This window comes from Polaromonas aquatica, assembly GCF_042659145.1.
Lineage (GTDB): Bacteria > Pseudomonadota > Gammaproteobacteria > Burkholderiales > Burkholderiaceae_C > Polaromonas > Polaromonas aquatica.
Genome location: NZ_JBHSRS010000075.1, coordinates 1 through 44988 on the forward strand (window position 1 = coordinate 1; position 44988 = coordinate 44988).

At 56.5% G+C, this 44988-nt stretch carries 36 protein-coding genes and 2 pseudogenes; 19 read left to right on the top strand and 19 right to left on the bottom strand.

Translation table 11 applies throughout. The annotated features are described in order from the left end of the window. Positions 1-200: 200 nt before the first annotated feature. The 9 genes and pseudogenes from ACFQND_RS13770 to ACFQND_RS13810 all read left to right on the top strand — a co-directional run bounded on the left by ACFQND_RS13770 (position 201) and on the right by ACFQND_RS13810 (position 14022). The gene (locus ACFQND_RS13770) at positions 201-2126 is read left to right on the top strand and encodes an FTR1 family protein (protein WP_371436127.1); all 1926 of its coding nucleotides are present in this window, start codon (positions 201-203) and stop codon (positions 2124-2126) included. 516 nt (positions 2127-2642) lie between these two features. Then, on the top strand, positions 2643-3929 hold the full coding sequence (locus ACFQND_RS13775; RefSeq protein ID WP_371436126.1) for a TolC family protein: 1287 nt from the start codon (positions 2643-2645) through the stop codon (positions 3927-3929). A 10-nt stretch (positions 3930-3939) separates the two neighbouring features. After that, a complete protein-coding gene (locus ACFQND_RS13780) occupies positions 3940-5124 on the top strand; it encodes an efflux RND transporter periplasmic adaptor subunit (protein WP_371436125.1) in 1185 nt (394 codons plus the stop codon). A gap of 17 nt (positions 5125-5141) precedes the next feature. Further along, positions 5142-8264, top strand: a complete 3123-nt coding sequence (locus ACFQND_RS13785) for an efflux RND transporter permease subunit (protein ID WP_371436124.1) — start codon at positions 5142-5144, stop codon at positions 8262-8264. After that, positions 8261-8596: a P-II family nitrogen regulator gene (locus tag ACFQND_RS13790; RefSeq protein WP_371436123.1), complete on the top strand. Its 336-nt coding sequence runs from the start codon at positions 8261-8263 to the stop codon at positions 8594-8596. The genes ACFQND_RS13785 and ACFQND_RS13790 overlap by 4 nt, the downstream gene beginning before the upstream one ends. A 20-nt stretch (positions 8597-8616) precedes the next feature. Next, a pseudogene (locus tag ACFQND_RS13795) lies at positions 8617-9087 on the top strand (MgtC/SapB family protein). A 59-nt stretch (positions 9088-9146) separates the two neighbouring features. Continuing rightward, complete coding sequence (locus ACFQND_RS13800) at positions 9147-9428, top strand: double zinc ribbon domain-containing protein (RefSeq protein WP_377413907.1); 282 nt, start codon at positions 9147-9149, stop codon at positions 9426-9428. 354 nt (positions 9429-9782) lie between these two features. Beyond that, the gene (locus ACFQND_RS13805; protein ID WP_371436121.1) at positions 9783-12491 is read left to right on the top strand and encodes a heavy metal translocating P-type ATPase; all 2709 of its coding nucleotides are present in this window, start codon (positions 9783-9785) and stop codon (positions 12489-12491) included. A 244-nt stretch (positions 12492-12735) separates the two neighbouring features. Further along, on the top strand, positions 12736-14022 hold the full coding sequence (locus ACFQND_RS13810; RefSeq protein ID WP_371436120.1) for a sodium:proton exchanger: 1287 nt from the start codon (positions 12736-12738) through the stop codon (positions 14020-14022). Between the two features lie 387 nt (positions 14023-14409). Here ACFQND_RS13810 and ACFQND_RS13815 read toward each other — a convergent pair whose 3' ends face one another. From ACFQND_RS13815 to ACFQND_RS13855, 9 genes are all read right to left on the bottom strand, one after another. Further along, positions 14410-15111, bottom strand: a complete 702-nt coding sequence (locus ACFQND_RS13815) for a copper resistance protein B (RefSeq protein WP_377413890.1) — start codon at positions 15109-15111, stop codon at positions 14410-14412. 11 nt (positions 15112-15122) lie between these two features. Next, complete coding sequence (locus ACFQND_RS13820; protein WP_377413893.1) at positions 15123-17027, bottom strand: copper resistance system multicopper oxidase; 1905 nt, start codon at positions 17025-17027, stop codon at positions 15123-15125. A 78-nt stretch (positions 17028-17105) separates the two neighbouring features. Further along, entirely contained in the window at positions 17106-17387 is a 282-nt protein-coding gene (locus tag ACFQND_RS13825) for a copper-binding protein (protein ID WP_377413909.1), read from the bottom strand. A 233-nt stretch (positions 17388-17620) separates the two neighbouring features. After that, positions 17621-18160, bottom strand: coding sequence for a cupredoxin domain-containing protein (locus ACFQND_RS13830; RefSeq protein ID WP_377413896.1), 540 nt, complete (start codon positions 18158-18160; stop codon positions 17621-17623). A gap of 314 nt (positions 18161-18474) precedes the next feature. Then, a complete protein-coding gene (locus tag ACFQND_RS13835) occupies positions 18475-18786 on the bottom strand; it encodes a DUF4148 domain-containing protein (RefSeq protein WP_371438965.1) in 312 nt (103 codons plus the stop codon). A 133-nt stretch (positions 18787-18919) separates the two neighbouring features. Continuing rightward, the gene (locus ACFQND_RS13840; protein ID WP_371438966.1) at positions 18920-19135 is read right to left on the bottom strand and encodes a hypothetical protein; all 216 of its coding nucleotides are present in this window, start codon (positions 19133-19135) and stop codon (positions 18920-18922) included. Further along, positions 19122-22292, bottom strand: coding sequence for an efflux RND transporter permease subunit (locus tag ACFQND_RS13845; protein WP_371438967.1), 3171 nt, complete (start codon positions 22290-22292; stop codon positions 19122-19124). The genes ACFQND_RS13840 and ACFQND_RS13845 overlap by 14 nt, the downstream gene beginning before the upstream one ends. Further along, positions 22289-23923 (bottom strand): efflux RND transporter periplasmic adaptor subunit, encoded by a 1635-nt coding sequence (locus ACFQND_RS13850; RefSeq protein WP_371438968.1) that lies wholly within the window; start codon positions 23921-23923, stop codon positions 22289-22291. The genes ACFQND_RS13845 and ACFQND_RS13850 overlap by 4 nt, the downstream gene beginning before the upstream one ends. Then, positions 23920-25206: a TolC family protein gene (locus ACFQND_RS13855; RefSeq protein ID WP_371438969.1), complete on the bottom strand. Its 1287-nt coding sequence runs from the start codon at positions 25204-25206 to the stop codon at positions 23920-23922. Before ACFQND_RS13855 ends, ACFQND_RS13850 begins: the two co-directional genes overlap by 4 nt. A gap of 644 nt (positions 25207-25850) precedes the next feature. Between ACFQND_RS13855 and ACFQND_RS13860 the strand changes: the two genes are divergently transcribed. The 8 genes from ACFQND_RS13860 (at position 25851) to ACFQND_RS13895 (ending at position 33719) form a co-directional block, all read left to right on the top strand. Beyond that, positions 25851-26264 carry a hypothetical protein gene (locus ACFQND_RS13860; protein WP_371438970.1) on the top strand — a complete coding sequence of 138 codons (414 nt, stop codon included), beginning with the start codon at positions 25851-25853 and terminating at the stop codon, positions 26262-26264. Positions 26265-26383: 119 nt separating this feature from the next. After that, on the top strand, positions 26384-26704 hold the full coding sequence (locus ACFQND_RS13865; protein WP_371438971.1) for a hypothetical protein: 321 nt from the start codon (positions 26384-26386) through the stop codon (positions 26702-26704). After that, complete coding sequence (locus ACFQND_RS13870; RefSeq protein ID WP_371438972.1) at positions 26701-28128, top strand: TolC family protein; 1428 nt, start codon at positions 26701-26703, stop codon at positions 28126-28128. The genes ACFQND_RS13865 and ACFQND_RS13870 overlap by 4 nt, the downstream gene beginning before the upstream one ends. A 31-nt stretch (positions 28129-28159) precedes the next feature. After that, positions 28160-29593: a multicopper oxidase family protein gene (locus ACFQND_RS13875; RefSeq protein WP_371438973.1), complete on the top strand. Its 1434-nt coding sequence runs from the start codon at positions 28160-28162 to the stop codon at positions 29591-29593. 32 nt (positions 29594-29625) lie between these two features. Continuing rightward, on the top strand, positions 29626-30138 hold the full coding sequence (locus tag ACFQND_RS13880; protein ID WP_371438974.1) for a cupredoxin domain-containing protein: 513 nt from the start codon (positions 29626-29628) through the stop codon (positions 30136-30138). Next, positions 30119-30607 (top strand): DUF411 domain-containing protein, encoded by a 489-nt coding sequence (locus tag ACFQND_RS13885; RefSeq protein ID WP_371438975.1) that lies wholly within the window; start codon positions 30119-30121, stop codon positions 30605-30607. The genes ACFQND_RS13880 and ACFQND_RS13885 overlap by 20 nt, the downstream gene beginning before the upstream one ends. A 42-nt stretch (positions 30608-30649) precedes the next feature. After that, a complete protein-coding gene (locus ACFQND_RS13890) occupies positions 30650-31003 on the top strand; it encodes a copper-binding protein (protein ID WP_371438976.1) in 354 nt (117 codons plus the stop codon). 328 nt (positions 31004-31331) lie between these two features. Then, the gene (locus ACFQND_RS13895) at positions 31332-33719 is read left to right on the top strand and encodes a heavy metal translocating P-type ATPase (RefSeq protein WP_371438977.1); all 2388 of its coding nucleotides are present in this window, start codon (positions 31332-31334) and stop codon (positions 33717-33719) included. A 9-nt stretch (positions 33720-33728) separates the two neighbouring features. Here ACFQND_RS13895 and ACFQND_RS13900 read toward each other — a convergent pair whose 3' ends face one another. After that, positions 33729-34076 (bottom strand): copper-binding protein, encoded by a 348-nt coding sequence (locus ACFQND_RS13900; protein ID WP_371438978.1) that lies wholly within the window; start codon positions 34074-34076, stop codon positions 33729-33731. Positions 34077-34184: 108 nt separating this feature from the next. Next, positions 34185-34511, bottom strand: a complete 327-nt coding sequence (locus ACFQND_RS13905) for a DUF4148 domain-containing protein (RefSeq protein ID WP_371438979.1) — start codon at positions 34509-34511, stop codon at positions 34185-34187. 155 nt (positions 34512-34666) lie between these two features. Here ACFQND_RS13905 and ACFQND_RS13910 point away from each other — a divergent pair, with 155 nt between their 5' ends. Both ACFQND_RS13910 and ACFQND_RS13915 read left to right on the top strand, forming a co-directional pair. Further along, on the top strand, positions 34667-35347 hold the full coding sequence (locus tag ACFQND_RS13910) for a heavy metal response regulator transcription factor (RefSeq protein ID WP_371438980.1): 681 nt from the start codon (positions 34667-34669) through the stop codon (positions 35345-35347). Then, positions 35344-36777 (top strand): heavy metal sensor histidine kinase, encoded by a 1434-nt coding sequence (locus tag ACFQND_RS13915; protein ID WP_371438981.1) that lies wholly within the window; start codon positions 35344-35346, stop codon positions 36775-36777. The genes ACFQND_RS13910 and ACFQND_RS13915 overlap by 4 nt, the downstream gene beginning before the upstream one ends. A gap of 106 nt (positions 36778-36883) precedes the next feature. Here the strand turns inward: ACFQND_RS13915 and ACFQND_RS13920 are convergent, their stop codons facing one another. The 8 genes and pseudogenes from ACFQND_RS13920 to ACFQND_RS13955 form a co-directional block, all read right to left on the bottom strand. After that, positions 36884-37825, bottom strand: coding sequence for an NAD(P)/FAD-dependent oxidoreductase (locus ACFQND_RS13920; RefSeq protein ID WP_371438982.1), 942 nt, complete (start codon positions 37823-37825; stop codon positions 36884-36886). Between the two features lie 67 nt (positions 37826-37892). Next, positions 37893-38162 carry a hypothetical protein gene (locus ACFQND_RS13925; protein WP_371438983.1) on the bottom strand — a complete coding sequence of 90 codons (270 nt, stop codon included), beginning with the start codon at positions 38160-38162 and terminating at the stop codon, positions 37893-37895. A 241-nt stretch (positions 38163-38403) separates the two neighbouring features. Further along, positions 38404-38730 (bottom strand): annotated as a pseudogene (gene merD, locus ACFQND_RS13930) (mercuric resistance transcriptional repressor MerD); the annotation flags it as partial. 306 nt (positions 38731-39036) lie between these two features. Next, complete coding sequence (locus tag ACFQND_RS13935) at positions 39037-40137, bottom strand: copper resistance protein B (RefSeq protein WP_371438984.1); 1101 nt, start codon at positions 40135-40137, stop codon at positions 39037-39039. Continuing rightward, the gene (locus ACFQND_RS13940) at positions 40134-41927 is read right to left on the bottom strand and encodes a copper resistance system multicopper oxidase (protein WP_371438985.1); all 1794 of its coding nucleotides are present in this window, start codon (positions 41925-41927) and stop codon (positions 40134-40136) included. Before ACFQND_RS13940 ends, ACFQND_RS13935 begins: the two co-directional genes overlap by 4 nt. Before the next feature lie 45 nt (positions 41928-41972). Next, positions 41973-42302, bottom strand: coding sequence for a four-helix bundle copper-binding protein (locus ACFQND_RS13945; RefSeq protein ID WP_371438988.1), 330 nt, complete (start codon positions 42300-42302; stop codon positions 41973-41975). A 308-nt stretch (positions 42303-42610) separates the two neighbouring features. Further along, on the bottom strand, positions 42611-43063 hold the full coding sequence (locus ACFQND_RS13950; RefSeq protein WP_371438986.1) for a DUF305 domain-containing protein: 453 nt from the start codon (positions 43061-43063) through the stop codon (positions 42611-42613). 247 nt (positions 43064-43310) lie between these two features. Continuing rightward, a complete protein-coding gene (locus ACFQND_RS13955; RefSeq protein WP_371438987.1) occupies positions 43311-44573 on the bottom strand; it encodes a type II restriction endonuclease in 1263 nt (420 codons plus the stop codon). Positions 44574-44988: the final 415 nt, after the last annotated feature.

Below are 44988 nucleotides of genomic sequence, written 5' to 3' on the forward strand. Positions count from 1 at the left end.
TCTTGACCTTCTGAGCCCGCTGGCATTCGAGCAGCTTCGTACTGGAAGCTGAAATGTGTCTACGAAAACGGGTCAAGTCCAAAGCGATCCGCAGTTTCCTGCTTGAATACGCACTTTGCGTAAGTCTTGCATACGCACAGCCATAAGAAATCTAAACTACAATCATTCTCATTTGTGATGATTTATCTCACCGCTTTCCTATGAAAAAGCTTTACTTTTTCTTCACGTTGTTGCTCAGCGCGGTGCTCCTGCCCCAAGCGCATGCCGACGAGCTTGCTACCCAGAAACAAGCCAAGCAGATCTGGCAATTGCTTGATTACGTATCGGTTGACTATGGGAAAGCTGTGAAGGATGGCCAAACGGTCAGCCAGAACGAATACAAGGAAATGCAAGAGTTCGCGCAGAGTGCCGAACTGCAATTGGCTGAGCTGCCGGACAACGCAGGGAAATCTGATTTGTTAAGGAAGGCAGCTATCCTGCGAAACAACATTGCCGCAAAAGCAAGTGCTTCTACCGTCAGTGATATGGCTCATGGCCTGGCGTCGAGCTTACTGGTGCTGTATCCGGTGCCCATGTCTCCCGCCAGGCTGCCTGATCTCCAACAAGGCATGCGCCTTTATCAGAGTCAATGCGCCGCTTGCCATGGAATAACCGGGCATGCTGATGGTCCCCTTGCCTCCAAGCTGAGCCCGCCGCCCATCGCCTTGGGAGATCATGAGCGTGCGCGTGAACGCAGTGTTTTCGCGTTGCAGCAAATAATTACGCAAGGGGTCAAGGGCACTTCCATGCGGAGCTTCTCCGAGCTGACAGATGATGAACGATGGAACATCGCCTTTTTTGCCTCTACGCTTTCTTACACTGACAGTGATCGCCAAACCGGTGCAAGGCTATGGTCTTCACGTTCTGATCTACGCGTGGCCATACCTGGACTTTCAAAGCTGAGCGAGGTTTCCGAGTCAGCATTGGGGAAGGTCGTCAATCCGGAGAACGCCAAGCCAATACTGGCCTATCTGCGGAGCACGCCCGAGGCGCTCAATGCGCAAAGCGCGGAGAGTCTGATCATCGCAAAAGATAAATTGAGGGCCAGCCTATCCGCCCTCGATGGAGGCGATGCGCCAACAGCGTCCAAATTGGCTTTGTCTGCCTACCTCGATGGTTTCGAACCAGTTGAGCCTGCATTGGCTGCTAAAAATCGCCCTTTGTTTGAAGACATCGAAAAAAATATGGGCGCTTTTCGAAACGCCATCACAGCGGGACAGAAGGAAGAAGCGCGTGCGATTGAGAAAAAACTGCAGGGCTTACTGACGGAGGGGCAATCGGCACTCGGAGCGTCCAACGATCCCTTGTCAACCTATCTTGGCGCCTTGACTATTTTGTTGCGCGAAGGGCTGGAAGCACTGTTGGTGGTTGTGGCGATATTGGCTTTTTTGAAAAAGGCCGAACGCTCAGACGTGCTTCCGTATGTGCATGCCGGTTGGGTCACTGCCTTGGTAGCCGGCGGACTGACTTGGGGCGTAGCCACTTATTTGGTCGAATTAAGCGGGGCCAGCCGGGAGATGACCGAAGGTTTTTCTGCCATTTTTGCCTCGCTTGTTTTGTTGGCCGTGGGCGTCTGGATGCATCAGAAGAGCATGGCGGGACGTTGGCAGGCCTACGTCAAACAGAAGCTGTCGTCGGCTTTGAACAGGAAGTCGGCCATGATGCTCTTCCTGCTGTCTTTTATAACGGTCTATCGCGAGGTTTTCGAAACTGTCCTGTTCTATGCCGCACTCTGGACCCAGGACAATGGCATATATCTCCTTGCAGGCCTGGGATCTGGCATCGTGATACTGGCTGGTGTCGCGTGGCTATTGCTGCGTTCATCCGCAAGGCTGCCTATCAGCCAGTTCTTTTTGTACAGTTCGGCGCTGGTCGGCATTCTCGCTATCGTGCTGATGGGCAAAGGCATCGCTGCACTACAAAAAGTTGGGTTGCTGGAAAACACACCCATGTTGATTCCGCGCGTAGATGCTTTAGGCGTATATCCCTCGTTCCAAACCATTGGAGCCCAAGTTCTGGTAATCTTGATAATTGTAGCGAGCCTCGTCTACAACCGTATGAGCCAGCGAAAGGCCGCCCGGCAATGATCAGACTCTTGAATAGCATAGAGCTTGTTGGCGTTACTCTGAAGGCTACGGGCCGCTGATACACTTGCCACTGTGCGCCGATACCTCCTCATCTTTTTCATAGTGTTTCTGCCTTTCCAGTTTGCCTGGGGAGCGGCAGCGGGCTATTGCGCCCATGAAAAAAGCGACACGGTCAGCCACTTTGGGCATCACGCGCATGTGCACAAAGCGTCTGGCGCAGGCACTGATTCTGCGGTTTCTTTTGCGGGCGGTTGCGATCCGGACTGTGGGTATTGCCACAGCGGGTGCGCGCAGCCACCCCCAACCATCGCGGGAAATCTGCCCGCTGCTAATCCATCGATTTACGTCCCGCCTGAGACCATTCCGACTCGTTTCAGGGCTCCGAATTTAATCGAACGACCTAATTGGAGCCTCGCCGTCTAATCCGGCGAGAAGTCTTCCCATCTTTTAGCTACCCTTCGGTAGCGAGCCTCCCGCCGGATTCTCCCCCTTGGTTTTTGCAACTAGGAGAATTCGATGCGACCGAAAACGCTGGCGCTTGCCGGCACACTGTTTCTATTAGCGGCACCTGTCTTTGCACAGGTAACCCCTACCGTAACGGCAACTACGCCGCAGCTTGATCCGCTGACACTTCAGGAAGCTTTGCTGCGGGCTGCCCAAGCTAATCCTGCCTTGCGTGCCAAACAGGCGGAACTCGCTGCAGCCGAGGGTTTCAATACCGACGCAAGATCAGTTCTGTTTAACAACCCGCAGCTTGCTGTAGACAAGACGCGACGGCTTGTGCCCCAAGCGGGGTTAAGTCCTGAACGTCGCAATGAATGGACTGGGGGTGTCTCCCAAACTTTTGAAACAGGTGGTCAGGGAGGGTTCAGGCGAGAGACGGCTTCGTCTGCCCTGGAGGCGTTGCGCTACGAGATTGACGATGCGCAGCGGCGAATTCGAAGTGAAGTATCCACGCGCTTTTACAGGGTGCTGGCATTTCAGCAACGTGTTGAGTTGGAGAGCCAAGCGCTCAAATTATTCGACGATGCTGCTGCAGCCGTACAAAAGCGACGAGTGGCGGGTGAGGATACCAAGCTTGATGCCAATGTCGCGCTGGTGGAGGCCGAGCGCGCTCGGAACCAACTCGCGCTGGCACGGGAACAACTTAACGAAGAGCGTAACGATTTGGCGGCACGGCTGCAGTTCGTGGGACCGGAGCTACCAATGGCCCAGGGCGAACTCACACCAGCGCCTATTGGGTTTACTTTGAACGATCTTCTCGCCAGTCTCGAATCGCAGCCGCGTCTCCTGGCATTTTCAGCCCGTGAAAAAAGCGCAAACGCCCGATACCGACTGGAGCGCGCCAGCGTCAGTCCAGACGTGACGGTGGGACTGAATGTGGGCCGTGAAGGTCCAGGCGGTGCACGCGAAAGACTCACCACTATTTCCATCTCTGTCCCATTGCCGATTTTTAAGCGCAATGCGACTGGCATTGGTCAAGCGTCCACCGCTGCCACCCAGGCGCAAATTGACAGGGAGGCCGCACAGCGCGACACCAGAGCCAATGTCCTGTCGCTTTGGACAAGGCTGACAAGCCAGGAGCAGCGCTTGCGTCGGCTCCAGGACGTCGTTTTGCCAGCGCTGACCGACAACCTGAGCCTTTCGGTCAAATCCCGCCAGGCGGGGCAAATCGGTTTGCTTGAACTGATCGTCGTCAATCGTCAGGCACTCGATGCCCGTCGCGACTTGATCGAGGCACTTACCGAATACCACAGTACCCGCGCGGCGCTTGAGCTCGAAGCGGGTTGGCCCAAAGAATGAGAGAGTCATCATGAACAATACAGAATTCAAATTTTTCGCTTCACGCCGTGTCGCCGGTATTTCATCCGTTCTGGCTGTATTGCTGTTGCTGGGGGGGTGTGGAGAAAAGTCTGCAAAGAGTGCGGAACCAGCCAAGCAGGAGGGCAAGGCAGAATCCAAAGAAGAAAAAGGCCTGAAACTAACGCAAGAAGAACAAGAACGGGCCGGCATCAAGCTCGAAGAAGTTAGCTCACGCACGTTTGAAGACTCAGTAAGCGTGACAGCGACCATCCGCCCCAATCAAGACCGAATTGCCAAGATTTCACCCCGGGTCGAGGGTCGGATCGTGGGCGTGTCAGCCAATCTCGGGGATACGGTTCGCGCAGGACAAGCCCTGGCTGTGATGGATAGCCTTGCAATTGGCGAAGCGCAATCGACTTTGCTACGTGCGCAGTCTTCCGAGCGTGTTGCACAGGCCGACTTCAAGCGCGCCGAGTCACTGAGCGCGGAGGAAATCATTCCGCAGAAGGAGTTGCTCAGAGCGCGTGGTGAACTGGAACGGGCCAGTGCGGAATCGAGGGCGGCGCGTGACCGCTTGCGCCTGCTTGGAGGATCTGCCAGTGCCAGCGGACAGGCACAGTCGACGTTTGCTTTGACGGCACCGTTTGCCGGAACGGTCATCCAGAAAAAGGCCACGATCGGTGAACTTGGCTCTCCTTCAGACGCCATTTTTACAATCGCAGATCTATCCAAGGTCTGGATTGAGGCAAATCTCACCGATCAGCTGGTCTCAAAAGTGAGGACAGGTGCGGCTGCAATCGTGACGGTCGGAGCCTATCCTGGCGAGCGCTTTAACGGCCGGGTTTCGTACATCGCAAACGTGCTGGACAAGGACAGCCGCACCATCGCGGCCCGCATCGAAGTGCCTAACAAGGACGGTCGGCTCAAACCTGAAATGTTTGCCAGTGCCAGCATTGCAACCGGCGGGCAAGTAGAAGCCATCTCGGTGCCGGATACCGCAATCGTTTTGCTCCAGGGTCAACCGACTGTTTTCGTGAATGAGCAGGGTGGTTTTGAGTCTCGTGCCGTGGAAACGGGGGAGAAACTTGCTGGACGCACCGTGATCACATCTGGCCTTAAAGCGAAAGAACAGGTCGTGGCCTCGGGTGCCTATGCGCTCAAAGCCCGGCTGTTGAAATCGCAAATCGGCGGCTAAGGCGAGGAACCAACATCATGCTCAATGCCATTGTTGATGCTTCGCTGCGTTACAAAGTTCTGGTTCTCGTCGCTTTTGCCGTCATTGTCGGCCTTGGCGTTCAAGCCTTTCGTACTGTGCCGGTCGATGCCTTTCCAGACGTCACACCCATTCAGGTCAACGTGTACACAGAGTCGCCTGGTCTGGCCGCCGAAGATGTCGAAAGGCTGCTGACCACGCCTATTGAGGGGGCCATGGCGGGATTGCCTGGCGTCGAAGAGGTTCGTTCGATTTCGTTGTTCGGGCTGTCCTACGTTGGTGTCTACTTTAAGGACAACGTTGACATTTACTTTGCACGCCGACTCGTGGGTGAGAAGTTGCAGGAAGCCAAAGGTCGCCTGCCGCAAGGCTATGGAGAGCCCGTGCTGGGGCCCAACAGCTCAGGTTTGGGGCAAGTGTTCTGGTACACCATTGAATCGGCCGATAAAAAGCTGAGCCTCATGGATTTGCGCACGTTGCACGACTGGACGGTTCGCTTGATCATGCGTACTGCGCCCGGTGTGGACGACGTCATTTCCTTTGGTGGAGAGCAGAAACAATTTCAGGTGCAGATCGACCCGAACAAGTTGATCAAGTATGGGTTGACCTTCAAGCAGGTCATGGAACGACTTGCTGCCAACAATAAGCAGGTAGGCGGGCAATCCATCAATCTGGGTGCTGAACAATATTTGGTTAGAGGGCTGGGCCTCGTGACAGGGTCTGCCGACATCGCCAGCATCGTGGTAGCTGAGCGAAACGGGGCACCTATTTTTGTTCGTGATGTTGCCGAGGTCAAGGAAGCCGCCACGCCGCGTTTCGGTGCCGTCACCCGTGACGGAAAGGAGGCCGTACTCGGCATTGCCTTGTCGCGAGTCAATGAAAACGCAAAGAGTGTCGTAGATGCAGTGAAGGCCAAGATGGCCCTGGCGCAGGCGGCGTTGCCAAAAGGTGTGTCGCTGGTCCCCGTCTACGACCGTACCGATCTTGTCGAAAAAGCATTGAAGACGGCTGAAAGCTCCTTGGTGGAGGGCGCAATCTTGGTCGCCATTATTTTGTTTTTGTTTCTGGGAGATTTTCGTTCCGCCATCGTTGTCATTGTGACCTTGCCGATGGCGATGTTGATTGCGTTCATCCTCATGCAGCAGTTTGGGGTAACGGCCAATCTGATGTCACTGGCCGGCTTGGCGATTGGCACGGGGATGATGGTGGACGGCGCCATCGTGATGGTCGAAAACGCATTCCGGCTTTTGGCTCATGCCAAGGAGTCTGGCAAGCCCATCAAAAAGACGCATCTGATTTTGGAAGCTGCGCGTGAGGTGATGAACCCCATCGCGTTCGCCATCCTGATCATCATTGTCGTCTTCATGCCGCTGTTTTCCTTAACCGGCCTGGAAGGAAAGCTTTTCAAGCCGATGGCCTTCACGATCACCTTTGCCATGGCCGGCTCCCTGTTGCTGTCGATGACGCTGGTACCTGTCCTTGCGGCATTGATACTGAAACCTAAAGAAGAGAAAGACACGTTTGTCGTGCGCTGGGCCAAGAAGTCTTACCTGCCGCTGCTCGACTGGGCGCTTGAACGAAAGAAGCTCGTCATCTCTGTTGCAATTGCACTGCTTGTGGCGTCTCTGGCACTGTTCCCGTTTTTGGGCAAGGAATTCATGCCACAGTTGCAGGAGGGAACCATTCTTTTGCGGGTGACTGGCATTCCATCGGCTTCACTCGATGAATCTATTCGAGTTTCTAATGTCATTAGCGCTGAGTTGAAGAAGCAATTTCCGCAAGTCGATTCGGTGCTGTCAACGATTGGGCGCGCGGAGGGCGGCGAGACCACCGACGTTAACTCCATGGAGGTGCTGGTAGCAACAAAAATTCAGTCCGAATGGCCTGAAAAAATCTCGTACCCGGCGCTTGCACACGAGATGCAGGAGGCTCTGGAAAAAGTCATTCCTACTGCTGTTATCGCAGCGACACAGCCCATCCAGTCGCGTGTTGAAGAATTGATATCCGGTGTGAGGGCCACTCTCGCTCTGAAGCTTTACGGCCCCGACCTTGCAACGCTGGATCGGCTTACGGCCCAGTTGCAAGGGGTGCTGGGCGGAGTGTCCGGAGTGGCAGATTTGTCAGCCGAGGCCAACAAGGGCAAGCCTCAGTTGGTCATCAAAGTCAATCGCGAAGCTGCCGCCCGTTATGGCATCAATGCTGATGAAATTCTGGAGGTCGTCAAAGCAGGCATCGGGGGAGAAGCGGTTTCCACGCTGATTGATGGAACCAAACGGTTTGATATTGCTGTTCGGCTTGCTGACGGTTTCCGCGCCGACCCGGCATCGATTGCAGCCATTCCTATCCGCACCACAGGGGGCGCGCTGGTTCCGTTCTCTCAGGTCGCGTCTATCGAACTGGATGAAGGCTATTCCTTCGTACGCAGGGAGTCTTTGCAGCGCTATTCCGTCCTGCAAATGGATGTGAAAGGGCGGGATGTAGACAGCTTTGTCAAAGAGGCTGATGCCAAGATAGCGCAACAGGTCAAGCTGCCAGCAGGATACTACTTTCAGTGGGGTGGCGCTTTTGAAAACCAGCAGCGGGCGATGGCTCGCCTGGCAGTGATCGTTCCCTTGACCATCGGTCTGATCTTCATGTTGCTGTACACCGCATTTAATTCGGTAAGACATGCAACGCTCATCATTGCGAACGTTCCGTTTGCCATCATTGGGGGGATAGTGGGACTGTTTATCACCGGTCAATATCTCTCTGTTCCCTCGGCTATTGGCTTCATCGCTGTCTTTGGGGTGGCCATGCTCAATGGCATTGTGATGGTGACATTCCTGAATGATCAGCGTGGGCAAGGTCTGTCTATCAGGGATGCCGTGCGCCGAGGCGCAGAACTGCGCTTAAGGCCCGTCTTGATGACCGCTTCCGTCGCCATTTTGGGTCTCGTCCCAATGCTTCTGTCGACAGGCGTTGGCGCAGAAACTCAGCGGCCCCTTGCAACCGTAGTGGTAGGCGGTCTCTTTACTTCAACGGCATTGACTTTGCTGTTGCTACCACTTTTTTACGAGTGGGCCGAATTGCGCGCTGAAAGTCGCAGCCAAAAACAATCCACCAATGAGGAAGCCACATCATGAAAGAAATCAAGGCATACATACACCGCAATCGTGTAGCCGAGGTCATCAGCGCACTCAAAAGTTCTGTTGCGTGGACGACCATTGGAGACGACGAACATAATTTGACAGCTTATATGGTCAAGGGTTCGCTGGTTCCGATAGACGAGGGCGAGCGGCGTTTCTCTGTCGAGCTTGGAGATGAAGTCATCAATGAATACAAGCTTGAGCTTCATTGTTCCGAAGACCACGTTGATGAATTGGTGAAGATCATCGTTGCTTCAGCTCGCACAGGGCGCGCAAATTCTGGTTGGGTGTACGTCATGGACGTGGTATCGGCAATTCCCGTTGTCTAACTCAATGGGCTACGACTCAAATGGACGTTGCTAATGAGCTTTTGTATGCCTTCCGGGTCTTTCTGGCAGCCGTGCTCGGAGGAATCATCGGCTGGGAGCGTGAGCGAAGTGATAGTGATGCCGGCATAAGGACCTACATGGCGACCTCGATGGGGGCATGTGCCTTCAGCCTCATATCGACCCATGGCGGAGGCGATCCAACCCGCATGGCGGCACAGGTTGTCTCTGGCATCGGGTTTATCGGTGCTGGAGTGATTTTTAAAGGATAAACAGGAATTTCCGGGCTCACTACGGCAGCAACGTTGTGGGCGACAGCAGCGGTTGGCATGGCAAGCGCATTCGGTATGTATGTATTAGCGGTTTTGTGTTCCTGCCTTTTGCTTGCCACGCTCTTGCTGCAGCACTTGCCAGGCTGGAAGCAATTTACAGGAAAGAGTGCGGCGCGCGAAAGTGGTGGGCAAGCTATTCCCAGCGACCGCGACAAATTTTGAAGATCCATTTTTACTTTTAGGAGAATCGCATGAGCTTTTTTGACAAGTTGCTTTCAAATATGGGTGGGGGTCACCATGGAGGGAACCGCGGGGGTCACGGGGGCGGCGGGCATGGAAACCGGGATGACGGATATCGCTATCCACCGCCACCGCCCGTGCCGGTGCCGCCGTCTGGAGGTGGAGGCGTCGCATGTCCATCATGTTCAGGACTCAACGTGCCTGGAGCGCGGTTTTGTAGCCAATGTGGCAAGTCAATGCTGCCAGGAAGCTGTACGGCGTGTCAGGCAAGCATTGTCGCTGGCGCCAAGTTCTGTCCCAACTGCGGAAAGCCGCAGGCGTAGCTCGCCGTTACGGGAGTTTTGTTGCCGATCCTACTTATAAGGACTCAGATATGAGCGAGTTTGCAGGATCGATGTCTACCCCTTGGCCACTAATTTCATCACCAGGGAAATCGTCAAGATCAATGACAAGCACAGCGAGGCGACGCTGCGTCAGGGGCCGCACCTATCCGCAAGAACGACAATCTTTCACTACGTTTTCGCCAGGGTGATTTTCGGGCCGAGGCAGCCGACAAGGCTCTGTTCCGGCCGAATCGCTGCGATTGACGAAAATCCTGCTGCCGTATTGAGCGTGCCCGGGCCGATCCGGGCGCGCTACCATCAAGCCCAACATTCGAAAAATGGAGTGAACCGAACATGAGCGAGTCTGTAAAACTTCGTCTGGATCTCCCGCTGGTGCTGCCAGATGTCGCTGATGCAAATGACAGCTGCGTCACCCGACTGCTCGATACGCTGTCGGGCCGCCCCGGGCTTATCGAGGCGCATGTTGCGGGACGCGAGAGCGGCTCGCCCCAGCTATGCATCCATTACGACCCCGCGACTCTTTCACTGACGCGGGTGCGAGAGTTGGCGAACTCCGTGGGTGCCGAGATCACTTCCCGATTTGCCCACTTGGTGCTGCGCACCGGTGCCCCCCTGCATGCACGGGGCGCGCGCGGGGCCGCCGACAGCCTGCGCGGCATCCCGGGCGTCGTGGAAGCCGAGGTCGGTGTTTCGGGTGCGGTGCGCATCGAATATGACCGGTCGGTCCTGTCGGAGGACGTTTTGCTGGCACGCGCTGCAGCGTTCGGTGTCCGCGGTTTGGCATCAGCCCGAGTTGCGGCAGCAGCACCGGCCTTCAAAGAGCCTGGAACACACGTTGATCCCGCGCAACCTGTTTCCGTAGTCAGCGGCCATGCTGGTGGTGACCGCGGACATGACCATGCGGGTAAGGGGAAAGATCACCATAACGATCACAACCGCGATGCCAATCCTGTCCAGGCCGAACAAGTCAGGCTGGATACCGCCAACCGCGATCATGCGGGTCACGATCACGCCGAGGGCAAGGGTGACCATGCCGGCCACGACCACAGCCACGGCGGCCCTTTGGGCGAAAAGTCTGAGCTGATCTTCGCGGTGCTGGCCGGCATGCTGCTGCTGGCCGGCTGGCTGATCGAGCGCGCCGGCGCGGGCCCCGGTTGGCTGCCCACCGCATGCTACGTCGCAGCCTATTTATTTGGCGGCTTCTTCACCGTCAAAGAGGCGTTTGAGAACCTGCGTGCTCGCCGCTTCGAGATCGACACTTTGATGCTGGTGGCAGCGATCGGTGCCGCCGCGCTCGGCAAATGGGCCGAGGGCGCGTTGCTGCTCTTTTTGTTCAGCCTCGGCCATTCGCTGGAACACTACGCCATGGGCCGGGCCCGCCGAGCGATCGAGGCCCTGGCTAAACTGGCGCCGGAAACGGCAACGGTGCGGCGGGAAGATCGCACCGAGGAGGTGGCGGTCGGCACGCTCCAGGTGGGCGATGTCGTCGTGGTTCGTCCGAACGAACGATTGCCCGCTGACGGCGTAGTGGTGGTCGGCACCTCCAGCGTCAACCAGGCGCCGGTCACCGGCGAGAGCGTGCCAGTCGACAAGCGTCCGGCCGATGATCCGAAGGCAGCTTTGGCTGCGTTCGAGCGGGTGGGGCCCGAGAATCGTGTTTTCGCGGGGACGATCAACGGTTCCGGCGTCATCGAGGTCATGGTCGCGCGCCGGTCCGAACAGTCGACCATGGCGCGCGTGGTGAAAATGGTGACTGAGGCGGAGGCGCAGCGCTCACCCACGCAGCAGTTCACAGAGCGCTTTGAACGTATCTTCGTCCCCGTCATTCTTGCTTTGGTGGTGGTACTTTTATTTGCCTGGGTGGTGATTGACGAGCCCTTTGCGGTCAGTTTCTACCGCGCGATGGCGGTGCTGGTGGCAGCGAGCCCGTGCGCGCTTGCGATTTCAGTACCAAGCGCCGTGCTGAGCGGAGTGGCACGGGCTGGACGCGGTGGCGTTCTCGTGAAGGGCGGGGGTCCACTGGAGAACCTCGGAACCCTAACTTCCATCGCATTCGACAAGACCGGCACCCTTACCGAGGGCAAGCCCAAGCTGACCGATGCGGTGGCCGCAGAGGGAGCGAGCGAGGATGAACTGCTTTCGGTCGCGTTGGTGGTTGAGGAGCACAGCGACCACCCCCTGGCCTCGGCGATCGTCACGGGCGCACGCGAACGGTTGGCTGACCGCGTCAAGCCGCTGACGGCCACAGACCTCAAAAGCATCACGGGCCGCGGTGTTCAGGCGCAGGTTGAGGGAGAGCTCGTGCACATCGGCAAGCCCGTGCTGTTCTCCGAACTGGCAGATTCTGCATTACCGGCGGCCATTGAGCAGGAAAACGCGAAACTGGTCGCCGCAGGTCGAACCACCATGGTCGTGCGTAAGGGAGCACGCTTCCTCGGCGTCCTAGGCGTCATGGACACCCCGCGGCCCGTTGCGGCGCAGGTTATGGCCGAGTTGCGTGCCCTTGGGATCGAGCGGCTGATCATGATCTCGGGCGATAACCAGGCGGTGGCCGACGCGGTCGCCAAAAGTGTCGGGCTGACCGAGGCCAAGGGTGACCTGATGCCGGAGCAGAAGGTCGAAGCGATCAAGGAGCTGCGCAAGGCGCACGGCAAGGTCGCCATGGTGGGCGATGGTGTCAACGATGCGCCGGCCATGGCCAATGCTACCGTCGGTATCGCAATGGGCGCAGCCGGCTCTGATGTGGCGCTGGAGACGGCGGACGTGGCCCTGATGGCCGACGATTTGGCACAACTCCCGTTCGCGGTCGGTCTCTCGCGCAGCACCAGCCGTATCATCAAGCAGAACCTGTGGGTGAGCCTGGGAGTGGTGGCAGTGCTTATTCCCGCGACGATTTTCGGGCTGAATATCGGCACTGCGGTGTTGTTCCATGAGGGCTCGACCATCCTCGTCGTCGTGAACGCGCTGCGTCTGCTGGCTTACAAAGTCGATGGCAAAGCCAGCGATGATGTCGACCTTAAAGCACCGGCTACTGCCGCCTGAGGCGGACCCCGTTCGAGTTCAGCACGGTGCCATCGGCGGGTCGGACGAGGCCCTGCTTGAGTTTCTTGGATTTGCTGCTCAGCATCGCCGCTGTAATAAATTGGACCGGCCCCGTATCCTTCAAGAGATGCGCCGCGCCCACGGCTCCAACAGCTCAAGGCATTGCCCTGCGAATGGGCGCCCCGTAGGTCACGCTAACGTAGAAATGTCCTATGTGTTTACCTCAGCCAAATAGGAGTCATGAATGAAGCGTTTTTTGGTGCTTTTGGCTATTGCGATAGCCGCCATCGTGCCCGCAGCCGTTTTCCGGTTAGGCGGCTGGCGACCCAATCCGGTGCTCGACATGGCGATCTTCGGCATCGCCGTTTTGGCAGCAGGCTTCATGCTTTCTTGGGGCGCCGAAGCGGCGGAAAAGCGCATCTCACAGGGACTGATTCTGGCTGGCGTGGCGCTCGTGACGGTGCTGCCGGAATACGCCGTAGACATGTATTACGCCTACCAAGCAGGGAAATCTCCAGATTCGAACTATGTGCATTACGCCGCGGCCAACATGACCGGCGCCAACCGCTTGTTGGTCGGTCTCGCGTGGCCGCTGATGGCCATCCTCCACTGGTGGCGGACCCGCCAGCGCAGCATCGCGCTGGCCACCGTCAACATGGTCGAGATCGGCTTCCTGCTGCTGGCCAGCCTGTATGCGTTCGTGATCGTCCTGAAGAACCGGATCGACCTTTACGACACCGCTATCTTGATCGCAATGTTTGGTGCGTACCTCTGGCAGGCCGGGCGCATGCCAAAGGTCGAGTCTGGTCTCGAGGCCGATGATGAACCCGGACCGGCGGCGGCGCTCGCTACCCTCTCACCGGCCCGCCAATGGGCCTGGATGGGCGGATTGGCGGGTGTCGCTGCGGCCGTCATTCTGGCTTCGGCTGAACCTTTCGCGGAATCCATAGTGGCGTCTGGACGCGTGTTGGGTATCGACGAGTTCCTGCTCATCCAGTGGCTGGCACCCTTCGCCAGTGAAGCGCCGGCAGTGGTGATCGCCGTGCTGTTTGTCCTGTCCGGCCGCGCCGAAGGTGGCTTGACCACAATGATCAGCGACAAGATCAACCAGTGGACCCTGCTGGTGGGAATGCTGCCGCTGGCCATGAGCGTAGGTGCCGGCAGCTTGACATTGCTGCCACTCGACGCGCGCCAGCACGAGGAGTTCTTCCTTACTGCCGCTCAGTCGCTGTTTGGCGTGTCCTTATTGCTCCGGCTGCGCTTCAGCTTGCTGTCTGCGGTCGTGCTGTCGGCACTCTTCTTGGTGCAATTGGTGATCGCTTTCGTCTTTCGCAACGAAGTAGCCCGCGCGATCGAGTCGCTGACTATGCTCGGCTGGCTGTATCTGGCCTTGGCCGCAATCATCTTCGCGTTTGGTGCACCCAGTGCATGGCGCGCGGCTTTTCAGCTGCAAGCTGCGATTGACAAGCAAAAACTGCCTGCGGCGGCGACGGCAGGCTCAGGTCCGGGTGATGCCGCACCCAAAGCATGAAATGCGATGGCGAGACGAAATCTCGCATGCCACCTTGCTTCGGAACCCTTGAGAAGCTAGTCGCTCCTCACGGCAGCCCCGCATTCGGCTGCGGGCTGGAATCTTAGATTTTCAAGCTTTAACAATTCCCTACATCAACCTGAATCGCCCCGGGTTTGAACTGACCCCCAGAAGTTGGACAACTTTCAAGGGGCTCCATGCAGAAGTATCAAACAGGTAGTTGCGGTTACACGCTTCATCGAGAGTGTTTCCAAGAATCCGACTCAGCACCTCGGCCACAATTAGAGCCAGCACAACACCCCAGTGGTACGCAACAGCTGGACAAGCGTAACACGCAAGCTCATACCCAGCGCTGTCAGATGTGGAACTCCTTAGCGAAACTCGCTGCTAAAAAATCATACGCAGACCGGCACGAACCGTGGTGGCGGTACGCTGGCCACCGGATTGCGCGCGCGGGTAGAAGGTTCGTGAAACATCGACATAGGGTGCGACCCGGCGGTTGAATTCATACCGTGCCTGAAGGCCGGTGTCGGCCTGGTAGGGCCCCCGGCGCACGGTGGGGTTGAGGTTGGAGGCCGACCACTCGACGTTGATGTAGGGACGCGCGATGAATCGGTTGGTGAGCAGGAAGTCGTATTCAAAGCGGGTGCGGGCAGACACCTTGCCATCGTTACGGACAAAAAGCTTCAGGTCGACGTCAAAGGCGTAGGGCGCAAGGCCGCGCACGCCCACGGCGAGGTAGTCGCGCTGCCCGGGTCGCTCGTCATGACGCAGGCCCACCTGCGCGTCCCAAAACGGGGCGATGTAGCGGCCATAGAGCAGTTGCAGTTCCGAAGCTTCGGTTCGTCCACCTGTGCGTTCTCCGTCGAACTGGTACCACAGGCGATTGAAGTCGCCGCCGACCCAGCCATCGACAGCTAGCGACTGGCTTGAACCCGCCTGGCCACGTATCTTGCCGGTTCCGGCTTCGACCTTGGTGTAGGAATAAATCGACTCATCTTCGACCGCCTGCGCAGACAGGGCGGAAAGGCTGAGGACGGCGGCAGCGAGCCAGCGCACCGACGCTATAGGTTTGAGATTGTTGTTCATTGTGGTTAGGTTCAAGCTACTTCGACCAGGCGAAACATGCCGGTCGCTGCATGGTACAAAAGATGGCAGTGGAAAGCCCAGGTGCCTTCGTCCTCGTAGGTGACATCGAGTTCCACCGTTTGCGCCGGCGGCACGATGATGGAGTGCTTGCGCGGAGCGAAGGCGCCGTTGCCATTGACCAGTTCCATATACACACCGTGCAGGTGCATCGGGTGCTCCATCATGGTTTCATTGACCATCTTGATGCGCACACGCTCCCCCAGGCCCATCTTGAAGGGCTTGGACTCGGAAAGCTTTTTGCCGTTGATCGACCAGAAATATCGCGTCATGTCGCCGGTCAGCCGGACCAACAGCTCCCTTTCCGGTGCCCGGTTGTCCGCGTTGCGGGTGGCGGCACGCAGCAACGTGTATTTCAGCCGGCGCAGGCCGTCTGCCTCGACTGGCGCGACGACCGGGGCGGAGCCCGACGCGTCAGCCATTCGAGACATGCCTGCCATGGAGTCCGCCGGATTGGCGGGCGCTGCCATGCCAGGCATGTCGGCCATGGCCTTGTCGGCAGGCTTCGAAGCCATGGCCATCGACCCGCCTGGCGAAGTGGCGACCGGTTTGCCCATATCCACACCTGCCATGCCGGCCATACCAGCCATACCAGCCATACCAGCCATACCAGCCATACCAGCCATACCAGCCATACCAGCCATACCAGCCATACCAGCCATACCAGCGTCTGCAGCGGGTTTGGCGTCCATACCCGGCATGCCTGCCATGCCTGAAGCATCAGCCGCGCCGCTCATGTCCATGCCAGCCATGCCCATGTCGTCCATCGTACGCACGGGCTTCGGACCCATGTCGGGCACCGGGGCGCTCATGCCCAGCTCCGGAGCCAGCGTTCCGAGCGCGTAACCGATGCGTGCGATGGTCGGCACAAAAATGCTGTAGGCCTTTGCTTCCCTGGGCTGCACGATCACGTCGTAGGTTTCACCGTTGCCGATGCGGAATTCATCGACTTCGACAGGGCTGACGTTCTGGCCGTCGGCCTGCACCACCGTCATGGGCAGGCCTGGAATCCGAACATCGAACATATTCATCGGCGAGGCGTTTATGAAGCGCAGTCGCACACGTTCGCCGGGCTTGAACAGCGCGGTCCAGTTTTCGGCGGGTTTTTTGCCCGCCATCAGGAAAGTCCACTCGTCGCCGCCATCGCTGAAGTCGGTCGGGTCCATGCGCATCTTGGCCCATTGCATGCGGTCATTCCAGATGGCCTCGCGCGCCTTTTTGTCGGGCGCATTGCGCAGCTGGGCAAGAAACTGGGGCGTCGTGATGCGCCGGTAGTTGTAGTAACCATCCACCTTCTTCAGGTTCGCCAGCACCTGGGACGGCGGCGTGTCGTTCCAGTCCGACAGCATCACCATGTATTCGCGGTCGTATTGGAACGGGTCGGGCTTGATCGGGTCAATGATGATCGGGGCGAAACACCCGGAGGGCTCCTGCAGCGCCGCATGGCTGTGGTACCAGTAGGTACCCGACTGGCGAAGCTTGAAGCGATAGGTGAACGTTTCGCCGGGCTGAATCCCCGGAAAGGTGACGCCCGGCACGCCATCCTGGTTATTGGGAACCAGCAGCCCGTGCCAGTGAATGCTGGTCATCTCGCGGAGCTGATTCGTCACCCTAATGAGGACCTCGTCGCCTTCCCTGAATCGCAGCACCGGCCCCGGCATGGTGCCGTTGATGGTGATGCCCATGGCGGGCTTGCCGGTGATGTTGAGCGCCGTTTCAGCCACCGTCAGGTCGTAGGCGCGGTTGACCGGAACGGCGCCGATCTCTACGGCTCGGAGCTCGGCCCACGCGGCCGGAAGGGCACCAAGGGCACCCAGGCCAAGCAGCGACTGGAGCGATTTGCGTTTAAGTTGATCCATGGCGATCTCATTTTTCTTGTTAAAAGGTGACGTAATAGTGCCTGTACCGGCCACGCCGGCGTTCTTTTAGCGCTCCGCTTACTGGGCCAGTTCCACGCTGGTCACGACGATCGCGCCGTCGGATTTTTCGGCCTTGAACCTGACCTTGCTGCCGACCTGAACCTTGTCCAGCATGGCAGCATCCTTGACTTTGAAGACCATGGTCATGCCGGGCATGTCAAGGTTTTTGATGTCGCCATGCTTCAGGGTGATTTTCTGGTTCTCCTTGTCGATCTTGCGGACCTCGCCGTCTGTCATTGATGCAGTTGTCGCTGTGTCCATGGCCATGCCCGCCATGCCGCCCTTGTCCGTGGGCGTCATCTTCATGCCCGACATATCCATGCCAGGCATGCTGTCCTTGTTCATGGTGGTCTGAGCCTGGACGTTGGCGGAAAGAGCTACAGCGAAGGCAAGGGTGCCAAAAGCGGCGAGAAATCTGGATGTTTTCATGATGTGTGGATTCCTGGAAAAGTGAAGGGGTGAACGGTTTGTAAAAAAAGTGGCGTCATTCAGGCTGCGAAAACCGGTAAAAATCTGTAGGCTTTTGCGCCTGATCAATGCTTGTGGCTTGCGCTGTGACCCGCAGGAGTATCAGCTTTGGTCGTGGCGGTGCCCACAGCTCCCGCAACGGTGACCATGCCTTTCATGCCAGCGTCGTAGTGGCCGGGCTGCAGGCAGGCGAAATCAACCTTGCCTGCCTTGGTGAATTGCCAGACGACTTCACCGGTCTTGCCCGGCGCGACCGTGATCATGTTGGCGTCGGCATGCTCCATTTCGGGCATTTTCATCATCATGGCGTAGTGTTCCTTGAGTTCTTTTGGCGTACCCAGCACCATCTCGTGCTTGATCTGGCCGGAGTTTTTGACCAGGAACCGGATGGTTTCACCCTGCTTGACAGCGATGTCCGCCGAGGAGAAGCGCATGTTGTCGGTCATGTCGATGTTGATCGTTCGGCCGACGTTGGCGGCCTTGCCAGGCTGTCCAATGGCAGCGGTCTCATCGTCGCCGCCCCCGTGCGAGCCTGCGGCAAAGGTAAGCGCTGATGCAGCGGAAAGAGCAAATGCCAGCGTGGCAGTACGAAGACGGTATGTCATAAAAAAGTCCTTAAAGGGTAAAAAGAAACCTAAAAAGCCGTGTGATGGCCCACTTTAGAAAACAAGGCCATGCAGGATGCTGGCTCCTTGATTACAAAATCGTTATCAACGTCGATCGCATCCTTTGGGCTGCTACCTGCCGTAGAGGTGAAAACTATTTGCTGCTTGCAGCTGGACACCCCTAAAACAGGAAATGCCGCCGAGGTGGTCCCAGGCGGCATTCAGGGGATGGGGGAACAATTCCCGACTGCCATCTGTTGAAGCGCAGTATGTCGCTTCATCAGTCGCGAGACTCTCTTTGGCTTTGCGTTACGTCATAAAGCGCCAGATTGAGCTTTTACTTTACCTATCGAGGCAATCACCTCAGCGCGTGTGAGGCTGCTTGCACTGGCTACAACCGGAACAAAACTTACCTCTGGGCTGGATGGCAAAGCGCCGCTACTACGTGCCTGCAAATATTCAGCCTGAACCTGGGCCCGAGTCAACTTGCTGGGCGTGGTGTCAAAAGTCACCCGGGTAGAAGCTTCGCCCTCCAGGCGATTCTGGACATTGGCCTGTGCAAATGCACTAACGCCACTGAGAGCGGCAATGGCGACAACGGTAGCAGCAAAAAAATTCGATTTCATGATAAGACTCCTTTAGAACAACTTGCAAAGTGCCACCCCAACACTGGGACGACTGCGATGCAACCTTTGCATCACGGTTCCTACTATAAAAACCTAGGGCCAACGCCACCCTGAGCGCCAAATTACAAATCCGTTATGTTCGAAAAAGAGCTATTTTGAAAATTCTTGTGGTGAAAGACAAGTCCGCAAGCTGACCTTGCCCGCGAAAAACGTATCCCTTGCAGAGTGCTTCAATGCCTGGGCCGCGCATGCCAGCGTCTGTTGCACCAACAATTTCAGAGTAAAGCAAAAGCAAGGCGCTCAGTACAGCTAGCGCAGAGAGATTCAGGCTGAATTCACTCTTTCGCATGACGCCGTTTCCAGAACGCCCATCCCGTGCGATATGTCGTTCGCTGACGTCGCATCAGCAGATAAACAGCGGGTATTACAAACATTGAAAGCAAGGGCGCAGTGATCATGCCGCCGACCATGGGTGCGGCGATGCGCTGCATGACTTCCGATCCGGTACCTGTGCCCCACATGATGGGCAGCAGGCCAGCCAGAATGACCGCGACCGTCATGGCTTTTGGGCGTACGCGCAAGACCGCTCCTTCTCGGATAGCGTCCAACAGATCGTCCGTCGTCGTTTTTCCTTGATCGAGCTTGTCATTCCAGGCTGTCTTTAGATACAAAAGCATGATGACTCCGAACTCGGCGGAAACACCCGCCAGCGCGATAAATCCAACCGCTCCGGCCACTGACAGGTTGTAGCTGAGCAGGTAAAGCAGCCAGATACCGCCGACCAGCGCAAAGGGCAGGGTGGCCATGATCAATAGGGCTTCGTCAAAGCGTTTGAAGGTCAGGTATAGCAGCACAAAGATGATCAGCAGCGTGAACGGCACCACTACCTTTAGCTTGGCCGTAGCTCGCTCCAAAAACTCGAACTGCCCTGACCACGAGATGGAATACCCCGGCGGCAGCTTGACCTTGTCGGCGACGGCCGTTTGCATGTCCTTCACGGCGGAGCGGAGATCGCGACCTCGAATGTCCACGTAGACCCACCCTGAGAGACGCGCATTTTCACTACGTAGCATGGGTGGCCCATCGGAAATACGGACCTCGGCTACGTCCGCTAGCACCAGGCGCTGACCTCGCTCCGTGACAAACGGCAGGTTGCGCAATTTCTCGATGGAATCCCGAAGTTCTCTGGGATAGCGCATATTGATTGGGAAACGCTGTAGGCCCTCAACAGTTTCGCCAATGTTCTCTCCGCCAACTGCTGAACTGATCACGGATTGGACATCGGCGATATTGAGTCCAAAGCTTGCGGCGGCGTCACGCTTGATGTTCACGTCTACGTAGCGCCCACCGGTCAGTCGCTCAGCCAATGCACTGGAAACACCGGGCACGTCTTTCAGCGCGCGCTCGATCTCCCCGGTCAGGCGGTCTATGGTCGCCAGGTCAGTGCCGGCCACCTTCACGCCAACCGGGCTTTTGATGCCCGTGGCCAGCATGTCGATGCGGTTGCGGATGGGCGGTACCCAGATGTTGGAGAGGCCAGGGACCTTGACGATGCGGTCCAGCTCATCGATCAGTTTGTCCTGCGTCATACCCGGACGCCATTGATCTTTGGGCTTGAACTGGATTGTCGTTTCAAACATCTCCATCGGCGCAGGGTCGGTAGCGGACTCGGCGCGCCCAGCTTTGCCGTACACACTGGCCACTTCTGGAACGGTTTTGATAAGCCTGTCCGTCTGTTGCAGTAATTCACTGGCTTTGCCGGTTGACAAGCCCGGCAAGGCTGACGGCATGTACAGCAAGTCACCTTCATCCAGCCTTGGCATGAATTCACCGCCTATGTGCTGAAAAGGCCAAGCGCTGATAACCAGAACGACAGCCGCAACCAGCAAGGTCAGCTTGGGCGCACGCAGTACAACTTCCAGCATCGGCCTGTAGATGGCAATCAGCAGGCGATTCAGTGGGTTGGATTTCTCGTCAGGAATCCGTCCCCGAATCAGGTAGCCCATGAGCACGGGAATCAGCGTTACTGACAGGCCTGCCGCCGCTGCCATGGCGTAAGTCTTGGTAAACGCCAGCGGTGCAAACAGGCGGCCCTCCTGCGCCTCCAGGGTGAACACGGGTATGAACGAGAGGGTGATGATGAGCAGCGAGAAGAACAGCGCCGGTCCGACTTCAGCCGCCGCGTCGCCAATGACCCGCCAGCGAGCCTCACCCTGAAGCGTTTCGCCGGGGTGGTCATGACCCCAATGCTCAAGATGTTTGTGCGCATTCTCGATCATCACCACGGCGGCGTCCACCATAGCACCAATGGCAATGGCGATACCCCCCAGAGACATGATGTTCGCGTTAACGCCCTGGTAGTGCATGACGATGAAGGCAGCCACGATGCCCAGCGGCAGCGAGATGATGGCCACGAAAGCCGACCGAAGATGGAACAGGAAGATAAAGCACACCACGGCGACAACCAGAAACTCCTCAAATAGCTTGTGCGTCAGGTTCTCTACGGCGCGTTCGATTAATCCGGAGCGGTCGTAAGTCGGCACGATTTCCACACCTTTCGGCAAGCTGGCTTGCAAGGTCTGAATTTTGGCTTTCACCGCAGCGATAGTTTCCAGTGCGTTTTTGCCGGACCGCATGATGATCACACCGCCTGCGGCTTCCCCTTCTCCATCGAGTTCACCAATGCCCCGACGCATCTCAGGGCCAATCTGGATACGCGCCACATCACCCAGGCGCACCGATACACCGCTGGGTGATGTCATCAGCGGAACCGCCCGAAAGTCTTCCAGGCTCTGCAAATAGCCAGAGGCGCGAACCACATACTCGGCCTCTCCCAGCTCCAGCACTGAGCCACCAGCCTCCTGATTGGCCTTCTGGATGGCTTCAACCACCCGTGTGTGCGGGATGGAATAGGCGGCCAGCTTTTCAGGGTCAAGCACGATTTGGTATTGCCGGACCATGCCGCCTATGGATGCAACCTCCGCCACATTGGGCACGGTCTTGAGTTCGTATTTGAGGAACCAGTCCTGTAGCGCACGGAGTTGACCAGCATCTTGCGTGCCACTCCGGTCTATCAACGAATATTGGTAAATCCAGCCCACGCCTGTAGCGTCTGGCCCAAGTGAGGCCTTCGCAGCAGCAGGCAACTTGGATTGCACTTGATTCAGGTACTCAAGCACGCGGGAGCGTGCCCAGTACAGGTCGGTGCCATCTTCAAACAGCACATAGACGAAAGAGTCACCAAAGAAGGAGTAACCCCTTACCGTTTTGGCACCGGGTACCGACAGCATGGTTGTCGTCAGGGGGTAGGTCACCTGGTTCTCAACAATACGCGGTGCCTGTCCGGGGTAAGTGGTGCGGATGATGACCTGCACGTCAGACAGGTCAGGCAAAGCATCCAGCGGTGTGCGCATGACCGAATACACGCCCCAGGCACCTACCATCAACGTTGCAAGAAGCACCAAAAAACGGTTGCCTATAGACCAGCGAATTAGGGCGGCGATCACTTTTTAACCCCCGCGACAGGCGGCGCCGAGCTCATCGGAGAGACCCGGGTTAGCTGGGGCAAGCCTTCGGCATCCATATAGAACTCAAAGGTCACCTGGTCACCGGGCTCAAGATTGCGGGGCAAATCTTTAGGCGGGAGTGTTTTGAAGTCCATGGACATAGGGCCCCACTTGAGCGTGGGAATAGCCCCGTGCGACAAGGTGATGGCCTCTTTGTTAATGGCAACAATCTTGCCCTGGCCTTCATGTCGGGGAGCGGTATTTGCTGCAGCAGATTTGGGTACTTCGTTGAGCCGGCTCTCCACGCCTTTCAGGCTGGCTTCGGAATCGATCAGGAATTGGGAAGACACAACTACCCGTTGGCCAGCCTGTAGGCCTTGCTTGATTTCAGTCTGCCCGCCGGTCTCAATACCGGCTTGAACGTCAACCGGCCGAAAGCGTCCGTTTTCTTCTGCCAGCATCACGACTGTTCGCTTGCCCGTCTGAATAACCGCCTCTGTGGGAACCAGTAGTGACTTTTCTGCGCGCATGTCCATGAATTGCATGGATACAAACATGCCGGGTACAAGGCGCGCGCCAGGGTTGGCCAGCTCAAGCCGGGCTTTCAGGGTGCGCGTTGCTGAATTTACCTCCGGCAAAATGGCTTGGACTTTGCCATCGAAGGTGATGCCGGGGGCAGCTGGGCTGCGCGCTTGGACCTTTGCGCCTGGACGTACCAGGGCAGCCTGGCTTTCTGGCACCTCGGCATTCGCCCAAACCGTGGACAGGCCATTGATGCGAAACAATGTCGCACCAGCCATTACCGTCATGCCCTCACGGGCCATGAGTTCTACCACCACGCCGCCCAGCGGTGCCGTAATGGTGATGCGGGCCTGCGTCTTGCCGCTTGACTCCACCTGGCGAATTTGTTCATCGCTCATACCCGCCTGACGCATGCGTTGCCTGGCGCCATCCACCAACGAAGCAAGGTCTTTGCCTTGCATACGCTTGACAGCCAAAAACTCTTCCTGCGCTGCGACCCATTCAGGGACATAGAGATCCACCAGCGGCTGTCCCTTCGAAACCCGATCAAGCGTGGCGCGCACATGAAGGCGCTCAACAAATCCTGTAGCGCGGGCCTGAACGGTCGCCTGATCGCGCTCGTTGTAAGCAATGCTGCCTACGGCGGAAACCTGCGGCGAGAGCGTGCCTTCGGTGACCACTGCGGTGCGCACGCCCAAGTTTTGCTGGATACGTGGGCTCACGGTAACCTTACCCTGATCGGCTTCGCCTTCAGCATAGACCGGCACCAGCATCATGTCCATAAAGGGAGACTTGGCAGGTTTGTCGAACTTGCTGGCAGGAACCATAGGGTCGTGGTAGTAAAGGATTTTGCTGCCAGTCACCGGATCCATATCGCCCGCCTTCAGCCCTGCGCTGATATGCCGACGGGTCGCATCTTCTCCTTCAGCAACACTCTGAGGACCTGCGGCTGGAGTGGCGCTCGGGCTGCTGCCAGAGGTGGCTGGTGCATTGACTACGGTAGCCGGCATGGATCCAGCCCGTTTAGCACCCAAGGTATACAGACCGTAGCCTGCAGCAACCAACACACCCGCAGCAAGCAGCGCGGAAATAAGATATTTTTTGTTCATGGTTGATCCTTGGCGACGGCCGAAATGTGTTGATCGGGTATGAGGAAGTTGATTTGCGCCCAGGAGCGAGCCGTTTCCATCTCCAGAGTGAGGGCCTGCATGCGCACGTCGATTTCGTCGCGCCGGGCTAACAGCCCGGCGGCCAGGTCGCTTTTACCGATGCGATAAGCGGTGAGCGCGGCTTCGGTACGTTGTCGGGCAATTGGGATTAGCTCCTCACGGTATCGGACCACCCGCTCTTTGCCTGTTTGCCAGTCGTTCAACCAGACCCGAATCTCTGCTTCATGGTTGCGCAGCATGTCCTCGTATCTTGCCTTGGCTTCATCAACCATGGCCAACTTGGCCCCCAGCTCACGGTCTTGACGATTTTTTTGATCCCACTGCAGGGGAATCGATACGCCGATGGACAGCATGTTGGAGAATGCCGGACCGCGCTGCGCGTAGCTTGCTTCTATGCTGATATCGGACTTCTTGTTAGCCTGAGCCAGTCGAGCCTCAGTTTCCGCCGCATCAATCTCGGCACTTATTGCCAGCAAGTCGGGATGTCGCTTGAGGTGGTCAGTCGAAATATCACCTTGCAGCGGCGTGGTTTGCCATGGCGGTGATCCGGACGTGGGTCTTTCGGCAGCGGAAGCGCCCACCCAACGTGCCAGCATCAAAGTGGCGGATCGGGACTGGCGATCAATTTGGCTGAGGCGGTCTTGCAGATTGATCACTGCGGCGCGGGCTGCGAACACGTCAGCCTGGCTCCCCCGGCTCGTACGAAATGCACTGTCGGCGGCTTGAACCTGCAACTGGGTTTCCTCAACCTGTTGTTGTAATAGTTCCCGCTGGGCTTGGGCGTAATACCGGTCCAGCCAGGCCAGCGCGGTATCGCGATGCACATTAGCCAGCGTCAATTGCCGCTGCGCCTGTACGCGGTCGGCGTCGCGTTCAAGCTTTTCCGTCCTGAGCTGGCGCTTTTCGGCACGCGGGATTTCCTGCATGACGCCAATGCGGCGCATAGTCATGAAGTCACGTGTGAGGCTGAAGCGGTCGGGACCATTGGCCGGCAAATTGTCAATGCCAAGCTTGAGCACTGGGTCAGGCAGTTGACCAGCAGCCACCGCCTGTTCGCGTGCAGCGGTCGTAAGCGCATCTTGGGCGAGCAGTTGCTGAGAACGGCCGACGGCAATTCGCTGCGCCTCAATCAAGGTCAAAGGGTCAGCGGCCCAGGACGCCGACACCACGGCCATCATCAAGGCTGCAGCGGCAGTCCGACCAATAGGAAAGGGAATAAACATAAAACCTCCAGAGCACAAGAACAAGCTGTCAATGCATGGGTATGCATCAGGCAGCAGCTACGCGGTGTCAGGAGGTCAGAGGCGGAAGCAGCAGTTCCGGATGGCTAACGGCGGGGCCGTCGTTCGCAGTAGATGAGGCGGCTGAAAGGGCGCCAGGGCAAAAAGAGGAATGGCGACCTGCAAATTAAGGTCGGCCGGGAGTGTATCTATGGCCGGGGGAGATGGCGTCTGGTATTTATCTGCAGATTGCTGTCCGACCTGGCAATGGGCGTGGCAAAGATTGGGTTGTGCATCGTCCATGTTCATGGCCATGGACTCAGCGCAAGGCATGCCAGCCTCGGTCATGGCAGATATCTCTGCTGCCTTTGAGGCAGTACCCGGACACGCATAGCCTGCGACCGCCAGCTGCATGAACAGCAGGCTAAAAAGTGCAAAAAGCACTGTCATCAGTCGAGTACGGCGATTTCGGGTCATCTATTCAGAGTTTAGCTTGAATTTAGCGGCTTGGCTGAACGAAGTTCTTTATGTCCTTATGTAATAGCAACGTTGGCGTCATGAAAATGTATTGCGAGAGTCACATCAGGTAACCAACCTCGCGGCCCCGACTTCACGGAACCAAAAAATTGCTATAAACTCAAGTCAATATGTCGCGTTTTCGCCACCTGCTTCTTTGCCTGATGATGCTGGCCTTGCCACTGCAGGGCTTTGCTGCGGCATCAATGTTTTATTGCGGCATGGGTGCGGGCTACGATGTAAAAACCACGCATGTAGAGACGGGCGCCAGCCGTCACCAGATGGTCGAGGCCATGGGCATGCAGCATGACCATGAGAAACACACTTCTGCAGAGGGTGCCATGCAGTCTCCGGATAGCCAGAAGCAGTTGCCTGATTCCTCACACAAATGCGGTGTCTGCGCCACGTGCTGCAGCGTCATCGCTATTACAGATTTCGTTACGACTGTTGAAGTGCAGTCCTCTCCCAAAGCTGATCTGGTCGAGCCTTTCGTCCTGATTCACTCCGTCCCCTCGCGCTTTCCCGAAAAACCGCCTCGCGCTTGACGCGCCGTGCCGCTGCAGCTCCTTAGCCGCAGTGACCGGTGCTCTTTTCATCGTCCGTCATGAAATAGCCGCCCTCAGGGCGCTTTTGTGCCGCCGTCCCATGAAAACGCGAGGATTCCATGTTCAAAAAAAACCTACCCGCCACATGGCTGGTTCCGATATTTTCCCTGTCGGGGATAGCTGCTGCGCAAACACCCGCGCCGGCTTCTCCCTCAGCTGAGGCCGCCAAAGCTTCTCCCCTGACTTACCGTTCAGCCTTCGAGGGCTACAAGCCCTATACCGACGACAAGCTCCTGAACTGGAAAGAGGTCAATGACACCACCGGCCGCATCGGCGGCTGGCGAGTCTATGCCAAAGAAGCCCGACAACCCGATGACAAGGCGCCTGCTCACGACATGAGCAAGATGTCTGAACCGAAAACCGAAGGTGGCAAGCCATGAACGCCCCTTCCGTAAAAACCATTTTCAAGTCGGGGGCGGTGGTTACTGCGGTTCTTGTATTGGCCGGTTGTGCTTCTGTGAACATTGACCAGGCTGTCAAAGACACCAACGACACGACAGGTGCCTTCACCAAGGGCAAGCTGGAGCTCAGTCGCACTGATCAACAGGTTCAGGCGCGCCAGAAACTCAGTGCTGAGCTGCTGGCCAAACCCTTGGGCATGGACGAAGCCGTTCAGTTAGCCTTGGCCAACAGCCCTGCAATGCAAACCCTGCTGGCTCAAAGCTGGGCGGACATGGCGCAGGCGAGTCAAGTTGGAAGGATCACCAATCCCGTCTTTTCGTTCGAGCGCCTGCGCTACGGCAGCGAACTGGAACTCAACCGGCTGCTGTCTTTCGGCCTGATAGACATCCTGACGCTGCCCTACCGCCAGGGGATATCGCGTGGCCTCATGGCGCAAGCCAGGGTTCAACTCAGTGCCAGCGTGATCGAACAGGTCACGGCCGTTCGTCAGGGTTGGGTACGGGCGGTCGCGGCCAAGCAGACCCTTCAATACGCTGAGCAAGTCAATGCCAGTGCTCAGGCCAGTGCAGAGCTGGCACAGCGAATGCAGCAAGTTGGCAACTTCACCAAACTTCAACGCCAGCGCCAGCAGGTGTTTTACGCGGACAGCGTCGCACAGCTGGCTGCAGCCCGGCACGCAGACACTGCATCGCGTGAAGAACTGGTTCGCTTGCTGGGACTGACTGACGCTCAGGCGGGACAGTTGCAACTCCCCGAGCGCCTGCCGGATCTGCCAAAAGAACCTCGCGATGCAGGCATCGTTTCATCGAACGCAGCGGAGCAGCGGCTGGACGTGCAACTGGCGCGCAGCCAGCTCGACACGGCAGGCCGGGCCCAAGGCCTGAACCTGCTGACCAGCGTTGTTGACGTTGAGCTCGGAATTCGTCGCGATACCGTCACCAACGCCACTGCCGGCACCAGAACACCGCGTAACGGTTACGAGCTGGGTATTCGTTTGCCGATTTTCGATTGGGGGTCAGCACAGCGGGCGACGATGAATGCGCAATCCCTGGCGGCAGCCAGTCGCTACGAAAGTACGGTTCGGGGTGCGTCGTCACAACTTCGTGAAAGCTATTCGGCCTACCGGACTGCCTACGACGTAGCCAAGCACTACCGGGACGAAATCGTTCCGCTACGCCGCGCCATGGCTGAAGAAAACGGACTTCGCTACAACGGCATGCTGATCAGCGTGTTCGAGCTGCTGGCCGACAGCCGCGACCAGGTTTCCAGCGTCATGGCGGCCATCAATTCCTACCAGCAGTTCTGGCTATCGGATGCCGCCCTGGCAGCTTCCATGACTGGCAAGCCCATGTCAATGATGGTATCCGCGCCCATGGCTGGCGGAACTGGCTCTGCACAGTGATGGCGTACACAACCTACTCAACGGATTACTCATGAACAACAGAAGAAATTTCCTGACCGGTGCCGGCGCCATCACCACGGCGGTTGCGGCGGCTGCGGTCAGCAAGGTGGCCATGGCGGCATTGCCAGAGCCCGTGATTCAAACCAAGCCGGACACCATGGCGCCCCTGGTGCCCAACTCCGGTCGACCTTACAACCCCGTTGTGACCCTCAACGGCTGGACTCTGCCATGGCGCATGAACGCTGGTGTCAAGGAGTTCCATCTGGTGGCCGAACCTGTGGTGCGCGAGATGTCGCCCGGATTCAAGGCCCACCTGTGGGGTTACAACGGCCAGTCACCAGGGCCGACCATTGAGGTCGTTGAAGGTGACAGGGTACGGATTTTCGTGACCAACAAGCTGCCAGAACACACCAGCGTGCATTGGCATGGTCAGCGCTTGCCCAATGGCATGGATGGCGTCGCCGGTCTGAACCAGCCTGCTATCCCCGCAGGCAAGACCTTTGTTTACGAGTTCGTTGCCAGACGTCCAGGCACCTTCATGTATCACCCGCATGCTGATGAGATGACACAGATGGCCATGGGCATGATGGGTTTCTGGATCACCCATCCAAAGACTGCACATCCGCTGATTGAAGAGGTCAACCGCGACTTTGTTTTTCTGCTCAACGCCTATGACATTGATCCGGGCCTCTACACCCCCAAGATCATGACCATGCTTGATTTCAACCTATGGAGCTGGAACAGCCGGGTCTTTCCGGGCATTGATCCACTGGTGGTTCGCAAGAACGACAAGGTTCGCATCCGGATAGGAAACCTGACCATGACCAACCATCCCATTCACATCCACGGGCATGAGTTCACCGTTACCGGTACCGATGGAGGGCCTACACCGAAGTCCTCACGCTGGCCTGAGGTGACCACCGATGTGGCAGTTGGACAGATGCGTCAGATCGAATTCGTGGCAGACGAAGAAGGTGACTGGGCTTTCCATTGCCACAAGAGCCACCACACCATGAACGCCATGGGTCACGATGTGCCCACGATGATCGGCGTGGACCATCGCAAGGTGGCACGCGACATTACCAAACTGATCCCCGATTACATGGTCATGGGCGAGCGCGGGATGGCGGACATGGGAGAAATGGACATGCCCTTGCCTGACAACACGGAACGGATGATGACAGGCGCAGGCCCATTCGGCTCCGTCGAAATGGGCGGTATGTTTAGCGTGGTCAAGGTGCGAAAAGACCAGAAAGCCGGCGACTACAAAGACCCCGGTTGGTACAAGCACCCCGCGGGCACCGTCGCGTACGAATGGACCGGTGCAGCGCCCGTTGCCGACCGTTCTGTTAGCGGCGGCGGCCAGGCCATGAAAGCGCAAAACATGCCCGCCAAAGAAGTAGAAGTCCAGGTCCGCAAGCCCGCCATGAACGGGATGGGTGGCATGGGCGGCATGCAGCACTGATTTTTTTAACCACCACCTAGAAAGGTATCTCCATGAAAACACGCAACCTGCTGATCGCACTTCCATCGCTGCTGCTAGCCATGACCGCCATGGCATCTGGTACCCACGCTGGAGGGCACGACGATGAGGCCATCGGCAAGCCTGGTATGGCCTCCAAGGTCACCCGCACCATCACCATGGACATGGCCGACACCATGCGCTTTAGCGTTCCACAAGTGACGGCCAAGCAGGGTGAAACCATTCGCTTCGTCGTCAAAAACTCTGGCAAGGTCAAGCACGAGATGGTGCTGGGTACCGAAAAGGAACTCAAGGAGCACTACGAAGTGATGAAGAAGAATCCGGAGATGGAACACGCCGATGCCAACATGGTGACCGTGGCCCCCGGCAAGACTGGCGAAATCATCTGGCAGTTCACCAAAGCCGGCAAGATCGACTTTGCTTGCCTGCAGCCTGGTCACTATGACGCGGGCATGAAAGGCTTTGTGACCGTCGCCGGCGGCAAAGCCGCTCCAAAGAAGGATGGCCATGACGACCACAAGCACTGATCGTGTGACCAGGCGCTCAGCCTCACGGCTGATTTTTGGGCTGACCGGGGCCGTGACACTAGGCCAACCCCTGGGCGTGCTAGCCGCTTCGCCCAAAGACCGGGTAACGATCTGGAAAACACCTGACTGTGGTTGCTGCGGCGAATGGGTTTCCCATCTGCGCAGCAACGGCTTTGACGTCGTGACCCACGATGTCAAAGACACGGCGCCTATGCGTCAAAAGCTCGGGCTGGCCGAAAAGTTCGGATCCTGTCATACCGGACTGCTGGGCACATACGTGCTGGAGGGCCATGTTCCCGCAAAGGAAATGCGGCGTCTCCTGCGTGAAAAACCCCAAGCCCTAGGCCTGGCCGTGCCGGGCATGCCGGCGGGCTCACCGGGGATGGAAATGGGCAACGCCAGTGATGCCTTCGACGTTTTGCTGGTCCTCAAAGACGGCAACTCCCGCGTTTATCAGTCTTATCCCTAGAAATCTTTAACGTAATCAACCTCAACTCCTGAAAGAACCATCATGAAAAACCTCAAAACCCTTCTGATCATTGCAACTCTCGCAGCCGGTGCAGCTCAAGCACAAACAGCCATGAAACCCGGCAACGCACCTATGGCCATGGACAGTAAAAAAGAAATGGCTGCACCCGCCGGCGACATGACCGAAGCCGAAGTTCGGAAGGTGGATATGGACACCAAAAAGATCACGCTGAAGCATGGTGACATCAAGAATCTCGATATGCCTGGCATGACCATGGTGTTTCAGGTGAAGGATCCGGCCATGCTCGACAAGGTCAAGGCCGGCGACAAGGTGCGCTTCAAGGCTGAAAAGTCCAACGGCGCCATTGTGGTGACCGATCTGCAGCCATCGAAGTAAGCCTGGTTCAGGGTGGCCACGGGCGCTATAAGCGCCTTGGGCTAACCCTGGAACCCGAATGGGAAGTTCAACGTGAATCAGATGTATACCGATGCCGCATGAATTTCGCAATCTGATTAACGCACCGCACGAGACTTTGGGCAACGCGCTGATTGCGGGATTCGCTGCGGCCGTCATACTGTTTTTCATCGTGGCTTACTTTCTATGGCGCGACAGGAAGCTAAAAAAACCTGGAAGTCATCCAAAAAGCTCGCCCTCCAGACACCGCAAAAAGCGACGAAGGTGATTAAAACTGCGCGTCCTAACACTTCATTGAAAGCTGCCCGTTATGGAAAAACACGAACACACCCCGCACGGTCACGACCATTCTCCTGCCATGGCCGAACAGCCAATGCATGTTGGCGGGGCGCAGACGAGTTCCCCTGGACAGCTGAAGGATCCTGTATGCGGAATGAACGTCACGGAACAGTCACCCAACAAACATGAGCATGCTGGCATACCCTATTACTTTTGCAGTGCAGGGTGCAAGACGAAATTCACTGCCGAGCCCGAACGTTACCTGAAGCCGAAGCAGGAGGCTGTTACGCCCGAGACTTTCAAGGCGGTTGCCGGCACGATATACACCTGCCCCATGCATCCCGAAATTCGACAGGACCATCCCGGTCACTGTCCGAAGTGCGGCATGTCCCTCGAACCCCTTATGCCCAGCATGGATGATGACGAAAATCCGGAACTCAAGGATTTCTCGCGACGCTTTTGGTGGACATTGCCGCTGACAGTTGTCGTCACCGTACTGGCTATGTTCGGACACCAGCTTGGATTGTTCGCAATGGGGACGCAAAGCTGGGTGGAGTTGGTGCTTTCGCTACCCATCGTTCTTTGGGCAGGTTGGCCATTCTTCGTGCGCGGCTGGCAGTCAGTCGTCAATCGGAGTCCGAATATGTGGACGCTAATCGGGCTGGGCACCTCGGCCGCCTTTATTTACAGCGTGGTCGCGACTGCCGCACCCGCCGTATTTCCGCCTTCGTTTGTAGCCATGGGTCGTGTTGCGGTCTACTTTGAAGCTGCCGCCGTCATTATTTCCCTGACCCTGCTCGGTCAGATGCTGGAGCTCAAGGCTCGGTCACAGACATCAGCCGCCATCAAGTCCCTGCTTGGCCTGGCACCTAAAACCGCACGCCGCATCAAAGGGGACGGCACAGAAGAAGATGTCCAGTTGACACACGTCCACGAGGGTGACCTTCTGCGGGTTCGTCCTGGCGAGAAGGTACCCGTTGATGGGGTGGTGACCGAAGGCCGCAGCGCTGTTGATGAAGCCATGCTGACTGGAGAGCCTTTACCAGTCACCAAGCGCGTCGGTGACAAACTGATTGGCGCCACGCTCAATACTTCAGGTGCTCTGGTGATGCGGGCCGAACACGTGGGTTCAGCAACCGTTCTTTCGCAAATCGTCCAGATGGTTGCCCAGGCTCAGCGTTCTAGAGCACCTATGCAACGCATGGCAGACCAGGTCGCCGGATATTTCGTTATGGCCGTTGTCGCCGCAGCCTTGCTGACGCTACTGGTCTGGGGATTCTTTGGGCCGCAACCCAGCTGGGTTTACGGCCTTATCAATGCAGTCTCCGTGCTCATCATTGCGTGCCCATGTGCGTTGGGTTTGGCCACGCCGATGTCCATCATGGTGGCTACCGGACGTGGCGCCACGCAGGGTATTTTGTTTCGGGACGCGGCTGCGATTGAGAATTTCCGCAAAGTTCAGGTCTTGATCGTTGACAAAACCGGAACCCTTACGGAAGGTCGTCCCGCCTTTGAAAAGGTTTTTGCTATGGCGCCGTACACCGAAGACGAGGTATTACGCCTGGCGGCCAGTCTGGATCAGGGCAGCGAACACCCTCTGGCCGACGCCATTGTGCGAGCGGCGCGGGACAAGGGAATGACTCTTTCAAAGGTTGAAGGCTTTGAATCTGCAACCGGCATTGGTGTCCGGGGTGTGGTCGACGGCAAGCGTCTGTCGCTGGGGAATGCTGCCCTGATGGTGGAAGACAAGGTAACCACCGACAGCGATAAACAGATGCAGGCGGAAGCGCTTCGCGTGGGCGGCGCCAGTGTCATGACGCTGGCTGTTGATGGGCAATTTGCCGGGCTGCTGGCCGTATCGGACCCCGTCAAGGAAAGCACCCCCGCTGCACTCAAGACACTTCAGGATGCAGGCATCCGCATCATCATGGCGACAGGCGACGGCCTTACAACGGCGAAGTCAGTGGGCCAGCGCCTGGGTATCGACGAGGTTCACGGGGAGGTCAAGCCTGCCGACAAATTGGCGCTGGTGGAGCGGCTGCAGGCTCAAGGGTTGGTTGTTGCCATGGCGGGGGACGGCATCAATGATGCGCCTGCGTTGGCCAAAGCCGATGTTGGCATCGCGATGGGCACGGGAACTGACGTAGCGATGAACAGCGCTCAGGTCACTCTGGTGAAGGGAGACTTGCGGGGTATCGCCACGGCGCGAGAGCTTTCGGATGCGACCATTGCGAACATGAAGCAAAACCTGGGGTTTGCGTTCATCTACAACTCGCTTGGCGTGCCTTTGGCTGCGGGCCTGTTGTTCCCGTTTACGGGATGGTTGTTGTCACCCATGATTGCCGCTTTGGCAATGAGCCTGAGTTCAGCCTCGGTGATTACCAACGCATTGCGCCTGCGCGGCCACACCAAAGGCTGACAGGATTGCTTATTTGGCCTGCTCCAGACGCACGATCATGAAGCCTGCATCGGTTTTTTCAACACGGAAGAGGATCTTGTCGCCTTGTTTCACGTCCTTAATCAAGTTCGCGTCGCTTGCCTTGAACACCATGGTCATGCCGGGCATGTCGAGGTTTTCAAGCGCTTCGTGCTTGATGGTCAGTTTTCCCTGTTCAAGGTCCACCTTGCGAACTTCGCCTACCGTCAGTTTGACGGTCGCTGGCGATGCTGCTACCGCTGTCGTACTCGGCGAGGTGTCAGTTGCGGCGAGCGCCATGCCGCTCATGCCGACGGAAAGTAAAGCTGCGGCCAAAGAGATTTTGAGAGTTGATTTCATGAGAGTTTTCCTATTGAATTTAATGAAGGGATCGAATGCTGTGCAACCGTTCCCCTAACTCGGGATCTCGGCGGATTTGCAGCGTTGCCGCCGAGGCCCAGCGCGCGTTTAGTGCTGAGTGAGTTTTTCGCTACCGTCCAGCGCGTGGACTTTGCCCATCGCGGCAACCACCTCGGCGCGAGTCAGATTGCTGGTTTGAGCAACTGCGGGCGAGAAGCTCGCTTCATCACTCAAGGGCAAAGTGTTGTTTTTTCTGGCCTGCAGATACTCAGCCTGAACCTGGGCCCGAGTCAACTTGCTGGGCGAGGTGTCAAAAGTCACCCGGGTAGAAGCTTCGCCCTCCAGGCGATTCTGGACATTGGCCTGTGCAAATGCACTAACGCCACTCAGAGCGGCAATGGCGACAACGGTAGCAGCAAAAAATTTCGATTTCATGATAGGACTCCTGTAGAACAACTTGCAAAGTGCCACCCCAACACTGGGATGACTGCGATGCAACCTTTGCATCACGGTTCCTACTTTAAAAAAAAGGGGCCTTCACAACGCTGGCCCGCAGATTACAGATTCGTTATTCAAACAAGAGGCATCTTTTGAAAATTCTGGTGATCGATGATGAACCCAAAGCCGCAGAATACGTGCGCCAGGGATTGAGCGAAAGTGGCTACGCCGTCGAAGTGGCTCATAGCGGAACGGATGGCCTGCATGTCGCCGTTACAGGAGATCACGATCTCATCATTCTGGATGTCATGCTTCCAGGCATCGACGGATTTGCCGTGTTGTCGGCGCTGCGCACTTCAAGGAAAGTTCCGGTTCTGATGCTATCTGCTCGTGGCAAAACCGACGACAAGGTCAGAGGTTTTGATCTGGGCGCCGATGACTACCTGGTCAAGCCCTTTCAATTTCCGGAGCTTTTGGCACGGGTTCGCACGCTTCTTAAACGCAGCCATCCAGTTGCCACAGAACCTGTGCTGCGCACGGCAGATCTGGAAATTGATCCGGTACGGCACCGCGCCACCCGTGCCGGCCAGCGTATAGATTTGTCGGCCAAAGAGTTTGCGTTGCTGACCCTTCTGGCCCAAAGGGCCGGCGAGGTCTTGTCCCGTACACAAATCGCATCACTGGTATGGGATATTCATTTTGAGTCGGACACCAATGTGGTTGAAGTGGCGATTCGGCGCCTGCGTCTGAAAATTGACGACCCTTTTGAAAACAAACTGATTCACACGGTGCGCGGGGTCGGCTATGTACTGGAATCCAGAGAGGTCGCATGAAATTTCGCCTTCAGGCCTCGTTGTCCAGGAACTCTTTGGCTTCACACATCGCTGTGGCGAGTGCTTTTTTTGGGTTGATTGTGGCGGGTGGGGCAACAACTGTAGCCTTTTGGGCGCTGACCCAGCAACTGGACGCACGGTCACTTGCCGAACTGGAGGGTAAAAGGGATGTTCTTGGCCACCTTCTGTCAGAAATTCCTTCTGCCCAAGCGCTCAAACAGAACCGCCATCGCTTTGAGGACCTGCTGATCGGTCACGATGATCTGCGTCTGGAGCTCCTTGATGACACCACAGGACTGCCCATCGCAACTTTCTCACCAGCGGCGCCTTCAATTGACCAAGCGGTGGCCGATGAAACACACAGCCCGGCAGGCTCGCGTATCTGGTCGGCGCTCGGTGGTCAACGATTGAGCAAGCTGCAAGGTGCGGTTCCCACAGCAGATGGCCATCCGGTTAAATTTGAACTCTCGCTGGATCGCCGACATGACGCCCGGCTGCTGACTGGATTTATAAAAGCAACGCTGGTGGGCCTGCCCCTGCTACTGCTGATCGTCGCAGTTGGGGCGTGGTTGATCGCGCGCACGGCATTGACGCCGCTGCGGCGTTTCAACCGTTTGGCCGCATCGATTGGCACCAAGTCTTTAAGTCGGCGTTTGTCAGCAACAACGTTGCCACTGGAGCTTGCAGAGCTTGCCACGGAATTCAACGGCATGCTGGACCGCATTGATGAGGGCTATCGGCGTCTGCAAGACTTCTCGGGCGACTTGGCGCATGAGATGCGAACTCCTGTGGCAACACTTCTGGGCCGGACCCAGGTAGCACTTTCACAGTTACGCTCCGCAGCAGATCTTCGAGGGGTGCTGGAAGGCAATATTGAAGAGCTGGATCGCCTGGCATTGCTTATTTCGGACATGCTGTTTATCGCGAGTTCAGATTCTCAGGCCAGTCCAATCCATGCTGGCCAGCTTGACCTCGCTACGGAAGCAGGTCGGGTCACGGATTTCCTGTCTCTGATTGCAGACGAAAAGGGTATCGCTTTGGAGGTGACGGGAGATGCCGCCATCGTGGGAGACCGCTTGCTGGTTCAGCGCGCAATTACGAATCTGGTGTCCAACGCCATCCGGCACGCTTCTAATGGTTCAAAGATCACCGTAGCAATTGCTGCAGAAAGCGAAAATACCGCTTTGACTGTGAGCAATCTGGGTGAGGGAATCGCCCCCGCACATCTAGATCGGATTTTTGATCGTTTTTACCGCATCGATTCCGGGCGCGCTCGCTTTGCTGGTGGTACCGGTTTGGGTTTGGCTATTGTGCGGTCCATCATGGCAGCCCACGGCGGCAGCGTGCAGGTTCGCAGTCAAATTGGCGGCGAAACGGCTTTTACGCTGAATTTTCAATCTTCAAATTCCATTCAGAAAATTACTGTCTGAGATTGCATCTGAGAGATTCCATCAGAGGTTGACCTGAGCCGTTGCCAATGGTGTTGTTCTAATCGAACCGCTGGTTGGGCACCTCCAGAAAAAGAATCCTTGCTGGTTATCCCAAATCCTGATCCAGAAGTGCAGTATTGATGGCAATCGCCGCTTGCGCACCTTCTGCTGCCGCAACAATGACCTGCAACACATCACGCGACGCGTCGCCGGCCACGTACAAGCCGGGAACGTGGGTCATCTGTTTGCTATCCACTGTGCACCCCTTGGCCTCGAACGTATCGCAACCAAGGCGCGCCGCAAGATCACTGGCCTGGTGCCGTCCCGTGTTGAAAAAAAGTCCTGTTCTGCGCAGAGTAGGCCCGAACTCAAAGACGACATCAAATGGAGCATTGTGGGGAATCTTCCCGTCACCCTGGAGACATATGATTTTTTCCTCCCGGACAGAAATGCCATGCTCTGCCAGACGCCGGAGTCCTTGCGTGCTGAGCTCCGAGGGCCCATCCGTACATAAGACTATATTGCTGCTCCATAGCGTCATCTCTAGGGCCAGTCCGGCACCCTTATCGTCTCCTTTGCCATATACCGCCAGCGGCTGATCCCTAAGTTCCCAGCCGTCGCAATAGGGGCAGACAAACACGGCAAGTCCATATAGCTCCTGGAATCCGGGTTGCGAAGGCAGGTGATCTACGACGCCTGTAGCCAAAAGCAACTTGCGCGCGCGAAAGCTCGGGCCATCGCTTGTGTGAACGAAAAAGCCTGTGCCATCGCGCGATGCATCGATTGCTCGGAGCTTCAAGATCGTTACTGACGGGTAGGATTGAAGCTGTTCACGCGAGATCGAAAGAAAGTCTGACGGCGCCGTGCCGTCTCGACTCAAAAAGCCATGCATTGCATTAGACGCACTGTTGCGCGGTTTACCATCGTCCAGGACAAGTATCCTTCTACGGCAACGGCCCAGCACCAGAGCCGCGCTGAGACCGGCAGGGCCAGCACCCACAACGATTGCATCGAATAGATCTTGTCCAGCAGGGTATGCCTTTACCATTTAAATATCTTTTTTTGTTCAAAGTTGTTATTTTTAGACTTCAAAAAATTGCCAGAAACTAGCGCAGCTATTTTTGCTGCTTGGACTGACTAAACATCAGCATAGCCAACTTTGACTCCAACGCTTTGCCGTACTGAAGTGTAGGCACCCGTACGATAACCACTGGTTGCCGTATATCGATGTTGTAAATCATTAATTTAACGTCGAACGCCAATATGTGCTTGCCCAACCGCTTTTCTATCCAGGAAAGCTGCCATTCTTGGAGGTATTCGAAACTTTCGAGTTGACAGGCCCCGCGCCTGCTGATGGCGACCTTGCGCCTGTCGATGTCGAACATCAAACAGTATGTGTCTGAGTAGCCTAATATTCCCAACGTCTGAGCCGACTTGGACCGAATACTTGTAGGAAATGAGGTTCCGTAAGTTTTGTTGAACCCTGCGAGCTTGTCATAAATGAACATTAAGTCCTTGGCTCTCCGAAACCTGTAAACAAGCAGCCAGACTCCAAAAGTCATAGCTACGACGGCAAGCAATATATGAAAGTCAGAAAATTCGGCGATGGGCCCCATGTCGCGTTCCTCAAACAGCCTCTATCCAAGTCGAATGCTGAAGTTTGTTTGAGCTTGTGATGGTCAAACGATAGAACGTGGCGGCCAATTGCGCATCCAGGCTGGCCAGCGCCTCGCGCCGACGTTCAACGAGCTGGCGTTGGACGGCAAGCTGCGCGGTGGCCCGGTCGCCATCCGCTGCATCGAGCGCCCGGCACAGCCGCTTCAGGGTGTCCAGGCCAATACCCGCCTCGAAAGCAGCGCGCACGAAGCACAGGCGTTGCAAGGTGGCATCTTCGAACACGCCGTAGCCGCTCGTGGTGCAGGCCACCGGCCGCAACAAACCGCGCACCAGGTAGAGACCTCCACTAAGATCGCTCGGTTCGAGTGCAACTGTGTGGCAGGAGGAACACATCGCGGCGAATTGTCCGCCTCCTTGCAATGAGTTGCGAATCAGCCAAATTCCGGGGCCGGACATCTCAAAAATTCGTCTATTGATTGCGCGGTCACGCAGCGTCTCTATAAGCTTGCTCGTGAGATTCCAGTGAAATGGGTTGGCTGCAATGTCGCAAATTCCCATTTAGAGTCACCCTGCGACCGCAATCAGCCCGTTCGAGAAGAGAATTCCCCCGGGCGACAAGGTCGCCTCAGGAAATGAATCTCTTTAGAACCATAGTCTTACACCTGCCACGAGCTGCGTATTGCCGACCCGCTCGCCTTGAGCGCGAGCGAAATTTGCGGTATTTCCTACCTTACGGTCCCACGTCACGCCAATATAAGGCGCGAACTGGCGCGAGATCTCATAGCGCAAGCGCACCCCGAGCTCAATATCCGACAGGCCGGAACCAATGCGCCTCTCAGGATCGCTCTTGCTATAAAAATTCGCCTCGAACTTGGGCTGGAGAATCAGCTTCTGCGTAAATAGGAGTTCATACCGTACTTCAGCGCGCGCGGCCAGCGAACCGTTTCGGCCGACATACGCGGTCGCCTCTGTTTCAAACCAATATGGAGCAATGCCCTGAACTCCAAGTGCCAACCAGTTTCGTGAAGGACCTCGCCCGTTGTCATGCCTGAGGCCCAATTGCGAACTCCAGAACGTCGAGATGGCATGATCCCATAGCGCTTCGCTGCGAAAATTTTCCAGGCTACCATTTCGGCGTTTACCTTCGCCTTTGACCCATAGCTTGTTGTAATCGCTGCCATACCAGGCCTCAAGGTTGACGTTTTGGCCCCGCTCCCCATGTCCGGAAGCATATTCCAGTTCATTAGCAAGTACGCGGCCGTAGGTTCTGTCGTCTGACATCTCCATTCCAGGCATGCTCATGGGCGCTACCCCTTCAGCATACGCATCGGGATTCCTCGCATTGGGAGGAGGACGCCCGCCCTGCATCCGACCCATCTGCATGTCCCCCATGGAGTCCATGCCCTCTCCGGACATGTCCTTCGTGCCTCCTTCACTGGACTTCATCGCAGGCAAGCTTGTGGATTTGTCCATTGGCTCCACGGTGTGCATGTTAGAAGGAGCGTTCTGCGATGGCAATGGTTTAGGCGGTTGTGGTTTCACGGCCTCAGACTTTGGACCGGCCCCTGGCTTGGCCGGCCCCGAGTCCATAGGCATCGTCATTCCTCCCATGCCCGGCATGTTGGACATGCCATTCATACTTTGTCCTGAACTCTGCGCACCTACCGGTGTGACTATCCCGAGTGCCAAACAAGGCAGGGTGAGGGCGACGACAGTATGAAAATGCTTAAAGCAATAACTCATGACACCACCACCTCTCTAAACATTCCCGCTTCCATGTGATAGAGCAAGTGGCAGTGATAAGCCCAGCGGCCCAGCGCGTCTGCGGTCACGCGATACGCGATACGTTGTGCTGGCTGGACGTTAAAAGTATGTTTGCGTACCTGAAACTTTCCTTCGGGGGACTCAAGTTCCCCCCACATCCCGTGAAGATGGATGGGATGATTCATCATGGTGTCATTGACGAGGATCAGCCGCAGTCTTTCGCCGTAGCGGAAATGAACCGGCTTGGCTTCAGAGAATTTTTGCCCATCGAATGACCACATGAACCGCTGCATATTTCCAGTCAAGTGAAGCTCGATATCGCGCGTCGGCGCACGAAGGTCGATGGAGCCACCGATGGTATGAAGATCGGCATACGTTAGGACCCTTCTGCCGTTATCGCGCAGATTGGGGCCCGGGTCATCGAGGTTGGTGCGCGGCATGTCGACATGCATATCTACGCCCGGACTGTACTCGGTGACCGCGTGCCGTATAGGCGGTGGCTTGCCTGTACCCTTCATAGCACTCATATCCTGCATACCTGGCATACCTGGCATACCGGACATACCGGACATGCTTTGCATTGCGTCCATTCCCATCATGCCCCCCATAGCGCCCATCATGTCAGTCATGGTTAACCATTGTGGAGGGTCCACCTTGGGGACGTCTGCTTGCATGCCAATTCGCGGCGCGAGGGTACCGCGTGCATGATTGCTGCGGTCAATCGATTGAGCAAATATCGTGTAAGCGCGTTCGCCCTGCGGTTCCACAATCACGTCATACACTTCTGCGACAGAAATTCGAAACTCGTCCACGACTACCGGTTCCACGTCCTGACCGTCCGCCGCGACTACCGTCAGTTTCAACCCTGGAATGCGCACATCAAAGATGGTAGTGGCAGCGCCATTGATAAACCGTAGGCGAAGCTTCTCGCCCTGACGAAAGAGACCGGTCCAATTGTCGTCGGCAGATTTACCGTTTACCAAGTAACGCAGAGCCGTGCGTACTTGAGTGGTGCCAGTTAGATCGCCGAGATCGGTAGGAGTCATGCGCATGCGGTTCCACATCTTGCGCTTTTCCATTGCACCTTTAAAACCCATCTTCTCAACGTCGAGCTTAAAGTCCTGCACAGTCGGCTGATTGAAATTGAAAAAATCACTCATGACCTTCAGTTTTCGGAATAGCTCTTCCGGAACACCGTCGGTCCAGTCCGACAGCATCACGACGTGCTCCCGGTCGGCCTTCATCCTACTGCCGCCGCGCGGCTCAATGACGATCGCACCGTATAACCCCGTTTGCTCTTGGAAACGCGAATGGCTGTGATACCAATAAGTACCGCTTTGCTTGACAGGAAATGAATAGGTGAAGGTCTGCCCTGGCGCGATACCCTCGAAACTGATACCAGGCACACCGTCCATACCAGCGGGAAGCAAAATTCCGTGCCAATGTATTGACGTGGGCACCGACAGCCGATTCGTAACTCGCAAGGTGACCGTATCGCCTTCACGCCAAAACAGAGTTGGCGCCGGGACCTGGCCATTCACTGCAGTAGCAGTGCGGCTTTGACCAGTGATGTTCACCGGGGTTTCCGCTATCACGAGGTCAAACTCGGTGCCGCGCAATTCTTGCGGGTAGGCGGGCGAGTTCTCGAGTCCATAAATCGGCCCGCTTGTAAAACCGAGTGCACTTGCAGCGCCGGCGCTAGCCAGGCTTGCCAGAAGAGATCGGCGCTGAGTGTCAATTCCTGACAACAAGGGGGTGCTGTGAGTCACATCAATCCTAGTTAAGGCACATTTTCCTGGCAAGTAGTTACGACTTTATTTACCCATTTGCCGGCATTCTTCAGCGCACCGCTCACAAGCTGCGGCGCACGCCTTGCAGTGTTCTGCATCGTGTTTGGCACATTCGTCTGCGCAAGCCTGGCAGATGGATGCGCACAAGGCGCAAATTGCTTTGGCATGTGGGCTGTTTCGGGCCATGGCGGCGGCGGCAAACTGGCAGGCTGCCGAGCAATCCAAGTCAAGTGCAATGCACCTAGCCATCATTTTTACCTCGTCTTCTAGAAGACAAGACGCAGCGCAATGATTGCATGCAGTAGCGCAGTCATTACAAGCCTTAATGCAGGCGGAGAAAACTTCTTGAGACATCATGACCCCTGTACAGTTAAGAAAAAGTTCGCCCAATCACAAACGCTAGAGGCTATGTAAAAGCACGGCCTTAGTCTGTAGGATAAGTCCGCTTCCCGGATCCAGATCGAACCCTCCGCTCGTATGGTGAATTGCCACGGCAGATCGGTCTAAGTTCGTAAGACAGGCAACGTGGGAAAAGTGACTGTTAGATTAAAAAAAGTTCGATGCGAACAAACGGCAGCAACGTGAAAAGTTCACCAAATTGGTTTTTAAAAGAGGCCACCATGACGCCTCTCTCTAAAAAACGAAAATGATTTCTTGACTGCCTAATGGCCGCCTTGAATATCTTTGATTAACTTCTTCATCTCTGCTATTTCCCTTACCTGCGCGTCAACGATGCCGTCAGCTAGCTTTCGCACACGGGGATCCGCGATATGAGCCCGAGTACTGGTCATGATTGCGATGGAGTGGTGGGGAATCATGGCCTTCATGTAAGACACATCATCCACCGTGGACTGGCTGCGCACCAGCCACAATGACACCACGAAAACCAGAATGCTGACTGCCGCAATGCCGACATTTGCCCGAGTGCTCTTAAGCATGTGCGTCATGAAGCCCATCATGATCATTGTCATCACGGCTCCCATGACGAGCGCCATATATGCTCTCGTCTCACTGAAGAAGACATGGTCCAGTTCGTAGGTGTTCAGGTACATCAGTCCGAACATGACAATCGTTGCAACGGCTATCATGCTGGCAAAACGTCTGTAGGGGTGCATATTTTTCCTTGCTGTGTTATGTTGAAAGGCGGTCGAGTCACCGCTCGATGGCCTCCGGATTGTTAGCGAGCGCGGTGTTATTTCATGCCCGTGTCGACCATCATCCAATGCATGCATAGCTCAACTTGGTGTAGGCGGGATACCCGGGCAGCGGGTAGCTGTCAGGCAGGCGGCCTTTAGACCGGCGGCGGTTGGTTAAAAGGGGGCACTTCGGCTTAAACGTTATCCCCAGGATCAACCGGACCTGTTATAGCAACTGGGAGATTTCGATTAGAGGTTTGATACTGGAGCCAAATCGCCCAATGGTTTCCCGATGCTCTTTGAGCTGACTGTAGGGAAGATACCTGATACCCAGCTCGGATACCCTTGAGAACGCAGGTCGCTTGAGCTGCTGCATAACCTCATCGCGGCGATTGTCGGGTGCGACCAAAAACAAGGTGCTGGCGGCACCGACCTGCGTACCCAAAGCAAGGTCCAGCATGCGCACGATACCTGAATAAATCGACGTGGAGTGTTCCACTTCGAATGCGGCTGCAACTTGCGCGCTTCCCTGTTCGAGCCAGATGACGTCAATCAGTCGTACCGAATCCAGTCCTTGCCCATTCCCTCCGGGCCACTGCTGCAGGCAACCGTCTCCCAAAAATCCGTCAGCATGCTCGCGTCCCCGATCATTCGAAGCAATCCAGACGTCAAAACCCAACGCCTTGCCCATATCCCGTAACCAGCCTTGGATTTGGGTATGGGTGGCATCACTCTCCATGGCCAGCAGCCACTGCTTCTGCGCTGCAGTCGACTCTTCGCGGACGCGTTGCAAATCGCTCTCCCACAGTGCAATCACCCCAGGGTCTTCAAGCCGGGGAGGAGCCGCGTAGCGGCCGCTTCCCACGTCGAACATCAAGCCCGCAATGGCCCCCAAGTCATTGGACAGCTTGTGGCGATGTTGCTCATTGAGCCGAATCAACCCTTCCCGCATAGACAGGTAATGGTCCCATCGGCCCAACTTCACGTTACTGCCGGTCAGGGCATTAAACCCGTTGACTATGGCCGTGTTGAAAGGACAGACAAGAGTTGGGTGGATGAAATAGAGCAAATTGGCAACGGCGGGCCCGAGACCCTTGATCTTGAGCGCATCGATCTTCTGGATGGCTTCAATGATCGCCTCTGGCGTATCGCAGCAGTCGCATGCGTTCAAGAGTCTCGCAAAGGCGCGCTGGTTGGCCTCATGTTCATAGATGTCCGGGATGCGGAGTTTCGGCTTCCACAAAAAAGCGTGATCTGCGCCCTTGAATATTTGCCGCTGCTCAGCGACCGAGCCGACAACCGTCTGCAAGGACGAACCTCGATAGGCATTTCCAAACGTTCCAGCGTCAATGTCACGTACGACCTCACCAATTCCCCGGCGAATCGAACGAAAGTTCTTGAGGCGTTCTTCCCAGAGAAACCAGGTGTTGTATGTGCCATGGGGATCATTTTTCCAATGATCAATTAATAGAGAAACCGAATCGTGCATCAATCATTCCCATAAATCGCCTTATTGACTGTATCTGACTTTAGAAAGATGAACCTCACTCAAGCAGAGTTACCAAAGTCACAGTCTTTTCAGCAACTATGACCGTGTCACTTCAATTGGTGAAATTGGCATCGATAAACGTACCAATCCGTCCAGTGAGGATGATGGATTGCTACAAAACTTCGGTTTCAGAGACGTCGTATGGGCAGGGACTACCCCTACAAATACCCGAGCGAAAGACTGACCACCATCTCAAGTTGCAGCAATACGTTCGACAACGCACAGACGAGATGACAGTCCGCAGCTATTGTTATTTCTGAAGTTTTAACGATGTGTGGACTTGACCCGTTTTCGTAGACACATTTCAGCTTCCAGTACGAAGCTGCTCGAATGCCAGCGGGCTCAGAAGGTCAAG

What these genes read in the sequence shown, in the direction of transcription:
- ACFQND_RS13790 (WP_371436123.1), top strand. Translation starts at nt 8,261, where the DNA reads ATGAAAGAAATCAAGGCATACATACACCGCAATCGTGTAGCCGAGGTC.
- ACFQND_RS13925 (WP_371438983.1), bottom strand. Translation starts at nt 38,162, where the DNA reads ATGTTCGACATCGACAGGCGCAAGGTCGCCATCAGCAGGCGCGGGGCC.
- ACFQND_RS13800 (WP_377413907.1), top strand. Translation starts at nt 9,147, where the DNA reads ATGGGTGGGGGTCACCATGGAGGGAACCGCGGGGGTCACGGGGGCGGC.
- ACFQND_RS13775 (WP_371436126.1), top strand. Translation starts at nt 2,643, where the DNA reads ATGCGACCGAAAACGCTGGCGCTTGCCGGCACACTGTTTCTATTAGCG.
- ACFQND_RS13770 (WP_371436127.1), top strand. Translation starts at nt 201, where the DNA reads ATGAAAAAGCTTTACTTTTTCTTCACGTTGTTGCTCAGCGCGGTGCTC.
- ACFQND_RS13780 (WP_371436125.1), top strand. Translation starts at nt 3,940, where the DNA reads ATGAACAATACAGAATTCAAATTTTTCGCTTCACGCCGTGTCGCCGGT.
- ACFQND_RS13810 (WP_371436120.1), top strand. Translation starts at nt 12,736, where the DNA reads ATGAAGCGTTTTTTGGTGCTTTTGGCTATTGCGATAGCCGCCATCGTG.
- ACFQND_RS13885 (WP_371438975.1), top strand. Translation starts at nt 30,119, where the DNA reads ATGACGACCACAAGCACTGATCGTGTGACCAGGCGCTCAGCCTCACGG.
- ACFQND_RS13805 (WP_371436121.1), top strand. Translation starts at nt 9,783, where the DNA reads ATGAGCGAGTCTGTAAAACTTCGTCTGGATCTCCCGCTGGTGCTGCCA.
- ACFQND_RS13840 (WP_371438966.1), bottom strand. Translation starts at nt 19,135, where the DNA reads ATGCGAAAGAGTGAATTCAGCCTGAATCTCTCTGCGCTAGCTGTACTG.
- ACFQND_RS13850 (WP_371438968.1), bottom strand. Translation starts at nt 23,923, where the DNA reads ATGAACAAAAAATATCTTATTTCCGCGCTGCTTGCTGCGGGTGTGTTG.
- ACFQND_RS13935 (WP_371438984.1), bottom strand. Translation starts at nt 40,137, where the DNA reads ATGAGTTATTGCTTTAAGCATTTTCATACTGTCGTCGCCCTCACCCTG.
- ACFQND_RS13905 (WP_371438979.1), bottom strand. Translation starts at nt 34,511, where the DNA reads ATGAAATCGAAATTTTTTGCTGCTACCGTTGTCGCCATTGCCGCTCTG.
- ACFQND_RS13890 (WP_371438976.1), top strand. Translation starts at nt 30,650, where the DNA reads ATGAAAAACCTCAAAACCCTTCTGATCATTGCAACTCTCGCAGCCGGT.
- ACFQND_RS13895 (WP_371438977.1), top strand. Translation starts at nt 31,332, where the DNA reads ATGGAAAAACACGAACACACCCCGCACGGTCACGACCATTCTCCTGCC.
- ACFQND_RS13830 (WP_377413896.1), bottom strand. Translation starts at nt 18,160, where the DNA reads ATGACATACCGTCTTCGTACTGCCACGCTGGCATTTGCTCTTTCCGCT.
- ACFQND_RS13860 (WP_371438970.1), top strand. Translation starts at nt 25,851, where the DNA reads ATGTCGCGTTTTCGCCACCTGCTTCTTTGCCTGATGATGCTGGCCTTG.
- ACFQND_RS13880 (WP_371438974.1), top strand. Translation starts at nt 29,626, where the DNA reads ATGAAAACACGCAACCTGCTGATCGCACTTCCATCGCTGCTGCTAGCC.
- ACFQND_RS13855 (WP_371438969.1), bottom strand. Translation starts at nt 25,206, where the DNA reads ATGTTTATTCCCTTTCCTATTGGTCGGACTGCCGCTGCAGCCTTGATG.
- ACFQND_RS13820 (WP_377413893.1), bottom strand. Translation starts at nt 17,027, where the DNA reads ATGGATCAACTTAAACGCAAATCGCTCCAGTCGCTGCTTGGCCTGGGT.
- ACFQND_RS13950 (WP_371438986.1), bottom strand. Translation starts at nt 43,063, where the DNA reads ATGCACCCCTACAGACGTTTTGCCAGCATGATAGCCGTTGCAACGATT.
- ACFQND_RS13865 (WP_371438971.1), top strand. Translation starts at nt 26,384, where the DNA reads ATGTTCAAAAAAAACCTACCCGCCACATGGCTGGTTCCGATATTTTCC.
- ACFQND_RS13920 (WP_371438982.1), bottom strand. Translation starts at nt 37,825, where the DNA reads ATGGTAAAGGCATACCCTGCTGGACAAGATCTATTCGATGCAATCGTT.
- ACFQND_RS13835 (WP_371438965.1), bottom strand. Translation starts at nt 18,786, where the DNA reads ATGAAATCGAATTTTTTTGCTGCTACCGTTGTCGCCATTGCCGCTCTC.
- ACFQND_RS13785 (WP_371436124.1), top strand. Translation starts at nt 5,142, where the DNA reads ATGCTCAATGCCATTGTTGATGCTTCGCTGCGTTACAAAGTTCTGGTT.
- ACFQND_RS13870 (WP_371438972.1), top strand. Translation starts at nt 26,701, where the DNA reads ATGAACGCCCCTTCCGTAAAAACCATTTTCAAGTCGGGGGCGGTGGTT.
- ACFQND_RS13900 (WP_371438978.1), bottom strand. Translation starts at nt 34,076, where the DNA reads ATGAAATCAACTCTCAAAATCTCTTTGGCCGCAGCTTTACTTTCCGTC.
- ACFQND_RS13825 (WP_377413909.1), bottom strand. Translation starts at nt 17,387, where the DNA reads ATGACGCCCACGGACAAGGGCGGCATGGCGGGCATGGCCATGGACACA.
- ACFQND_RS13875 (WP_371438973.1), top strand. Translation starts at nt 28,160, where the DNA reads ATGAACAACAGAAGAAATTTCCTGACCGGTGCCGGCGCCATCACCACG.
- ACFQND_RS13815 (WP_377413890.1), bottom strand. Translation starts at nt 15,111, where the DNA reads ATGAACAACAATCTCAAACCTATAGCGTCGGTGCGCTGGCTCGCTGCC.
- ACFQND_RS13945 (WP_371438988.1), bottom strand. Translation starts at nt 42,302, where the DNA reads ATGTCTCAAGAAGTTTTCTCCGCCTGCATTAAGGCTTGTAATGACTGC.
- ACFQND_RS13955 (WP_371438987.1), bottom strand. Translation starts at nt 44,573, where the DNA reads ATGCACGATTCGGTTTCTCTATTAATTGATCATTGGAAAAATGATCCC.
- ACFQND_RS13915 (WP_371438981.1), top strand. Translation starts at nt 35,344, where the DNA reads ATGAAATTTCGCCTTCAGGCCTCGTTGTCCAGGAACTCTTTGGCTTCA.